Raw genomic sequence first — 57,671 nt, forward strand, 5'->3', positions numbered from 1 at the left:
TGAGCGACGGCACCGCACCGGACGCGAATGCGCTGACCCAGCAAGGCACCTTCAAGGTTACGGCGGCGGATGGCCTGCAAACCCTGACCGTGGGCGGCATCGCCGTGGTCAGTGGCGGCGTGGCCGCGGGCTTCCCGCAATCGGTGATCACCCCGCAAGGCAATACCCTGACCATCACCGGCTACAACCCGAGCACCGGGGTGGTGAGCTACAGCTATACCCTGGCCGACAACGGCAGCCATCCCGACGGTGCCGGCACCAACAGCATCAGCGAACACTTCGACGTGGTCGCCAAGGATGTCGATGGCAGCACCGCCAGCGGCAGCCTGGATGTGAACATCGTCGATGATGTGCCGCAGGCGAGTGCCGATACCACCAGCGTGGTGGAAGGCGGGACAGCAACGGGCAACGTCCTGTGGAACGACAAGCTGGGGGCGGACCAGGCGGGCACCAGCAATGTCGTGGTCGGTGCGCGCGCCGGCTCCGATACCTCGACATCGGCCATTGGCAATCTCAACACCGCGATCGTTGGCCAGTACGGCACCTTGACCATTGATGCGGCGGGTAATGCGGTTTATCACGCCAACCCGAATGCGGTGCTGCCGCAAGGCGCCAGCGATGTTTTCGTCTACACCATTCGCGACACTGACGGTGACGAAAGCACCACGACCATCACGATCAATGTGCAGGACTGCTCGCTCGTTGCCGGGCCCGTTGGCGGGGTGACGGTCCACGAGAGTGCCCTGGATACTCATCAGGACGGCAACGACCTGGCCGCCGGCAGTGTCACCGGCAGCGACCCGGACTCGACTCGTGAAACCGCGTCCGGCAGCTTGGCAGGTTCTGCCAGCGGCGGTGTCGGTGCGTTGACCTACAGCCTGGTGGGCGATGCCACCGGCCAGTACGGTCAGCTTCACCTGAACGCTGACGGCAGCTACACCTACACCCTGACCTCACCGGCCAACTCGCCGACTCACGCCAATGACGGCCCCAACAGCGTCACCGAGACCTTCACCTACCAGGTGAAAGACTCGGTCGGCAATTCGACCACCAGCACCCTCGTCATCACCATCGTCGACGACGTGCCGCAAGCCCACAGCGATTACACCAGTGTGTACAAGGGCGACGTAGTGCGCGGCAATGTGATGTACAACGATGTGGTCGGTGCCGATGTGCGCACTGATGGCAACTATGTGGTCGGCGTGCGCGCTGGCAGCGACACATCCACCTCGGCCATCGGCCAGCTGAACACCCAGGTAAATGGCCAGTACGGCTACCTGACCATCGATGAAAAAGGCAATGCGGTCTACCATTCCAACCCGGATGTGGTGTCGCCGCGGGATGCCGTCGACACCTTCGTCTACACCATTCGCGATGCCGACGGTGACGAAAGCACCACCACGATCACCATCAACGTGCACAACTCGCTGATGGCGTGTGCGGACCGCGATGTCACGGTGTACGAAAACGCCCTGGACCTGCACAAGGATGGCAACGACCTCGCCGCGGGAAGTGTCACCGGCAGCGACCCGAGCTCGATCCGCGAAACGGCCACCGGCACTCTGGTCGGCTCTGCCAGCGGTGGTGTCGGTGCGTTGACCTACAGCATGGTCAGCGATGCCGCAGGCCAGTACGGCCAGCTTCACCTGAACGCTGACGGCAGCTACACCTACACCCTGACCTCACCAGCCAACTCGCCGACCCACGCCAATGACGGCCCCAACAGCGTCACCGAGACCTTCACCTACCAGGTGAAAGACTCGGTCGGCAATTCGACCACCAGCACCATCGTCATCACCATCGTCGACGATGTGCCGCAAGCCCACAGCGATTACACCAGTGTGTACAAGGGCGACGAGGTGCGCGGCAATGTGATGTACAACGATGTGGTCGGGGCCGATGTGCGTGGCGACGGCAACTACGTGGTTGGCGTGCGCGCCGGTAGCGACACCAGCACCTCGGCCATCGGCCAGCTGAACACCCAGGTGAATGGCCAGTACGGCTACCTGACCATCGACGAGAAGGGTAACGCGGTCTACCACTCCAACCCGGACGTGGTGTCGCCGCGGGATGCCGTCGACACCTTCGTCTACACCATTCGCGATGCCGACGGTGACGAAAGCACCACCACGATCACCATCAACGTGCATGACCCACGCATCGAAGTGTGCATGGACGGCGGCGTCACGGTGTTCGAAAAAGCGCTGGACTTGAGCAAGGACGGCAGCGACCTCGCCGCAGGTACCGTTACCGGCAGCAACCCGACATCGCCCCTTGAAACAGCATCGGGCAGCTTGGTCGGCTTGGCCAGTGGTGGCATAGGCGCCTTGTCCTACAGCCTGGTGGGTAATGCGGTCGGCCAGTACGGCCAGATACAGCTCAATGCCGACGGTAGCTACACCTATACCCTGACGTCCCCAGCCAACTCACCAACGCATGCCAACGACGGCGCCAACACCGTGACGGAGTCTTTCACCTATCAGGTTCAGGACGCGTATGGCCATTCAGCCACCAGCACCATCGTCATTTCGATTGTCGACGACGTGCCCGAAGCCCATTGCGACTTTGTCAGCGTGTACAAGGGCGACGAGGTGCGCGGCAATGTGATGTACAACGACGTGGTCGGTGCCGACGTGCGCAGCGATGGCAACCATGTGGTCGGCGTACGTGCCGGTAACGACACCAGCAGCTCGGCCATTGGCCAGTTGAACAGCCAGGTGCTTGGCCAGTACGGCTACCTGACCATCGACGAGAAGGGTAATGCGGTTTACCACTCGAACCCGGACGTGGTCTCGCCGCGGGATGCGGTCGACACCTTTGTCTACACCATCCGCGATGCTGACGGTGACGAAAGCACCACGACCCTGACCATCAACGTGCACGACGCCACGCTCGTGGCCTGCGGGGACCGTGATGTCACGGTGTACGAGAAAGCCCTCGACCTGCACAAGGATGGCAACGACCTGGCTGCGGGTACCACCACCGGCAGTGATCCGACCTCCACCGGTGAAACGGCGACCGGCTCGCTGGCAGGTTCGGTTTCCGGTGGCGTGGGGGCGCTGACCTACAGCCTGGTGGGCAACGCTGTCGGCCAGTATGGGCAGATCAGCATCAACCCTGACGGCAGCTACACCTACACCCTGACCTCGCCCGCCAATACCCCGGGTGCCGATTCGGCGGTCGAAAACTTCACCTACAAGGCCACCGACTCGCTGGGCCACAGCATCACCAGCAACATCGCCATCACCATCGTCGACGATGTACCCAATGCGGTCTGCGCCGAACGTATCATCACGCCGGGCCAGCTGGATTCCAACATCCTGCTGGTGATCGATGTGTCTGGCAGCATGGATTCTGCTTCCGGCATACCAGGCCTGACCCGCCTGGATGCAGCCAAGCAGGCCATCGCTGCGCTGCTCGACAAGTACGACGGCATGGGCGACATCAAGGTGCAGATCGTCACCTTCAGCGACGGTGCGCAGATCCAGTCGGCGGAGTGGGTCAGCATCGACGTCGCCAAGTCGATCGTCAGCGGCTTGCATGCTGGCGGTTCGACCTACTACGACAGCGCGGCCATCGCAGCCCAGGCGGCCTTTGACCAGCATGGCAAGCTGGCCGGTGCGCAGAATGTCAGCTACTTCTTCTCCGATGGCGAGCCCAGCTCCGGGCATGCCATGACCGCATCCCACGAAACCAGCTGGGAGACGTTCCTCGACAGCAATGGCATCAAGTCCTACGCCATTGGCCTGGGCAAGGATTCCAACGCGGGCAACCTGAACCCGTTGGCCTATGACGGCAGCAGCCATACCGACACCAATTCGGTGGTCGTCAGCGACTTCAACCAACTTTATGGCGTGCTGTCGGGCACCGTGCAGGGTTCGCCAATTACCGGCAGCCTCCTCAGCGATGGCACCTTCGGTGCCGATGGCGGGTTCATCAAGGCACTGCTGGTGGACGGCACTACCTACACCTACGACCCGAAAGCCAACGCGGGGCAGGGCGGATACCTGGCCAGCGGTGGCGCCGACAACGCCAGCTTCGACACCACGGGCAACACGCTCACCATCAAGACCAGCCTGGGTGGCAGCCTGCTGGTGAACATGGACAGCGGCGAGTTCACCTACACGCCACCCAAAGGCAATGACAGCAGCCCGCCCGAGCGTATCGGCTTCATGGTCAGCGACAATGACGGCGATACCAGCATTGCCGACCTGCTGATCATGATCAATGGCAACCATGCACCGGTGGCGGGGGCCGACCATGTCATCACCAACATCACCGGCGCCAGCATCACTTTGCCGTCCGAAGTGCTGCTGGCCAATGACAGTGATGCCGACAACGACCGTTTGAGCGCGGCGCCGATCACCGTCAACACCAACTTTGCCGACAAGGGGGCAGGTTTCACCCCCGGCAATAGCGTGCCGAACATCACCTTCGATGGCCATGGCAATACGCTCGACAACCAGTTCAAGGCCCTGGACCGCAGCGCCTTCACCACTGCCGCCGGCAGCATGACGGCGGCGCTGGTAGTGCTCGGCTACCTCGGCAACATCAACAGCAGCAATGCCAATGGCGAGGACGTGATCACCGTCAGCCTGCGCAAGGGCGAGACCCTGCAGCTGGACCATGACCGCCCCGACGGCAACGTGAGCCTGGAATGGAAGGATGCCAACGGCAGCTACCAGCCCATTGCCGCTGGCGGCAGCTTCACCGCCAGCCATGACGGGGTGTACAGCATCCATGTGGTCAATCAGGTCAACCCGCAGGGCAACAGCTCGGCCGCCGAAAACTACAAGCTGAGCCTGGTGGTCGACTACAGCAACGCGGTGAATGAAGTGCATCAGGCCAGTTACACGGTCAGCGATGGCCACGGCGGCAGTGCTGCTGGCGCGGTGGATATCACTTACCACGCCGGCACTGCTCTGAATGGCACGGCAGGCGATGATGTATTGATGGCGAGCAACGCCGACACCATTCTCAACGGCGGTGACGGCCATGACGTGCTGGTGGGCGGTACGGGCAATGACACCTTGCACGGCGGCATTGGCAATGACCTGCTGATCGGCGGCCTTGGCAACGACCTGCTCGATGGCGGGGCAGGCAACGATACCGCCAGCTATGCCTCTGCCAGCGGAGGGGTGACGGTCGATCTCAGCCTCACCGGGCCACAGAATACCGGCGCCGCTGGCACCGACACCTTGACCGGCATCGAGAACCTGATCGGCTCCGACTACAACGACAGCTTGATCGGTGATGCTGGTGACAACCTGCTCAACGGCGGCCTGGGTAACGATGTACTCAAGGGCGGTGATGGCAACGACATCATCATCGGCGGGCCGGGCAACGACACCATGACCGGAGGTAACGGCAACGACACCTTCGTCTGGCAGAAGGGCGACAGCGGGCATGACACGGTGACCGACTTCACCCCGGGCAGTGACCACCTGGACCTGTCGCAGCTGCTGCAGGGAGAGAATGCCACGGCGGCTTCGCTGGATGACTACCTGCACTTCAAGGTCAGTGGCAGCGGCACCAATGTGGTCTCGACCATCGAAGTCAGCAGCGTGGCGGGGGCGGCGCCGACCCAGACCATCGACCTGGCGGGGATCGACCTGGCTCAGCATTACGGGGTGACGGCAGGGGCGGGTGGGGTGGTTTCAGCGGGGCAGGACACTGCGACCATCATCAACGGGATGATCAATGACCATTCGTTGAAGGTGGATACGGTCTGATTTGCGTGTACCGGCCTCTTCGCGGCTGAAGCCGGAACAGGCAATAGCAAAGCTCAGCCGGATCGGCGCAAGGTCTTCTGCTTGAGGATGTACAGGCTCACCAGCACCGCACTGCTGAGCATGAAGGTCCTGGCCCAGAACAGCGGCACCAGGTAGCAGGACAGGCTGATGCTCGCCCACATCAGGCCGATGGCGTAGACCTTGCCCTTGAGCGGAATGCCCTCGCCACTGAGGTAGTCACGGATCCACGGCCCAAGCTTGGGGTGGTTGACCAGCCAATCGTGAAAGCGCGGCGAGCTGCGGGCGAAGCAGGCCGCCGCCAGCAGCAGGAACGGGGTGGTGGGCAACACCGGCAGGAAGATCCCCAGCACCCCCAGCGCAACACTGAGCCAGCCGACGGCCAGCAGCAGGTAGCGCACGGCCGACTCAGTGGTGGCGTGGCTTGAGCAGCGCCGGCTTTTCGTCTGGAGCGTGCAGCAGCAGGAACAGCGCGCTCAGCGCTTCCGGGATCTGCACGATCATGTCGTCCTGCAGGTTGGCATTGCTGGCGATGTCGGCGAATTCTGGTTGTTCGTCGAACAGGCCGGAACCGACCATGATCGGCAGCAGCATCTCGCTGACTTCTTCCTCGGCGTTCTCGAACCAGGCCTCTTCACGCAGGAACACACCCTCCATGAAGCCGATGCACCAGCCGCGCAGGTCGGAATCGTCCGGCTCGTCGGTCAGGTCCAGCTCGCATGGCAGGTCGAATTCCTCGTCGCTGGCCAGCTGACGGGCGATGTGGCCTTTGAGGGCCACCAGCGTCGCTTCGATCTCGGTGCGCTGGGCATCGCTGGCGTAGTGGGGCTCTTCGGCGAACAGCGCGTCGATCCATTCACGCTCGGGGACGTCCTCGGAGCAGATCGACAGCGCGGTCAGGTAGCCGTGTGCGGCGACGTAGTCCAGCGCTTCTTCGTGCAGCTCGTCGGCGTCGAGGAAGGCTTGCAGGCGGGTCAGTTGCTCGGCGAAGGACATTACAGGGCTACCTTGGGGAATAAACGATAGTGAATTCTAGCACCTTGCGGCGGCAGCGGGGCAAAGGGAACGTCTGTCACCGGGCATCCTGTGCAGGCCGCCACTACGGTATACTCCGCCGTTTTTCATCCAGGGGCGGGTTTTCCCGGCCAGCTGGCAAAAGCCGCTTACGCTTTTGGCGTGTGCGGAGCGGGTTTTTCGTCCAGCCTGTGTCCAGGATGGTACGGCGATTTGTGGAGTTGCACATGCTCGAACAGGCTCAGCGCGTTCTCAAGGATATCTTCGGTTACGACAGTTTCCGTGGGCGCCAGGCAGCGATCATCGAATGCGTGGCCAATGGCGGCGATGCCCTGGTGCTGATGCCTACCGGTGGTGGCAAGTCCCTGTGCTTCCAGGTACCTGGCTTGTTGCGCCCGGGCCTGACGGTGGTGGTGTCGCCATTGATCGCGCTGATGGACGACCAGGTCGCCACCCTCGACGAACTCGGCGTCGCCGCGGCAGCGTTGAACTCCACCCTGAGCGCGGAGCAGCAGCGTGACCTGGCCGGGCGCTTGCGCCGGGGCGAGGTGAAGATGCTCTACCTGGCGCCGGAGCGCCTCGTGCAGCCGCGCATGCTGGACTTCCTGCGCGACCTCGACATCTCGCTGTTCGCCATCGACGAAGCCCACTGCGTATCGCAATGGGGCCATGACTTCCGTCCGGAATACCTGCAGCTGGGGCAGCTGGCCGAGCTGTTCCCGCATGTGCCGCGCATCGCCCTGACCGCCACCGCCGACATGCGTACCCGCGAGGAGATTGTCCAGCGCCTGCACCTGCAGGGCGCCGAGCGTTTCCTGTCGAGTTTCGACCGGCCGAACATCTTCTACCGCATCGTGCCCAAGGAGGCGCCACGCAAGCAGTTGATGGCCTTCCTCGGCGAGCGCCGTGGCAACGCCGGCATCGTCTATTGCCTATCGCGCAAGAAGGTCGATGAAACCGCAGCGTTCCTTTGCGAGCAAGGCTTCCCGGCGTTGCCGTACCACGCCGGCCTTGCCGCCGAGACGCGCGCCGCCAACCAGCACCGCTTCCTCAACGAAGAGGGGCTGATCATGGTCGCCACCATTGCCTTCGGCATGGGCATCGACAAGCCCAACGTGCGCTTCGTTGCCCACCTCGACCTGCCCAAGTCGCTCGAGGCCTATTACCAGGAAACCGGCCGTGCCGGCCGTGACGGCCTGCCATCGGATGCCTGGATGGCTTACGGCCTGCAGGACATGGTGATGCTCAAGCAGATGCTGCAGAACTCCGAAGGCGACGAGCGCCACAAGCGCATCGAACAGCACAAGCTCGACGCCATGCTGGCCCTGTGCGAAGAAACCCGCTGCCGCCGTCAGTCGCTGCTGGCCTATTTCGACGAAACCCTCGAACAACCCTGTGGCCACTGCGATAACTGTGTCGACCAGATCCAGACCTGGGACGCCACCGAGCCGGCCCGCCAGGCGTTGTCGGCGGTGTTCCGCACCGGCCAGCGCTACGGCGTTGGCCACCTGGTAGACGTGCTGCTGGGCAAGGACACCGAGAAGGTGCGCAACTTCGGCCACGAGAAGCTTTCGGTATTCGGCGTCGGCAAGGGCCTGGCCGAGGCCGAGTGGCGTTCGCTGTTCCGCCAGCTGGTGGCGCGCGGCCTGGTCGACATCGACCTGGAAGGCTACGGTGGCTTGCGCCTGTCCGACAGCTGCCGGCCGCTGCTGCGTGGCGAGGTTAACCTGCAACTGCGCCGTGACCTCAAGCCACAGACCGTGGCCAAGACCGCCTCCGGCGGCGGCAGCCCGGCCAGCCAGCTGGTACGCACTGAGGAGCGCGAACTGTGGGAAGCGCTGCGCACCCTGCGGCGCAAGCTGGCCGAAGAGCACAGCGTGCCGCCGTATGTCATCTTCCCCGATTCCACCCTGCTGGAAATGCTCCGCAGTCAGCCGGCCAGCCTCAGCGATATGGCCCAGGTCAGCGGTGTGGGTGCGCGCAAGCTGGAGCGCTATGGCCAGGCCTTCCTCGAAGTGCTCAACGGCGCCGGTGGCACCGAGGAGGCGCCGAAGGTGGTCCTCGACCTGCGCCACGAACTGGTCAGCCTGGCCCGCGCCGGCATGACCCCGGCGCAGATCGCCGGGCAGCTCAACTGCAGCGAGAAGAACGTCTACAGCCTGCTGGCCGAGGCCCTTGGCCGCCAGGAGCTGAGCCTGGAGCAGGCCCTGGACCTGCCCGAAGACCTGATGATGGAAGTGCAGGACGCCTTCCTCGACGGCGAGGGCGAGTTGCCGCCGGTATCGGCGATTGCCCCGTTGTTCGGCGCACGGGTGCCGGAAGGCGTGTTGTATTGCATACGTGCGGCGCTGGCGGCGGAGTTCGAGCTCTGATAGCCGGCATTTCGGTCAACTGCTGATGTTTGTCATCCTTTTTGACGATTATCGGACGTTTCCGGGGCGGGCAGCCTTGCCTGATGCCCCGGAGCATGGTTAGCTGACTAATAATTAGTTCTAGTCTATGAGTTGCTTATGCCCCTGACCGACAACCAACACCGCTTCGGCATGCAGCTGGCGCAGATGTCCCGCGGCTGGCGTGCCGAACTGGACCGCCGCCTGGCCGGGCTCAACCTGTCCCAGGCGCGCTGGCTGGTGTTGTTGCACCTGGCCCGTTTCGAAGAAGCGCCTACCCAGCGTGAGCTGGCGCAGAGCGTAGGCGTCGAGGGCCCGACCCTGGCGCGGCTGCTCGACAGCCTGGAAAGCCAGGGGCTGGTGCGTCGCCAGGCGGTGCTGGAAGACCGGCGGGCGAAGAAGATCCTGCTGTGCCCACCGGCCAAGCCGCTGATCGAGCAGATCGAGACCATTGCCAATGCCCTGCGCCTGGAACTGTTCACGGGCGTGGATGAGGCCGACCTGGAAGTGTGCATGCGGGTGCATGCCAAGATCCTCGCCAACCTCGAAAAGACCTGAAACCTCTGGGGCCGCACAGCGGCCCTGGCCATCTAGAAGGTATGCCCCAGGTTCAGGTACACCGCCTGCTCATTCGCAGTGTTGGCCCCATAACTCAGGTTCAACGGCCCCAATGGCGTCTCCAGCCCCAGGAAGATGCTCGCTGCATTGATGTAGCCACTGTCGAACGCGTTGTCGTTGTTCCACACTCGGCCACGTTCCAGCGACCCGCCGATATACAGCGGGAAGTCCAGCGGCAGATAGGCCCGTGGCGTCAGGCGCCGGTAGTACACCATCCGCAGCAGGCTGACGTTCTGCCCTGACACCGAGTCCTGGCGGAAGCCCGACAGCTCCCTTGCGCCCCCCAGCACGAAGCTCGAGGTCACCACCTCGGTAGGGTCCAGGGTGCGTCCATAGCGCCCACCCAGCACGAAGGTGTTTGGCCCGACGCTGAATGCCTTGTCCAGGTTCAGCAGCCATTGCCGGTAGTCCTCGTCCGAATCCAGCGACTTGTCATACTTGCGCAAGGTCAGGCCGACGTCCTCGCCACGGTGCGGGAAGTACACGTTGTCGAGGGTGTCGAACGAATACTTCAGCTCGTAGAAGCCTTCGTTGAAGCTGACGCTGGGCAGGTCCTGATCGCCAATGCGCACTTCGGCCTCGCCCCAGGCCTTGCCCACGCCCAGGCGCACTTCGCCGGAAGTGCCAATCTGGCGGCCGACGTTGAGGCCGAAGCCGTAGCGCTCAAGTCGGTACTCGGCGATCGGGTCGTTGTCCAGGGTCGCTTCGATGTTCTGCGAGCCAAGGTCCAGGTAAGGCGCGACGAAGTAGCGCGACCCCACGTCGAGCGGCTGATAGAACTCGCTATAAAGCTCCTGCTGGTCGCCGATCTGGGCGCGCGTCAGCCATTCGGCGCCCAGCCGGTTGATGCCGTTCATGCGGTAGCTGGCGCCCAGGTTGAAAGCACTGTCGCCGCGCAGGTCGTCCGACAGGTTCAGGCCCAGGCGCAGGTAGTCGGTGCCACCGCGCTTGCCCCGGGCATTGATCACCAGGGTGTTGTCATTGCCTTTGTGCACCACGCGGTACTGCACCCGGTCGAAGTAGTCCAGGCCATACAAGGTGCCCATGTCGGTCTGCAAGCGGTCGAGGGCCAGTGGCTCGCCGATTGGCTGGCGGATGTAATAGCGGATCACGTCGTCGCTGACCTTGGAGTCGTTCTCGATCCTGATCGCGCTGATCACTGGCGTGCGCTGGCCCGGTGAGCGGGCCACGGCCAGGCTGGCGTCGCTCTCGGGTTGGCGCAGCGCGGCCAGGCGCGTGTCGAGCAGGCGAGTGGCGCGGTAGCCGGCATCGATCATGTCGTGGGCACGGCCGAAATCGGTGACGCCAAAGGCTGCCAGCTGCGGCTGAATCAGGATGTCGTCGCGATGCAGGCTGGCCAGTTGCTCTTCGGAATTGCGCCGGGTCATCAGGGTAATCGACTGGTTGAGTACGTCGACTACCGTGGCCAGTTGCTTGCGGTCGCGCAGCGGCGTGCCGATGTCGACGACAATGGCCAGGTCGACGCCCATGTCCCGGGCCACGTCGACGGGGATGTTGTCGGTCATCCCGCCATCCACCAGCAGGCGGCCATCCAGCTCGACCGGTGCGAACACGGCCGGGATCGACATGCTCGCGCGAATCACCTGCGGCAGGTGGCCACGGCGGAACACCACCTTCTCGCCGCTGGCGATGTCGGTGGCCACGGCGCGGAAGGGAATTGGCAGCTTGTCGAAGTCGCGGATGTCGGCGGTGTGGGCCAGCTTGCTTTCCAGCAGCAGCGCCAGGTTCTGGCCCTGGATTACCCCCAGCGGCAGGCCGAGGCTGCCGTCGTCGCGAAAGCTCAGCTTCTGCTTGACCAGAAAGTCGCGGTCATCCTGCTTGCGCCGGAACGGCACGTCCTCGCGTGGCGGTGCATCGGACAGCGCCTGCTGCCAGTCCAGCGTGGTGGCGAGTTTCTCCAGCTCCTCGACGCTGTAGCCGGAGGCATACAGCCCGCCCACCACGGCGCCCATGCTGGTGCCGGCAATGGCGTCGATGCGCACGCCCTGTTCCTCCAGGGCCTTGAGCACGCCGATATGGGCCAGGCCACGGGCGGCACCGCCAGACAGCACCAGGCCGACCTTGGGGCGGGCAGGTTCGGCAGCAAATACGGCGAGGGTAGTGAGCGTCAGCAAAAGGCAGAACAGCAGGCGGCGCATCGTGAGTCTCAAACCGAAGGCTAAAGACCGCTAGTATAAGCGGCCCCTCACCTGGAGATGCCTCAGCATGGCCGACAACAAGCCGCAAATCGTCATCACATATTGCACGCAGTGCCAATGGCTGCTGCGCGCCGCCTGGCTGGCCCAGGAACTGCTCAGCACCTTCAGCGACGACCTTGGCCGGGTGGCGCTGGAGCCGGGCACCGGTGGCATCTTCCGCATCACCTGCGATGGCGTGCAGATCTGGGAACGCAAGGCCGACGGTGGCTTCCCCGAAGCCAAGGTGCTCAAGCAGCGCGTGCGCGACCAGATCGACCCGCAACGCGATCTTGGCCACAACGATCGCTGATCAGGCGCCCTCCGCCGCGACCTTGTGCCGGGGCGGCTGTTCGGCGGCCATGCGGCTCGACAGCACGATGGCGAAGATGATCAGCACGCCGCCCAGCAGCATGCGCAGGGTGGGCGTTTCGGCAAACACTGCCCAGGCCACGGCGATGCCGTAGACCGGCTCCATGGCAAAGACCACGGCGGCGGTGCGTGCCTTGATCACCCCCAGGCTGGCCACGAACAGGCTGTGGGCGACGCCGGTGCAGAAGATCCCGAGCAGGGCGATCCACAGCCAGTCCATGCCGGCGACCTGGCTCAGGCCCGGGCCGGCGAAGGGCAGCAGGCACAGGCCGACCACCAGGTTTTGCCACAGCGCTGCCTGTACGGCCGGCAAGCGCCCCGAGCCGGCCCGGTTGGTCAGCGACAGCAGCGAGAACAGCAAGCCGGAGAGCAAGGCCCAGAGCAGGCCGCCAGTGGCCTGGCTGGCCAGGTCGAATGCCGGCGTAACCAGTATCAGGCCGATGCTGACCAGCACCACCAGCACGCCCTCGTTGCGGCGGATGCGCTCGCGGAACAGCAGGCCTTCGAGGATCACGGTGAAGGCTGGGAAGCTGGCGAATCCCAGGGTGGCGATGGCCACGCCGGCGATCTTCACGGCGATGAAGAAACTGACCCAATGGCCGGCCAACAGCACGCCGCCGAGCAGCAGGCGGCGTATGTCATGGCCACTCAGGCGTCGCCAGCCCGGGCCGGCGAGGCTGGCGAACAATGCCAGGGCCAGCACGGCGAAGGCGGCGCGGCCGAAGACGATGATCGCCGGGCTGGCGCTGGCGGCCAGTTTGCCGAAGACGCCGGTCAGGCCGAAGAACAGCGCGCCGATGTGCAGGGCGCCGAGGGCAGTGCGGTGGTTCATGCTGAGTCCTTGCTCAAATCTTTACTGGCAAAGGCAAAGTGTAAAGCCACAGGCCAACAGGTTCTGTCGCCATCCTGCCGTCAGTTGTCGCCAGACTCTCGCCGCATGGCCAGCGGCGAGCAACCGAACGCCCGCAGCATCGCCGCGGAAAATGCACTCTGCGAGCTGTACCCCACCTGCGCCGCAATCTCCCCCATCGGCAGCAATGTCTGGGTGACCAATCGTCTGGCCTTGAGCAGACGTCGCTGGCGAATGTAGTCCATCGGCGTCATGCCACACTCGGCGCTAAACCGAGCATGCAGCCGGGTGCTGGACACACCGGCGATGCGCGCGAGGTCGGCCACCTGCAAGGGGTACGCTGCGTGCTGTTCGATATGCGCATCGAAGGCGGCATAGGGCAGGCGATGGCTGGGCGTGACGACGGCCGAGGCGCTGGGGTTGAGGCTGGCCAGCAACAGCACCGCGCCTTGCCGGGCAATCAGCGGGTCGTCCATGGGGCTCGCCGCCAGCCAGTCCACCAGTTGCTGCTGGCGCTCATCCAGCCCCCGAGCGCCCGGTTGGTCGAGCAGGCGCCGGCTGGCATCGGCATGCGCCCCCAGTTGCTCGTGCAGCCATTGCTCGTCCGGTACATCCAGCACCAGGCACTTGCTGCCGACGTCACTGCCGCAGGTGTGGTGGGCACCCGCGGGCACCACCACCACCCCCTGGCGGGCGACCTTGGCGCCGTGGCCCTGCACCTCGAAGTCCAGGCGGCCGTGCAGGCCAAACACCAATTGCGGGTGTTCGTGGCTGTGGGCGATCAGTTCGTGGCGGTAGTGGCGCAAGGAAAGTATCGGGCCGGCCATGGGGCTTCCTCGTGGGGCTGCCCGCCATTGTGCCGCATTCCTGGCAGACCATCACTCGTCACATCCCTGCCACCAACCTGTCACTTGTGCCTGCCAGTCTCCAGCAAACAGCGCCGGAGCCTGCCCATGACCCCTGTCGAACTCTCTCGCCCGTCACGCAAGCAGCGCGTGCGCACCGTGTGGATATCCGACGTGCACCTGGGCACACGTGACTGCCAGGCCGAACACCTGTCGCAGTTCCTCAAGGGTTATCAGGCCGACCGCATCTACCTGGTCGGCGACATCATCGATGGCTGGAAGCTGCGCGGCGGCATCTACTGGCCGCAAGCCCACACCAACGTGATCCGTCGCCTGCTGACCATGAGCAAGCGCGGCACCGAGGTGATCTACGTCACCGGCAACCATGACGAATTCCTGCGCCGTTACTCGAAGCTGATGCTGGGCAACATCCAGCTGGTGGACGAGGCCGAGCACCTGACCGCCGATGGCCGTCGCTTGCTGGTGATCCATGGCGACCAGTTCGACGTGATCACCCGCTATCACCGCTGGCTGGCCTTTCTTGGCGACCGCGCCTACGAGTTCACCCTGGTACTCAACCGCTGGCTCAACCATTGGCGTGCGCGCTACGGGTACGGCTACTGGTCGCTGTCGGCGTACCTCAAGCACAAGGTCAAGGGCGCGGTGAACTTCATCAGCGACTTCGAGGATGCGATTGCCCACGAATGCACCCGTCGCGGCTTTCACGGGGTGGTGTGCGGGCATATCCACCATGCCGAGATCCGCCAGGTAGGCGAGGTGGAGTACCTCAACTGCGGCGATTGGGTGGAATCGTGCACGGCGCTGATCGAACATTGGGATGGCAGCATCGAGCTGTATCGGCTGGCCGATGCCCAGGCACGCCTGGCCGAGGAGGCTGCTGCGTTGCGCGAGCCGGCATGAGCTGGCTGCGCCCACTGGCTAGAGGCTGATCCTGCCGAGCAGTATGTCGCGGAACATGGCAAAGTCACCGATCAGGCTGTACCAGGGGTGGCTGAACGTCGCTGGCCGGTTCTTCTCGAAAAAGAAGTGCCCCACCCAGGCGAAGCCGTATCCGCAGAACGGCACTGCCAGCAGCAGCATCCACTTGCCACTGCCAATGGTGTAGGCCAGCAAGGCGATCACCAGGCTGGTGCCGACAAAATGCAGGCGCCGGCAAGTGGGGTTGCTGTGCTCGCCCAGGTAATACGGATAGAACTCGGCAAAACTGCGAAACTGCGCTGTGCTGCTCATGGGCAGTGCTCCGGGATTATCACTTTTGGACAGGATACACGGCGTGGAGCCTGAATCGAGTCTAGAGTCATTGGCGGGGCCGGCCAGTGACAATAGGCGCCAAATGAGTATCCTTGGGGTTCACCGCATGAAGCGGTCAGTATAAGAAGCCTGCCATGAGTGAAAGAACCACGTCAGCCAGCTGGGCATCAGGGATTGTGAAGGCGCTGGAGCTGGAGGGGCTCGACTGCCCGGCCATGTTCAAGCAGCTGGGGTTGGATTTCGCCGCACTCGACGATCCGGATGCACGCTTTCCGCAGGACGCCATGACCCGCCTCTGGCAGCTCGCGGTCGAACTCTCGGGCAACGAGGCCATTGGCTTGAACATGGCGCGGGTGGTTCGCCCGGCTTCATTCCATGTGGTGGGCTACGCGCTGATGTCCAGCCGCACCCTGGCCGAAGGTTTCGAGCGGCTGGTGCGTTACCAGCGCATCATTGCCGAAAGCTCCGACCTGAGCTTCATCCTCGGCCCTGAAGGCTATTCGCTGATTCTGACCGTGCATGGCGATCACTTGCCCCCCACCCGGCACAGCGCCGAAGCGTCGCTGGCCTGCGCGCTGGCCTTGTGCAAATGGCTCAGTGGCCGGCCGGTGCAGCCGCGTCGGGTGCTGATACAAGGGCCGCAGCCGAAGGATATCGAGCCGTACAAGGTGGCTTTCCATTCCCCGCTGATCTTCGATGCGCCGCACGATGCGCTGGTGTTCGAGCGGGCCGACATGGAAGCGCCGTTGCCCACTGCCAACGAAGCCATGGCCATCCTGCATGACCGCTTTGCCGGCGAATACCTGGCGCGCTTTTCGGAAAGCCGCGTGACTCACCGGGTGCGCCAGGTGCTGTGCCGCATCTTGCCGCAAGGCGAACCCAAGCGCGAAACCCTGGCCCAGGCCCTGCACCTGTCCCAGCGCACCTTGCAGCGCCGTTTGCAGGAAGAGGGCACCAGCTTCCAGGCGTTGCTCGACGACACCCGCCGTGAACTGGCCGAGCAGTACCTGGCCCAGCCAGGCATGACCCTGCTGGAAACCGCCTACCTGCTGGGCTTTGCCGACCCGAGCAATTTCTACCGGGCGTTCCGCCGCTGGTTCGATGTGACCCCCAGCGAATACCGCGCCCAGCTGGGGGGGGAGCCTGCCGACGTCAGTGACGCCAGAACGCCGGCATACACAACACCAGCACCGTGATGATCTCCAGGCGGCCGAGCAGCATGCCGGTCGACAGCACCCATTTGGCGGCATCCGGCAACGTCGAGTAGTTGCCCGAAGGGCCGACCACTTCGCCCAGGCCCGGGCCGACGCCCGACACCGTGCCGGCCGCGCCGGTCAGTGCGGTCATCCAGTCCACGCCCAGCAGCGACAGCAGCAGCGCCATCACGCAGATGGTGATGGCGAAGAAGAACGAGAAGGTCAGGATCGACCGCACGATCTCTTCGTCCAGGCGATGGCCGTTGTACTTCTGCTTGATCACCGCGCGCGGGTGGATCAGCTGGTTGAGGCTGGCCTTGAGCAGGATGTAGGCCACCTGGAACCGGAAGATCTTGATACCGCCGGCCGTCGAGCCGGAGCAGCCGCCGACGAAGCCCAGGTAGAAGAACAGCATCAGCGAGAAGTTGCCCCACAGGCTGTAGTCGCCCAGGGCAAAACCGGTGGTGGTGACCACCGAAGTCACGTTCAGCGCTACGTGGCGCAGGGCGTCGAGCCAGTGCAGGTTGGTGGTGTACCAGTACCAGGTGCCGAGCACCATCCAGGTTACCACCAGCATGCCCAGCAAACCCTGCACCTGCTGGTCGCGGATCAGCGCCTTGCGGTTGCCGCGCAAGGTCGCCACGTACAGCGTGAAAGGCAGGCTGCCGAGGATCATCACCACCACCGCGACCCAGTGCACGGCGGGGATGTCCCACTTGGCCAGCGACTGGTCAGAGGTGGAAAAACCGCCAGTGGAGATCGCCGACATGGCGTGGTTGATGGCATCGAACGGGCTCATGCCGGCCCACCAGAAGGCCAGTGCACCAAAGATCGAGAAACCGACGTACACGCCGACGATCGACTTGGCGACCATGTGCGAGCGCGGCATGACCTTTTCCGAACGGTCCGACGACTCGGTCTGGAACAGGCGCATGCCACCGATGCGCAGCAGCGGCAGGATCGCCACTGCCATGGCGATGAAGCCGATACCGCCGAGCCAGTGCAGCATCGAGCGCCACATCAGGATGCCCGGTGACATGGTGTCGAGCCCGCTGAGCACCGTGGCGCCGGTGGCAGTGATGCCGGACATGCTCTCGAAGAAGGCGTCGGTGTAGCTGATGTGCTGGGTCAGCAGGAAGGGCAGGGCGGCGAAGATGCACACCACCACCCAGCTGCTGACGGTCAGCAGGTACATGTCGCGCGGCCGCAGGTGGACGTGCTCGGGGCGGCCCTGCAGGACCATGGCCAGGCCGGCGATGAAAGTGATCAGGCTGGACCAGAGGAACGACGGCATGTCGCCGGTGCGTTCGAAGATCACCAGGGTCGCCATGGGCACGACCATGCTGACCGCCAGGGTGATCAGGAAGATGCCGATGATAAAACCAATGATCCTTAAGGTCGGCAACGCCATGTGATCTGCTCTGACTCGAAACGGAAGGGCGCCATTCTACCTATGGGTCTGGTGATGTAAACGCTAGAATGGCCGCACATTTACCTGCCAGGAGGGTAGCCGATGGAGGCTCTCGACGCATTGCTCAACCGTGTTTCCGTGCCACGCCTGACTGACCCGGCACCTAACGAGGCCCAGCGTGAGGCACTGTTTCAGGCCGCCTTGCGCGCGCCGGACCACGGCCAGCTGCGGCCGTGGCGCTTCCTGACCATCGAGGGTCAGGGCCGCGACAAGCTCGGTGAACTGTTCGCCGAAGCGCTGCAGCACAAGGGCGACGCCAGCCAGGCTGCGCTGGACAAGGCACGGGCGATGCCGCTGCGTGCGCCGTTGCTGATCGTGGTGATCGCCAAGCTGCAGGACCACTTCAAGGTACCGAAGTCCGAGCAGCGCCTGGCGGCGGGTTGCGCGGCCCATGGCATCCTGATTGCGGCGCATGCCCAGGGGATCGGTGCGGTGTGGCGTACTGGCGACATGGCCTTTGATGCGCATGTGCACAAAGGGTTGGGGCTGGCCGAGAACGAGGAGCTGATCGGCTACCTGTATGTCGGCACGCCGCTGGCCGAACCGCGCACGGCGCCGATTCTGGAGACTGCTGCGTACGTCAGTTCCTGGGGCGAATAACGCAGAGGGGGCTGCATAGCAGCCCCGGCTTACTGTCAGTTGGCAGCAATGTTCTCAGGTAACTCCAACCGGGCCACAAACCCACCTTGCGGGTGATTCTCCAGCACCAGGCTGCCGCCATGCCGCTCCGCCGCCTTGCGCGCAATTGCCAGCCCCAGCCCATGCCCCGCTGCTTCCTGCCCCGGCGCCCGGAAGAACGGCTCACCCAACTGCGCCAAATGCTCCGGCGCCGCCCCCGGCCCATGGTCTCGCACGCTCAACACGATCTTCTGCTGCTCGCGCTGCGCGCTGATCTCGATCGGCTGCCCCTGCGGGTTGAAGCGCAGGGCATTGCGCACCAGGTTGTCCACGGCACGCTCGATCAGCGTCGGCCAGCCTTGCAGCGCCAGCCCCGGCTGCGCCTCCAGCTTCACTTCCTGCTCCGGTGCACTGAGCTGAGCGTCCTTGCGCACGCTGCCGAGCAGGGCGTTGAGGTCGACAGGTTCGGCATGGGCCTGTTCGGCATCGACCCGGGCCAGCGTCAGGATTTCGCTGATCAGGTCTTCCAGGCGGTCGCATTCACGGGTCAGGCGTGGCCACAGGGCCTGGCGCTGTTCGGTTTCGGCGCGCTCGGCCAGGGCCAGGGCAATGCGCAGGCGGGCCAGCGGTGAACGCAGCTCGTGGGACACGTCGCGCAGCAGCTGGCGCTGGCTGCCGATCAGGCTCTGCAGGCGTGCGCCCATCTTGTTGAAGTCCTGGGCCAGCACGCCGAACTCGTCACGCCGAGCGGCCAGGCGGGCCAGGCTGTTCTGTTGGTAGCTGGCCTGGCCAAGGTCGTGCACGGCGCCGCGCAGGCGGCTCAGCGGGCGGGTGATCGACAGGGTCACCAGCAGGCTGAACAAGGTCAGCACCACCAAGGCGATGCCCAGCGCACTCAACGGCCACAGCAGGCTCTCACGGTGCCAGGCGTCCAGCTCCGGGTGTGGGATGCGGTAGATCAGCAGGTAGGTGTTGCCGCTGTCGGGGCTGGTGTATTCCTCGGTCAGGCGCCGCCACGGCAGGCGGCGCTCGTCATTGTGCTGACGCGCCTCGAACGCCGCAGCGCGGCGCGGGAAGGTGCCGGGCACCACGGCATCGCCGCTGTCGTCGAGCACTTGCACATCGATCTTGTAGCGCTCCTTGCGTCGCTCCAAAAAGGCCTGGGCAGACTCCAGGCCTTCCTGCTCATAATGCTTGGCCCACTCGCTGGCCATGGTCTTGAGGCCCGGGTGACGGCTGAGGATCCAGGCGTCCTGGTTGAGCATGTGGCCGAGCAGGATCGACAGGCCCGCGACCAGGGTGATAGCCAGCCAGAAACTGGCCAGGATGCGCCAGAACAGAGAACGCAAGAGCACCTCCTGAAAACGGGAAAAGCCCGGCCCGCGTGAGGGCGGGCCGGGCATTGGGAGGACAGCTTACTGGGCCTTGCCAGCTTTTTCAGCTTTCCAGGCCTGGAACTCTTTCCATTCAGCCTTGCGTGCTTCGCGTTCCTTTTGCAGTTCGTCGAACTTCTTCTGCTGGTCAGGCTTGAGCAGCGCGCGGACCTGGCTGTCGGTCTTGTCGTGGCTGGCCTTGAGCTCGTCTTTCATGGCCTTCTGGTCGGCTGCCGGCAACTTGTTCAGATAACGCTCGGTGATTTCGCGGCGGTTCTGCATCTGCTCGCCCATCAGCTTGCCGATCTGCTGGCGCTGGTCGCGGCTCAGGTCCAGTTGGGCGAAAGGCGCATCACCGCGATGATGCGGGCCGTCGTGACGCTGGCCGCCTTCAGGCATGGCCATGGCCACGGTCGGCAGGGCGGCGGCGAACATCAGGGCGATAAGGGTCTTGCGCATGGTGTCTCTCCTGTCATGGGCCGGTGGTTACCGGATGAGCTCAGTCTAGGGAGATCAAGGTCAAGCGCAGTCAGCGGACGGTAAAGGCAGGGTAAAGATGGGGCGCAGGCGGCCCCATGCAGGTTTACAGGCAATAGTAGTAACCGCGGCTACGCAGCGCGACGATCCGCGGCCGCCCATCGGGGTGTGGGCCGACTTTCTTGCGCAGGTTGCTGACGTGCATGTCCAGGCTGCGGTCATACAGGGTCAGCTTGCGCCCCAGGGCGATCTGCGCCAGTTCCTGCTTGTCCAGCGGCTCGCCCGGTTGGCGCAGCAGCGCTTCGAGGATGCGGCTTTCGGACAGGGTCAGGCTCATGTCGCGGCCATCGATACTGACCACGCCGCGCACCGGGCTGAACGCCAGGTCACCGATTTCCAGCTGGGTGGTGGTGGCAGTGGGGTGGCTGCGGCGCAGCACGGCGCGCAGGCGGGCGGTGAGCTCACGGGGGTCGCAGGGCTTGGCCAGGTAATCGTCGGCACCCAGCTCCAGGCCGAGAATGCGGTCCAGTGGCTCGCCACGGGCCGACAGCATCAGCACCGGCAGCTCGGCGTGTTCGCTGCGCAGCTGCTTGAGCAGCTCCAGGCCGCTGCCGTCGGGCAGCATCACATCCAGCACCACGGCCGCCGGGGCATGCTCGGCCAACGCCTGGCGCGCGCTCTGGCCATCATGGCAGGCGCGTACCGCAAACCCTTCCTGGGTCAGCCAGCTGCCGAGCAGCTCGCAGAGTTCCTGGTCATCATCAATCAGTAACAGCTCGCTCATGACTCACTCAATTCAACCATTGACGGCGTCTTCTGTGTCCGCCAGTGGCAAAGATACCGCAGACTGAGGGCGAGCGTGCAATTCGAGCGGGGGAGACCGCGTCGCCGGCTTGATCGGCGACGCGGTGGCAGCTCAAGGCAGGACTTGCTTGAACGGCTTGACGATGACCTTGTCGTACACGCCTGCGGCAATGTACGGGTCGGCATCGGCCCAGGCCTGGGCGGCGGCCAGGGAGTCGAACTCGGCGACGATCAGGCTGCCGCTGAAGCCGGCTTCACCTGGGTCGTTGCTGTCGATGGCCGGGTGCGGGCCGGCCAGCACCACGCGGCCTTCGGCCTTGAGCTGCTGCAGGCGCTCGATGTGCGCCGGGCGTGCAGCCAGGCGCTTTTCCAGGGAGTTCGCGACGTCGCTGGCGATGATGGCGTAGAGCATGTCAATCCTTGGGTTTGGAGGTGGAAGGGTCGTCGTGCAGGTGACGCGACAGGTACACACCCTGCGCCACCAGGAAGATCACGGTCATGCCCAGGCTGCCGAACACCTTGAAGTCGACCCAGAAGCTCTGGAAGGTGAAGGCAACGAACAGGTTGGCGGCGCCGCAGAATACGAAGAAGACGATCCAGGCTACGTTCAGGCGCGACCAGATGACATCGGGCAGGGTCAGCGCGTGGCCCATGATGCGCTTGATCAGCACCCGGTCGCCGATGAAGTGGCTCCCGGCGAAGCCCAGGGCGAACAGCCAGTTGACCACCGGCGCCTTCCACTTGAGGAAGGTTTCGCTGTGGAAGGTCAGGGTCAGGCCGCCGAACACCAGGCAGGCGACCAGGGTCAGCCACTGGCCCTTCTCCAGCTTGCGCTGGCGCAGGAACAGCGCGCCGTACACCACCAGCGAGCTGATGATCAGCATCGCCGTGGCGCTGTAGATGCCGCCGAATTCGAAGCTGTGGCCAGCGACCTCCATCGGGCGCGGGTCGAGCTTGTAGACGATGAAGAACAGCAGCAGCGGGATGAAATCGATGAATTGTTTCACAATGGCAGCCAGAATCGGGATGTGACGGCATAATAACAAACATCGATTCCAGCGAAAGCGCTCCTCCATGAATGTTGATCTGCACTGTCACAGCACGGCCTCCGACGGCGCCCTGTCGCCCACGGACCTGGTCGCCCGGGCCCATGAGCACGGGGTGCAAACGCTGGCACTGACCGACCACGACACCCTCGAAGGGCTGCCCGAGGCGCGCCAGGCCTGCCACGCGCGTGGCATGCGCTGGGTCAGCGGGGTAGAGCTGTCGTGCACCTGGGGTGGCGCGACCATTCACGTGCTGGGCTACAATTTCCCGCTCGATGCGCCGCCCTTGCTCCAGGCCATCGAGGCCCTGCACCGTGGCCGCTGGTTGCGCGCCGAGGAAATCGACAAACGGTTGGCGGCCAAGGGCATGCCGGGCGCCCTCGACGGCGCGCGGGCCGTGCAGCAAGAACTGGGTGACAGCGGCAACGCCCCGGCGCGGCCGCATTTTGCCGAGTTCATGGTGCGCGCCGGCCATGTCAAGGACCGCGCCGAGGCCTTCCGCAAGTGGCTGGGGGCCGGCAAGCTGGGCGACGTCAAGCAGCACTGGCCGACACTCGACGAAACTGTCGCCACCCTGCGCCAGTCCAACGCTTGGGTGAGCCTTGCGCACCCCATGCATTACGATCTGACCCGCAGCAAGCGCAGGCGGCTGATTGCCGACTATATTCAGGCAGGCGGGCAGGCACTTGAAGTGGTCAACGGGATGATGCCGGCCGAGCAGGTGGGCACGATGTCCATCCTTACCCGTGAGTTCGGCCTGCTGGCAAGTGCTGGCAGCGATTTCCACGGCCCCGGCACCTGGGGCGAGATCGGTGCCTACCGGCCATTGCCCGAGGACTTGCCACCTCTGTGGCGTCGATTCAGCCATGAACAGCCTATGGCGCTATGAACAGGACGACTTCGTGAGCCAATTTTTCCAGATTCATCCGGAGAACCCACAACCGCGTCTGATCCGCCAGGCGGTGGAGATCATCCGCAAGGGCGGCGTGGTGGTCTACCCGACCGACTCGGCCTATGCCCTGGGTTGCCAGATCGGCGACAAGACAGCGATCGAGCGCGTGCGCCGCCTGCGCGGCCTGGACAAGACCCACAATTTCACCCTGATGTGCTGCGACATGTCGCAGCTGGGGCTGTACGCCAAGGTCGATACCGGCATATTCCGCCTGCTCAAGGCCCATGTGCCCGGGCCGTACACCTTCATTCTCAACGGTACCCGCGAAGTGCCGCGCCTGCTGCTGCATGAAAAGCGCCGCACCATCGGCCTGCGCGTACCCGACCACGCCATCACCCTGGCGCTGCTGGCCGAGCTGGGCGAGCCGCTGATGAGCGTGAGCCTGATCCTGCCGGGCGACACCGAGCCGATGACCGACCCCTACGAGATCCGCGAGCGCCTGGAGCACCATGTCGACCTGGTGATCGATGGCGGCTTCGGCGACCTCAAGGCCTCGACCATCATCGACCTGTCCGGCGACGAACCTGAGCTGATCCGCGAAGGCTGCGGCGACCCCACGCCGTTCATGGTCAACGCGTGAGTCAGGTGGAAGTACCCGAGGCGCCGGCCGAGCAGGCCGCTTCGCCCCAGCAGTTGCAGCTGGCGCTGGTCTACGGTGAAGCACTGACCGAAATGCCGGTGGACCTGTACATCCCGCCGGACGCCCTGGAAGTCATCCTCGAAGCCTTCGAAGGCCCGCTGGACCTGCTGCTGTACCTGATCCGCAAGCAGAACATCGACATCCTCGACATCCCCGTGGCAGAGATTACTCGCCAATACATGGGCTATGTCGAGCTGATGAAGAGCGTGCGCCTGGAGCTGGCCGCCGAGTACCTGGTGATGGCCGCGATGCTCGCCGAGATCAAGTCGCGCATGCTGCTGCCGCGCTCGGCCGAGGTCGAGGAAGAAGAGGGCGACCCGCGCGCCGAGCTGATCCGCCGCTTGCAGGAATACGAGCGCTTCAAGGCCGCCGCCGAAGGCCTCGACGAGCTGCCGCGGGTGGGCCGCGAGATCGTCGTGCCGCGCCTTGAGGCGCCCCAGGCCAAGGTGCGCAAGCTGCTGCCGCAGGTCAGCCTGGAAGAGTTGCTGGTGTCCATGGCCGAGGTCATGCGCCGCAACGACCTGTTCGAAAGCCACCAGATCACCCGCGAGACGCTGTCTACCCGCGAGCGCATGAGCGACGTGCTGGAGCGCCTCAAGGGCGGCGCCTTCGTGCCGTTCGTCGCGCTGTTCACGCCCGAGGAGGGCAAGCTCGGCGTGGTGGTGACCTTCATGGCGATCCTCGAGCTGGTGAAGGAAGCGCTGGTCGAACTGGTGCAGAATGAGCCCTTTGCGCCGATCCATGTGCGGCTGCGCCCCGAGTCTGTCGAAGAACCTGATGAACCTGAATGAACCCCGCGACCTGGCGTCGCTGATCGAAGCCTTCCTGCTCGCCTCGGGCAAGCCGCAGTCCCTCGAACGCCTCTACGAGCTGTTCGAGGAGGCCGAGCGCCCCGAGCCGAAGGTGTTCAAGAAGGCCCTGGAAGTGCTCGCCAAGTCCTGTGCCGGGCGGGCTTTCGAGCTCAAGGAAGTGGCCACCGGTTACCGCCTGCAAATTCGTGAAGACTTCGCGCCTTGGGTGGGAAGGCTGTGGGAGGAGCGCCCGCAGCGTTATTCCCGCGCCTTGCTGGAAACCATGGCGCTGATCGCCTACCGCCAGCCCATTACCCGTGGCGAGATCGAGGATGTGCGGGGCGTGGCGGTCAACAGCAACATCATCAAGACGCTGATGGAGCGCGAGTGGATTCGCGTGGTCGGCCACCGCGAGGTGCCCGGGCGCCCGGCGATGTTCGCCACCACCAAGGCGTTTCTCGATCATTTCAACCTCAAGAGCCTGGACGAGCTGCCAGCGCTGGCCGAGTTGCGCGAGATGGAGCCGGAGCCGCTGCTCGACCCGGATGATGCCCCGGTACCGGCGCACATTCAGGCCTTGGCCGATGCCAGCCTGGGTGAGGACGAAGAGGTGGGTGAGCCGAAGGAAGAGACCAGCTTCCGCAGCCTGCTGGTGGAGCTGGACCAGATGGAAGAAGGGTTGAAGACCGACTTCGACGACCTTCGCGATGAAGAGCCCGAGGCCTCGGTGGAGGACGAGGGCAAGTCGGCCCCCTGACGCGTACCACCATTGAGCAGAAATCCTGCTCGGGGCCGACAAAACCCTCTACCCTGCAGTGCGTTCCCCCAGCGAACCGCGTATGATGCGCGGCCCTTTGGCGCGTTCGTCGCCAAGACCCTGATTTCATTCCTACACCGGGAGGTGCCCAGATGAGTGAGCAAGACCTGCAAAATACCGAAATCACCCCGCCAGCCGGCGAAAAGCTGCAGAAAGTGCTGGCGCGCATTGGCGTCGGTTCGCGCCGTGACGTCGAAGCCTGGATCAGCCAGGGCCGCATCAAGGTCAACGGCGTCGAGGCCACCCTCGGCCTGCGCGTCGACCTGCACGACGCCATCACCGTCGACGGCAAGCTGATCAAGCGCGAAGAGGCCGCCGAGGCCACGCGCCGGGTGATCATGTACAACAAGCCCGATGGCGAGATCTGCACCCGTGACGATCCGGAAGGGCGCCCGACCGTGTTCGACCGCCTGCCGCGGCCGAAGGAAGGCCGCTGGATCAACATCGGCCGCCTGGACATCAACACCACCGGCCTGCTGCTGTTCACCACCGACGGCGAACTGGCCAACCGCCTGATGCACCCGTCCTACGAAATGGACCGCGAGTACGCCGTGCGTGTGCGTGGTGAAGTCGACGACGAGATGATCGATCGCCTGAAGGCGGGCGTGATGCTCGAAGACGGCCCGGCCAAGTTCACCGACATCCAGAAGGCGCCGGGTGGCGAAGGCTTCAACCACTGGTACCACTGCGTGGTGATGGAAGGCCGTAACCGCGAAGTACGCCGCCTGTGGGAATCCCAGGGCATGGTGGTCAGCCGCCTGAAGCGTGTGCGCTTCGGCCCGGTGTTCCTCAACTCCGACCTGCCGATGGGCCGCTGGCGTGAAATGACCCAGGGCGAAATCGACATCCTCGCCGCCGAGGTGGGCCTGCAGCCGGTTGCGCTGCCAACCCTGAACCTCAAGGCCAAGGACAAGATGGAGCGCCTGCAGCGCAAATCGAGCCGGCCTATGGGGCGCAATGAGCGCGTACGTAGCCTGCGTCCAGCCCATGAGGGCGGTGCTGCGGCCGCTGAGCGCCCGGCACGCCAGCCGCGCGATACCTCGGGTGAGCGCCCGGCACGTCAGCCGCGCGATACTTCGGGTGAGCGCCCTGCACGCCAGTCCCGTGACGAAGCTCCGCGCAAAGGCAGCCGTGGCAGCGCCGTGGCCGAACGCCCGAGCGAAATGCGCAAGCGCCCAAGCAAGCCTGACGGTGACAAGCCGGCCGGCCGTGGTCGTGGCAAGCCGCGTGGCTGATGTGTCAGAGCGGTAATCAAAAGCCAGCCTTCGGGCTGGTTTTTTTATGCCTGTGAGAATTTGGGTTGCGCAGCTGCCCCAAGATATTGAAGAAAAAGAAATTTTCGGACGACTGGCAAGTTTCCAAACCACCGCGTAAAGAAATTTATACAGAGCGGCCCGAATTCAGCCCGCAATTCGGAATTTTCCTGTTCGTGTAAACAGAACTTGCCGCGCTACCCCCCCGCAAACCCCCAGCCTCCACACCGCCCCATCTTGCTCAAACCCCCGTACCACGGTGATATAGCGCTCATTGCCGTGTGCAAAAGCCCGTCCAAAGAGCCGGGCCAACAGAACAACAAATGGAGGCGCCATGTACGCCGATCACTTCGCCTTTTCAGGCACCTACCACAGGATCGCTGCGTTTTTTCCCAAGGAAACGATGCAACGCGTTGACGCCTGCGCGTTTGCAGGGGTATACAGTGCGCCGCGTTTTACCTGTGACCCTCTTGCGTACCGCGCACTCTTGCCCACACCTGGCTGATCCGCCCCGGCGGCATCCGTTGGCAGGAAACCCAAGGTAACCACCTTGCCCATTCCGCTGCGCCACGAGCGCGGTGGGTCCGATTCCGTCACAGATAAAAACAATGCAGGTGACTTCGTTCATGAGTGGACAAAACATGCATTCAGGCGAGCTCAAGCGGGGCCTGAAGAACCGCCACATCCAGTTGATCGCCCTCGGCGGCGCGATTGGTACCGGCCTGTTCCTCGGCTCGGCAGGCGTGATGAAATCCGCCGGCCCGTCGATGATCCTCGGTTACGCCATCTGCGGCTTCATCGCCTTCATGATCATGCGCCAGCTCGGCGAGATGATCGTCGAAGAGCCGGTGGCCGGCTCGTTCAGCCACTTCGCACACACCTACTGGGGCGGCTTCGCCGGTTTCCTGTCGGGCTGGAACTGCTGGGTGCTGTACATCCTGGTGGGCATGTCGGAACTGTCGGCGGTGGGCAAGTACGTGCACTACTGGTGGCCGGAGATCCCGACCTGGGTCACGGCGGCAGCGTTCTTCGTGCTGATCAACGCCATCAACCTGATGAACGTGAAGTTCTTCGGTGAGGCCGAGTTCTGGTTCGCCATCATCAAGGTCGTGGCCATCGTCAGCATGATCGGCCTGGGCGCCTACCTGCTGACCAGCGGCAACGGCGGCCCTGACGCCTCGGTGAGCAACCTGTGGAGCCACGGTGGCTTCTTCCCGCATGGGGTTAGCGGCCTGGTGATGGCCCTGGCGTTCATCATGTTCTCGTTCGGTGGCCTGGAAATGCTCGGCTTCACCGCCGCCGAGGCCGACAAGCCGAAGACCGTGATCCCTAAAGCGATCAACCAGGTCATCTACCGCATCCTGATCTTCTATGTCGGTGCCCTGATCGTGCTGCTGTCGCTGACCCCATGGGATAACCTGGTCGCCAGCATCGATGCGTCCGGCGGCAGCTACGGCAGCAGCCCGTTCGTCCAGGTGTTCTCGCTGCTGGGCAGTGACGTGGCGGCCAACCTGCTGAACTTCGTGGTCCTGACCGCAGCACTGTCGGTGTACAACAGCGGCACCTACTGCAACGCCCGCATGCTGCTGGGCATGGCCGAGCAGGGTGATGCCCCGGCCGCGCTGGCCAAGGTCGACAAGCGCGGCGTGCCGGTGCGTTCGATCCTGGTGTCGGCGGCGGTGACCCTGATTGCCGTGCTGCTCAACTACCTGATGCCGCAGAATGCACTGGAGCTGCTGATGTCGCTGGTGGTCGCGACCCTGGTGATCAACTGGGCGATGATCAGCTACTCGCACCTGAAGTTCCGCCAGCACCTTGACCGTGTCGGCCAGAAGCCGCTGTTCAAGGCGCTGTGGTACCCGTACGGCAACTACGTGGTGCTGGCCTTCGTGGTGCTGATCCTGGGCATCATGCTGATGATTCCGGGTATCCAGGTGTCGGTGTACGCGATCCCGGTGTGGTTGGTGGCGATGCTGCTGGCGTACCTGGCCAAAGGCCGTCGTCGGCCGCAGGCCAATGGCGCTGCCGGTACCGTGGCCAAGTAACTGTTTGGCTGCTTGAAAAAACCCGATGTCAGGTGGCTGGCATCGGGTTTTTTGTTGCTTGTCACGGCCTCAGATCTGCTCCAGCAACCAACTGCGAAATGCCCTCAGTGAAGGCAAGGCCTCATTGCGCGGTGGATAGATCAGGTAATAACTGCGCTGGCTGGCAAACGGCGCCCCGGGGCTGAACAGTTCGCCCTTGGCCAACTCTTCCTCCACCAGAATCCTCGGTACCAGGCCGATGCCGATCCCGGCCCGTACCGCCTGAATCAGGTGTGAGGTCAGTTCGAAGCTCGGCCCCAGGCGCATCGCCCGGTGTGGCAGGCCGTGGTGGGAAAACCACTCACCCCAGGCGTGCGGGTTGTTGGCCACGTTCAGCAATACCTCTTCACTGATCCGTGCCGGGCTCCAGCCCTGGGCATCGCCGCCCGCTTCCGGCGGCAAGATCACCACCAGTTCCTCGGCATGCAGCCGATGGCAGATCAGCCCCGGCAGGTCGTGGCTGGCCACGCCGATGGCGGCGTCGATCTCGCTGGTGTCGAAGTTGATCGCTTCGATGCGTGAATGAATATGCACCAGCATGCCCGGGTGGGCGCTGTAGAACGCATGCAGGCGCGGCAGCAGCCACTTCGAGCCGAAGGTGGGCAGGGTGGCCAGGCGCAGGGTGCCGACACCGGACTGGTAGGCCAACGCCTGCAAGGTGGCGCTGCGAATACGCCCCAGTGCTTCGCTCAGCTCGCGTTGGTACAGCCGGCCGACGTCGGTCAGCTGCACCTGGCGGCCCTCGCGACGGAACAGGGTCAGGCCCAGTTGCTGCTCCAGTGCCTGCACCTGGCGGCTGACCGCGCTCTGGGTCAGCGACAGTTCGGCGGCGGCACGGGTGTAGCTTTCATGCCGGGCGGCGGCCTCGAAAGCCAGCAGCAATGACATGGATGGCGTCAGGTGGCGGTAATTCATTCATAAAAGTCATTGATAGCGGCAGGATTATCCGTTTGCCCCTGAAGCGAAACTACAGGAACATTGGCGTATACGTCATCCCTGCATGAAACAATGCATGCCGGAACGACAGGATTCCCGTGAATTAGCCCATGTCAAGAGGCCATCCTTCGATGATCGCCCAGCTGTCGACCCTTGCGCCGAGCGCCAACTACCCCGAATTCCTCGAAGCCCTGCGCAACAGTGGCTTCCGTGGCCAGATCAGCGCCGACTACGGCACCCGTACGGTGCTGGCCACCGACAACTCGATCTACCAGCGCCTGCCGCAGGCGGCGGTGTTCCCGCTGGACGCCGACGACGTGGCGCGCGTGGCCACGCTGATGGGCGAGCCACGCTTCAAGGAGGTCAAGCTGACCCCGCGTGGCGGCGGCACGGGCACCAATGGCCAGTCGCTGACCGACGGCATCGTCGTCGACCTGTCGCGGCACATGAACCAGATTCTCGAAATCAATGTCGAGGAGCGTTGGGTGCGAGTCCAGGCCGGTACCGTCAAGGACCAGCTCAACGCCGCGCTCAAGCCCCACGGCCTGTTCTTCGCCCCTGAGTTGTCCACCTCCAACCGCGCCACCGTCGGCGGCATGATCAACACCGACGCCAGCGGCCAGGGCAGCTGCACCTACGGCAAGACCCGCGACCACGTGCTGGAGTTGCACAGTGTGCTGCTCGGCGGCGAGCGCCTGCACAGCCTGCCGATCGACGACGCCGCGCTGGAACAGGCCTGCGCCGCGCCTGGCCGGGTTGGCGAGGTGTACCGCATGGCCCGGGAGATCCAGGAAACCCAGGCCGAACTGATCGAGACTACCTTCCCCAAGCTCAACCGCTGCCTGACCGGCTATGACCTGGCGCACCTGCGCGACGAGCAGGGCCGCTTCAACCTCAACAGTGTGCTGTGCGGTGCCGAGGGCTCGCTGGGCTATGTGGTCGAAGCCAAGCTCAATGTGCTGCCGATTCCGAAATACGCCGTGCTGGTCAACGTGCGCTACACCAGCTTCATGGACGCCCTGCGCGATGCCAACGCACTGATGGCGCTCAAGCCGCTGTCGATCGAGACGGTCGACTCCAAGGTACTGATGCTGGCGATGAAGGACATCGTCTGGCACAGCGTTGCCGAATACTTCCCGGCCGACCCCGAGCGCCCGACCCTGGGTATCAACCTGGTGGAGTTCTGCGGCGACGAGCCGGCCGAGGTCAACGCCCGGGTCCAGGCGTTCATCGACCACCTGCAGAGCGACACCAGCGTCGAGCGCCTGGGCCACACCCTGGCCGAGGGCGCCGAGGCGGTGACCCGCGTCTACACCATGCGCAAGCGCTCGGTGGGCCTGCTTGGCAACGTCGAGGGCGAAGTGCGCCCGCAACCGTTCGTTGAAGACACCGCCGTGCCACCCGAGCAGCTGGCCGACTACATCGCCGACTTCCGCGCACTGCTCGATGGCTATGGCCTGGCCTATGGCATGTTTGGCCACGTCGACGCCGGCGTGCTGCACGTGCGCCCGGCACTGGACATGAAAGACCCGGCCCAGGCGGCGCTGGTCAAGCCGATTTCCGATGCGGTGGCGGCGCTGACCAAGCGCTATGGTGGCCTGTTGTGGGGCGAGCACGGCAAAGGCCTGCGTTCGGAATACGTGCCGGAGTACTTCGGTGAGCTGTACCCGGCACTGCAGCGCCTCAAGGGGGCCTTCGACCCGTACAACCAGCTGAACCCAGGCAAGATCTGCACGCCGCCAGGCAGCGCCGAAGGCCTGACCCCGGTGGATGGCGTGACCCTGCGCGGTGACCTCGACCGCACCATCGACGAGCGCGTCTGGCAGGACTTCCCCAGCGCCGTGCACTGCAACGGCAACGGCGCCTGCTACAACTACGACCCCAACGACGCCATGTGCCCATCGTGGAAGGCCACCCGCGAGCGCCAGCATTCGCCCAAGGGCCGTGCCTCGCTGATGCGCGAATGGCTGCGCCTGCAAGGCGAGGCCAACATCGACGTGCTGGCGGCGGCGCGCAACAAGGTCTCGTGGCTCAAGGGCCTGCCGGCGCGGCTGCGCAACAACCGCGCACGCAACCAGGGCCAGGAAGACTTCTCCCATGAGGTGTACGACGCCATGGCCGGCTGCCTGGCGTGCAAGTCGTGCGCCGGGCAGTGTCCGATCAAGGTCAATGTGCCGGACTTCCGCTCGCGCTTCCTCGAGCTATACCACGGCCGTTACCAGCGCCCGCTGCGTGACTACCTGATCGGCTCGCTGGAATTCACCATCCCGTACCTGGCCCATGCACCGGGCCTGTACAACGCGGTGATGGGCTCGAAGTGGGTCGGCAAACTGCTGGCGGACAAGGTCGGCATGGTCGACAGCCCACTGATCAGCCGCTTCAACTTCCAGTCGACCCTGACCCGCTGCCGCGTCGGCGTGGCCAGTGTGCCGGCCCTGCGCGAGCTGACCCCGGCCCAGCGCGAGCGCAGCATCGTGCTGGTCCAGGATGCCTTCACCCGCTACTTCGAAACGCCGCTGCTGGCCGCGTTCATCGAGCTGGCCCATCGCCTCGGCCACCGGGTGTTCCTGGCGCCCTACAGCGCCAACGGCAAGCCGCTGCACGTGCAAGGCTTCCTCGGTGCCTTCGCCAAGGCGGCGATCCGCAATGCCACCCAGCTCAAGGCCCTGGCTGACTGCGGCGTGCCGCTGGTGGGCCTGGACCCGGCGATGACCCTGGTCTACCGCCAGGAGTACCAGAAGGTGCCAGGCCTGGAAGAATGCCCGCAGGTGCTGCTGCCGCAGGAGTGGCTGATGGATGTGCTGCCGGAACAGGCGCCTGCCGCGCCGGGCAACTTCCGCCTGATGGCACACTGCACCGAGAAAACCAACGTGCCGGCCAGTACCAAACAGTGGGAACAGGTATTTGCCCGCCTGGGGCTGAAGCTGGTGACCGAGGCGACGGGCTGCTGTGGCATGTCCGGTACCTACGGCCACGAGGCGCGCAACCAGGAGGTTTCACGGACCATCTTCGAGCAGTCGTGGGCGACCAAGCTGGACAAGCAAGGTGAGGCGCTGGCGACCGGCTACTCGTGCCGCAGCCAGGTCAAGCGCATGACCGAGCGGCAGATGCGCCACCCGCTTGAGGTGGTGTTGCAGTACGCCAAGCGTTGACCTTGAGGGGCTTGGGGGCTGCTTTGCAGCCCTTTCGCGGATAAATCCGCTCCTACACATCCTGCAGGAGCGGCTTTAGCCGCGAAGAGGCCCTCAAGGGCGCCACACATTTCAGCTTTCCAGACGCCGGCGGGCCTGTTTGTAAAGATACAGGCTCAACACCAGCCCACAGCTAGCCGCCGCAGCCGCAAACAGAAACATCGAAGCAAAGCCGAACCCCGACGCCACCGCTCCCACCAGCGGCCCGGTAATCCCCAGCGACAAGTCGATGAACAGCGAATACGCCCCCACCGCCGCCCCGCGGTTGGCCGCCGACACTTGGTTCACCGCCTCCACGCCCAGCGCCGGGAACACCAGCGAGAAGCCGAAACCACTCAGCGCCGCCCCCGCCAACGCCATCTCGGCATTCGGCGCCAGCCACAGCATTAGCAGCCCAAGGGTTTCCACCGACAGGCAAACGATTGCCACCCGGAACCCGCCAATCCGGTTGATCAAGTTGCCGAACAGCAACCGCGCACAAATGAAACTGGCGCCGAACAGGCTCAGGGTCAGTGCCGCATTGGCCCAGCCGCGGCTGGCGTAATACAGGGTGATGAAGGTGGCGATGGTGCCGAAGCCGATCGAGCCGAGGGCCAGCCCCGAGCCATGCGCAAACACTTTGCCCAGCACCTGCATGAACGGCAGGCGCTTGCCACTGACCACAGGCGCTGCGCGTTTCGGCCAGGCCAGCAGCAGGCCCAGCGTGCACAACAGGAGGATGCTCACCCCCATGCTCCACAGCCCCAGGCTCTTGACCATCAGTACGCCCAAGGGCGCGCCGATGGCCAGCGCGCCATAGCTGGCGATGCCGTTCCAGGAAATGACCTTGGCCGTGTGCTCGGCACCGACCCGGCCGATGCCCCAGCCGATCGAGCCGGAACCCACCAGGCTTTCCGCGCTGCCCAGCACCAGGCGGCCGACCAGCAGGCAGCCCAGGCTGACCCAGGGCAGGTCGGTGAGGAAGGCGCAGGCCAGGATGAACACGCCGCTCAGGCCGCAGCCGGCCAGGCCATACATGACCGCCTTCTTGCTGCCGTGGTTGTCGATGATACGGCTGGCGGTAGGGCGGCTGAGCAGGGTGGCAAGGTACTGCACGCTGATCACAAGGCCCGCGATCACGGCGCTGAAGCCGAGGTCGTTGTGCACGTAGCCGGGCAACACGGCGAGGGGGATGCCGATGTTCAGGTAGCCGATGAAGGTGAAGAGGACGATGGAAACGACTTGCAGGGTGACCGCAAGAGGGCGCGGTGAGTCAGGCATGGGGGGCTTCGTGGCAGAGGTTCGTGACGGTGTGAAAACGTGATGACGGGGGTAGCCCGCAGGTCAGCCGTTTTCACACAGTCGCAGGGATGCGCGGTTTATTCCTGGTCAGCGCTGGATTGGTCGTCACCATCCTGATCGACGGCAGGCGTCGGTTCGGCGTGGACGGTAACGGATGGCTCTTCTGGGTTCAGGCTTGGGAAGGGAAGATTCGGGATTTCATGCATCTCGTCGTTCCTCGCAAGTGTGAGTGAAAAGTCTGCGCCAGGCGCGTTCGAAGCTTCGTAAAGCTGGGGCAGGATACACAAGTCTGGATGACAGTTTGTAACTTTTCCCGGTCGCTTGTCGGTTTTACGGGCGGATACCGGACAGTTTGCGGGCAAAAAAACAGGGCCTTGCGGCCCTGTTCGTGGTGCTTACTTACGGCCTTCAGTCGTCTCGGCGACCTTGTCGGTGCGTGCGCACATGATGAAGTCATTGCGGTGCAAGCCCTTGATCGAGTGGCTCCACCAGGTCACGGTGACTTTGCCCCATTCGGTCATCAGGCCAGGGTGGTGGCCTTCGGCTTCGGCGATCTCGCCCACGGCATTGGTGAAGGCCAGGGCCTGCTTGAAGTTCTTGAACAGGAACACGCGCTCCAGTTCCATGTGGCCGTCGCGGACTTCGATGTTCCAGTCCGGGATCTCGCGGATCAGCTCGGCCAGTTCCTCGTCGGTGACCTTGGGTGCGTCAGCGCGGCAGGCTTCACAGTGGGCTTGATTCAAGGCATTCATGGGTGTGGTTTCCGCTTCGAGTTGTTATCGGCAAGGCGCTCAGGCAGCGACCTTGGGTGGAAATTTCGGTGCGTGCAGCCCCAGCTGCATGGCTTGCTGGACCATGCCCATGATGTCTTCATGGGCCAGGTCGAACAGGCGCTTCATGTTCGGCAGCACGAAGTACAGCGGCTGCAGGATGTCGATACGGTACGGCGTGCGCATGCACTCGATCGGGTCGAAGGCCTGGTGCTCAGGTTCGCCAGAAAGACTGTAGACGGTCTCTTTCGGCGAAGAGAGGATGCCGCCGCCATAGATCTTGCGACCCTGCGCGGTCTCCATCAGGCCGAACTCGATGGTCATCCAGTACAGGCGCGCCAGGTACACGCGTTGTTCCTTGGTCGCGGCCAGGCCGAGCTTGCCGTAGGTGTGGGTGAATTCGGCGAAGAACGGGTTGGTCAACAGCGGGCAGTGGCCGAAGATCTCGTGGAAGATGTCCGGTTCCTGCAGGTAGTCCAGTTCTTCCGGGGTGCGGATGAAGGTGGCGACCGGGAAGCGTTTGCTCGCCAGCAGCTCGAAGAAGGTCTGGAAGGGGATCAGCGCCGGTACCCGGGCGACCTGCCAGCCGGTGGTGGCGCCCAGCACCTTGTTGACCTCGCCCAGTTGCGGAATGCGCTCATGGGGCAGCTTGAGCTGGTCGATGCCGTCCAGGTACTCCTGGCACGCGCGGCCTTCGATGACTTTCAGCTGGCGGGTGATCAGGGTGTTCCATACCGCATGCTCTTGCTGCGGGTAATCGATAAAACCATGCGCATCGGGCTCGCGTGCCACGTATTGCGTCTGTTTCATGTGGCTCTCCTGGTGAGGGCTTTTCTTGTTATGTCCACGACATGACTTAGGAATATCCCTTCACCGGATGATTTGCACGAGGGCAGGCCCTGCTGGCGGGGGCCCTTTGATCTGCCTTGCGTAACGATAATTTTACAAAATGCCCGGCATGCCGGAAAATCCGGGTCATCAAGCTGCCTTTTAGGTGGTTTTTGTCAGCTTATCTTTACGACTTTTCCGCGCGAGGTTGAAAAACCTCGCCGCTTCGAGAGCATCCATGCGTATCAAAGTGCACTGCCAGAACCGCATCGGCATCCTTCGCGACATCCTCAACCTGCTGGTGGAATACGGCATCAACGTATTGCGCGGCGAGGTGGGGGGTGACCATGGCAACGCCATCTACCTGCACTGCCCGAACCTGATCAATCTGCAGTTCCAGGCATTGCGGCCCAAGTTCGAGTCGATTGCCGGTGTGTTCGGGGTCAAGCGCGTCGGCCTGATGCCCAGCGAGCGCCGGCACATGGAGCTCAATGCGTTGCTTGGCGCGCTGGACTTCCCGGTGCTGTCGATCGACATGGGCGGCAGCATCGTCGCCGCCAACCGCAGTGCGGCGCAGTTGCTCGGGGTGCGCGTCGACGAAGTGCCGGGCATGCCGCTGGCGCGCTATGTCGAGGACTTCGACCTGCCTGAGCTGGTGCGCGCCAACAAGTCGCGCATCAATGGCCTGCGCATCAAGGTCAAGGGGGATGTGTTCCTGGCCGATATCGCGCCGCTGCAATCCGAGCACGACGAAAGCGAGGCGTTGGCCGGTGCCGTGCTGACCCTGCACCGCGCCGACCGCATCGGTGAGCGCATCTATAACGTGCGTAAACAGGAGTTGCGCGGATTTGACAGTATTTTCCAGAGCTCGCGGGTAATGGCGGCAGTGGTGCGCGAGGCGCGGCGCATGGCCCCGCTGGATGCGCCGTTGCTGATCGAAGGTGAGACCGGCACCGGCAAGGAGTTGCTGGCCCGCGCCTGCCACCTGGCCAGCCCGCGTGGCCAGGCGCCTTTGATGGCGCTCAACTGCGCCGGCCTGCCTGAGTCGATGGCCGAAACCGAGTTGTTCGGTTATGGCCCTGGGGCTTTCGAGGGGGCGCGTGCCGAGGGCAAGCTGGGGCTGCTGGAGTTGACTGCTGGGGGTACCTTGTTCCTCGATGGCGTGGGGGAGATGAGCCCGCGCCTGCAGGTCAAGCTGCTGCGCTTCTTGCAGGATGGTTGCTTCCGCCGTGTCGGCAGCGACGAAGAGGTGTACCTGGATGTGCGGGTGATCTGTGCCACCCAGGTGGACCTGTCCGAACTGTGCGCCCGTGGCGAGTTCCGCCAGGACCTGTATCACCGGCTCAACGTGCTGTCGCTGCACATTCCGCCGCTGCGCGAGTGCATGGACGGATTGGAAGGTCTGGTACAGCACTTCCTCGACCAGGCCAGCCGACAGATCGGCTGCGTCATGCCGCGCCTGGCGCCAGCGGCCATGGACAAGCTCAGCCAGTATCACTGGCCGGGTAATGTGCGGCAGCTGGAGAACGTGTTGTTCCAGGCCGTTTCGTTATGCGAGGGCGGGGTGGTGAAAGGGGAGCATATTCGCTTGCCGGACTATGGCGTGCGGCAACCGTTGGGCGAGTTTTCGCTGGACGGGGATCTTGCGCAGATTGTCGGACGATTTGAAAAGGCGGTACTGGAAAGTCTGATGGGCGAGTTTCCAAGTAGCCGGGCATTGGGTAAACGCCTGGGGGTTTCCCATACGACGATTGCCAATAAGTTGCGGGATTATTCGCTGGGCAAGTCGGCAGATTAAATAGCGGTTATTTAATAGTCCGTTAACGTGCATGGCGGCGCGGAAGTTGTGGGTGGGCAACAACGCGAACGGGGCCCGACAGGGCCCCGATTCAAGGTGTCAGCCGTTGGAGCAGCCGTTCCCCATCACGCGGTATTCGAGAATGTGCTTCTGGCCCTTGGAGTCCTCGTAGGTCATGCGGGCGGGCACGACTTCACACACGTTGGGCACTTCGCTCATGGAGATGACGCGAGCAATGTCCAGGTGCTGCGAGTAACTGTACTGTTCAACCGGAATCTGCTCGACATTGTTTGCTTCGCCGGCCATCGCCGCGCCGCAAAGACCGCCAAGTACCAATACCAGTAAAGCTTTCATTTTCATTTTACCTGTCTAAGGTCGTGAGGGGGCACGCGGCGCTTGTGGCGCCGCGAGTACAGCCAAAGTTCAACTATAAAAATTAGAGGGGGATTAACCGATTGCCTTCGTGGGGGCTGTTTCCAGTAGTTAATCGCCTTGCCGTTGCTGGCGAGGTGAATCTTATGCCTGGGCAACTAAGGGAAACAGATGGCGTTTTGATAAAGTTTTTTTGCCTTTTTCCAGATTCTGTAACAATCCCCCGGCAGGCGCGATCGCATTTTCCCCTGGCCGGGCCGGCGGCTGCGGGCTAGAGCCTTCCGCGCCGTTCACATGAAGATTTTCCGGTCGCGCTACTACCATCGTCGTATGGTTTTTCCCGCTCTGGTACAGTTACAAACGATTCCATACAACAACAACTATTACACCGAGGTAACACAGATGAGTGCGGCTCCACTGTATCCCGTTCGTCCCGAGGTTGCGGCCACTACCCTGACCGACGAGGCCACCTACAAGGCCATGTACCAGCAATCGGTGATCAACCCGGATGGCTTCTGGCGCGAGCAGGCCCAGCGTCTGGACTGGATCAAGCCGTTCACCAAGGTCAAGCAGACCTCGTTCGACGACCACCATGTCGATATCAAGTGGTTTGCCGACGGCACTCTCAACGTTTCCTCCAACTGCCTGGACCGCCACCTCGAAGAGCGCGGCGACCAGCTGGCAATCATCTGGGAAGGCGACGACCCTTCCGAACACCGCAACATCACCTACCGCGAGCTGCACGAGCAGGTCTGCAAGTTCGCCAACGCCCTGCGTGGCCAGGACGTGCATCGTGGTGATGTGGTGACTATCTACATGCCGATGATCCCCGAGGCCGTGGTGGCCATGCTGGCCTGCGCCCGCATCGGTGCCATCCACTCGGTGGTATTCGGTGGTTTCTCCCCGGAAGCCCTGGCTGGCCGGATCATCGACTGCAAGTCGAAGATCGTCATCACCGCTGACGAAGGCCTGCGTGGCGGCCGTCGCACCCCGCTCAAGGGCAATGTCGACCTGGCGCTGACCAACCCGGAAACCAACAGCGTGCAGAAGATCATCGTGTGCAAGCGCACCGGTGGCGACATCGCCTGGCACCAGCACCGCGACATCTGGTACGAAGACCTGATGAAAGTGGCCTCCAGCCACTGCGCGCCGAAGGAAATGGGCGCCGAGGAGCCGCTGTTCATCCTTTATACCTCTGGCTCCACCGGCAAGCCGAAGGGCGTGCTGCACACCACCGGTGGTTACCTGGTGTATGCCGCGCTGACCCATGAGCGCGTGTTCGACTATCGCCCGGGCGAAGTCTACTGGTGCACCGCCGACGTCGGCTGGGTCACCGGTCACAGCTACATCGTCTACGGCCCGCTGGCCAATGGCGCAACCACGCTGCTGTTCGAAGGGGTGCCGAACTACCCGGACATCACCCGCGTGTCGAAGATCGTCGACAAGCACAAGGTCAATATCCTCTACACCGCACCGACCGCCATCCGCGCCATGATGGCCGAAGGGCAGGCAGCCGTTGCCGGCGCCGACGGTTCCAGCCTGCGCCTGCTGGGCTCGGTGGGCGAGCCGATCAACCCCGAGGCCTGGAACTGGTACTACAAGACCGTGGGCAAGGAGCGTTGCCCGATCGTCGACACCTGGTGGCAGACCGAGACCGGTGGCGTGCTGATCAGCCCGCTGCCGGGTGCCACGCCGCTCAAGCCGGGTTCGGCGACCCGTCCGTTCTTCGGGGTGGTGCCGGCGCTGGTGGATAACCTGGGCAACCTGATCGAAGGGGCTGCCGAAGGCAACCTGGTGATCCTCGATTCCTGGCCGGGCCAGTCGCGCTCGCTGTACGGCGACCACGACCGCTTCGTCGACACCTACTTCAAGACCTTCCGCGGCATGTACTTCACCGGCGACGGCGCACGGCGTGACGAGGATGGCTACTACTGGATCACCGGCCGCGTGGACGACGTGCTCAACGTGTCCGGCCACCGCATGGGTACCGCCGAGATCGAAAGCGCCATGGTCGCCCACGCCAAGGTGGCGGAGGCAGCAGTGGTCGGTGTGCCGCACGACATCAAGGGGCAGGGCATCTATGTCTATGTCACCCTCAATGCCGGTATCGAGCCGAGCGAGCAGCTGCGCCTGGAGCTGAAGAACTGGGTGCGCAAGGAAATCGGCCCGATCGCTTCGCCGGATGTGATCCAGTGGGCGCCGGGCCTGCCGAAAACCCGTTCTGGCAAGATCATGCGACGTATCCTGCGCAAGATCGCCACGGCCGAGTACGATGCCCTGGGTGACATCTCGACCCTGGCTGACCCAGGTGTGGTGCAACACCTGATCGATACCCACAAGGCGATGAGCCTGGCTTCGGCCTGACAAGCCCGCGTTACCGATGGTGCAAAACCCCGCCAGGGCAACCGGCGGGGTTTTTGCTTTACTGTTACCCGACAATCATCGGTAACTCTTCTGTCACCGATTTCGCACAGGAACGGGGCGCACGGAAACAGTTCCGTGCCATTTCGGTGCGTTCGCGCGGCCATTTTCAGCAAGGTGAAACGCTACACTTGCCGTATTGCAAGGGTTTGCCAATAATAGGCCCGCTAATTGCTTGGCTAACAGGTTATTTCTCTCGAGCTCTTGCATGATTTGCAAAAGCTGTCAACATCGCCCGCCGCGATTTCAAGCGCTTCTATAAGTAGTTGTCGCTTTGAAGAAATATCGACTACCGGGCTGTCGTTAAAATGCCACTCACTCGCTCGTGGTCTGCGACCTTGGTCGAAACCTGCGCGGCTCGCGTTGTACCCATTCGCATATCGGGCAGTTGTTACCCCTGCCTCGTATTGCCCCGTACCGATGGAGTTACCTGATGAAGAAGCTCGCACTGCTTGGCGCCCTGGCGCTTTCCGTGTTTTCCCTGGTATCGCAGGCCGATGAAAAACCGTTGAAGATCGGCATCGAAGCCGCTTACCCACCGTTCGCCTCCAAAGCGCCGGACGGCAGCATCGTCGGTTTCGACTACGACATCGGCAACGCCCTGTGTGAAGAGATGAAGGTCAAGTGCACCTGGGTCGAGCAAGAGTTCGACGGCCTGATCCCGGCGCTTAAAGTGCGCAAGATCGACGCCATTCTGTCGTCCATGTCGATCACCGATGATCGCAAGAAGTCGGTCGACTTCACCAAGCGCTACTACCTGACCCCAGCGCGCCTGGTCATGAAGGAAGGCACCACCGTCAGTGACAGCCTCGACGAGCTCAAGGGCAAGAAGATCGGTGTGCAGCGTGGTTCGATCCACGACCGCTTCGCCAAGGAAGTGCTGGCTCCGAAAGGTGCAACCGTTGTGCCTTACGGCACCCAGAACGAAATCTACCTGGACGTCGCCGCCGGCCGCCTGGACGGCACCGTGGCCGACGCCACCCTGCTTGAAGACGGCTTCCTGAAAACCGACGCCGGCAAGGGCTTCGCCTTCGTCGGCCCATCGTTCACCGACGTGAAGTACTTCGGTGACGGCGTCGGCATCGCCGTGCGCAAAGGCGACGACGCCAACCGCGAGCGCATCAACAAGGCCATCGACGCCATCCGCGCCAACGGCAAGTACAAAGAAATCGAGAAGAAGTACTTCAACTTCGACATCTACGGTCCAGACTCGAACTAAGACGTCGGGTTTCACCTGTGCAATGGTGCAAACAGCAGAGGCTCTGAGGTTTGCACCATTTTTCATTCCCAAGCCCTGAGGAATCCCAATCATGTTGAAAGGCTATGGGGCAGTCATCCTCGACGGGGCGTGGCTGACGCTACAGCTCGCCTTGTCGTCGATGGCCCTGGCCATCGTCCTCGGCCTGATCGGCGTGGCGCTGCGTTTGTCGCCGGTGCGCTGGCTGGCCTGGCTGGGGGATCTGTATTCCACGGTGATTCGTGGTATCCCCGACCTGGTCCTGATCCTGCTGATCTTCTACGGCGGCCAGGACCTCATCAACCGGGTGGCGCCGCTGCTCGGCTATGACGACTACATCGACCTGAATCCGCTGGTGGCCGGTATCGGCACGCTGGGCTTCATTTTCGGTGCGTACCTGTCGGAAACCTTCCGTGGTGCGTTCCTCGGTATCCCCAAGGGCCAGGCCGAAGCCGGCGTGGCCTATGGCATGAGCGCGCGCCAGGTGTTCTTCCGCATCCAGGTGCCGCAGATGATCCGCCTGGCCATTCCCGGTTTCACCAACAACTGGCTGGTGCTGACCAAGGCCACGGCGCTGATTTCGGTGGTCGGCCTGCAGGATATGATGTTCAAGGCCAAGCAGGCGGCTGACGCCACCCGCGAGCCTTTCACCTTCTTCCTTGCCGTGGCCGCGCTGTACCTGGTGATCACCAGTCTTTCGCTGCTGGCGCTGAAGTATCTGGAGCGCCGCTATTCGGTAGGCGTCAAGGTGGCTGAACTATGATTTTCGACTACAACGTCGTCTGGGAAGCCATGCCGCTGTACCTCGGCGGCCTGCTGACCACCCTCAAGCTGCTGGCGCTGTCGCTGCTGTTCGGCCTGCTGGCGGCCGTTCCGCTGGGCCTGATGCGGGTGTCCAAGCAGCCGCTGGTGAACATGGGTGCGTGGCTGTATACCTACGTCATCCGTGGCACGCCGATGCTGGTGCAGCTGTTCCTGATCTACTACGGCCTGGCTCAGTTCGAGGCGGTGCGCGAGAGTATCTTCTGGCCGTGGCTGTCCAGTGCGACCTTCTGCGCCTGCCTGGCGTTTGCCATCAACACCAGCGCCTACACCGCGGAAATCATCGCCGGCAGCCTCAAGGCCACGCCCCATGGCGAGATCGAGGCGGCCAAGGCCATGGGCATGTCACGCATGAAGATGTACCGCCGCATCCTGCTGCCGTCGGCCTTGCGCCGGGCACTGCCGCAGTACAGCAACGAAGTGATCATGATGCTGCAGACCACCAGCCTGGCGTCGATCGTTACCTTGATCGACATCACTGGTGCCGCGCGCACGGTCAATGCCCAGTACTACCTGCCTTTCGAGGCCTACATCACGGCGGGCGTGTTCTACCTGTGCCTGACCTTCATCCTGGTGCGCCTGTTCAAGATGGCCGAACGCCGCTGGCTCGGCTACCTGGCGCCGCGCAAGCACTGAACGCTCTGTGAGAACCGACAGCATGTACAAACTCGAAGTCAAAGACCTGCACAAGCGCTACGGCAGCCATGAAGTACTCAAGGGCGTGTCCCTGGCGGCGAAAGCAGGCGATGTGATCAGCATCATCGGCTCCAGCGGTTCGGGCAAGTCGACCTTCCTGCGCTGCATCAACCTGCTCGAGCAGCCGCATGCAGGCAAGATTCTGCTCAACAATGAAGAGCTCAAGCTGGTGCCGGGCAAGGATGGCGCGCTCAAGGCCTCCGACCCGCGCCAGTTGCAGCGCATGCGCTCGCGCCTGTCGATGGTGTTCCAGCACTTCAACCTGTGGTCGCACATGACCGCGCTGGAGAACATCATCGAAGCACCGGTGCACGTGCTGGGGATGAACAAGAAGGAGGCCCTGGAGAAGGCCGAGCACTACCTGGCCAAGGTGGGTGTGGCCCACCGCAAGGACGCCTTCCCTGGGCACATGTCCGGCGGTGAACAGCAGCGCGTGGCGATTGCCCGGGCCCTGGCCATGGAGCCAGAGGTCATGTTGTTCGACGAACCGACCTCGGCGCTCGACCCCGAGCTGGTGGGTGATGTGCTCAAGGTCATGCAGGCCCTGGCCCAGGAAGGCCGGACCATGGTCGTGGTGACCCACGAAATGGGCTTTGCCCGTGAAGTGTCGAACCAGCTGGTGTTCCTGCACAAAGGCCTGGTCGAAGAAACCGGTTGCCCGCGTGAAGTGCTGGCCAACCCGCAATCGGAGCGGCTCAAGCAGTTCCTCTCCGGCAGCCTGAAGTAAAAGGCTGCACCTTTGCACCAGAATAGGGCATGCTGCGCAGCGAGCGCAGCCTGACCCGGCGCCACAGACTCGAACGAACCCAGGTTTCGGACCGCACCCTATGACCACCCAGCGAATCGGTTTTCTCATCTGGCCAAGTACCAAGCCTTTGACCCTGGCGCTGGCGGAGGAAGTGTTGCTGGTCGCCCAGCGGGTGCACCCGGAAGTGGTCTACGAGACCGTCTTCCTCCAGGCGGAGCCTGCCGTGGAGGGCGCCTGGCGTTTGCCGGGCGAGCCATGGAACGGGCGCCTGGAAGGCTGCCAAAAATTGTTCCTGCTGGCCGACGATCTGCCCCAGGCAGTGGGTTCGGCGCTGTCGGCGGCGCTCAAGCAGCTGGCGCGCAGTGGTTGCCTGATCGGTGGCCTGTCCGCCGGGGTGTATCCGCTGGCCATGCTTGGCCTGCTCGACGGTTATCGCGCTGCGGTGCATTGGCGCTGGCAGGACGACTTTGCCGAGCGCTTCCCCAAGGTGATCGCCACCAGCCACTTGTTCGACTGGGACCGTGATCGCCTGACTGCCTGCGGTGGCATGGCCGTGACCGACCTGCTGCTGGCGGTACTGGCCCGCGATCACGGGGCGGAGCTGGCTGGGGCAGTGTCCGAGGAGCTGGTGGTCGAGCGCATTCGCGAAGGGGGCGAGCGCCAGCGCATTCCGTTGCAGAACCGCCTTGGGTCGAGCCATCCGAAGCTGACTCAGGCCGTGCTGTTGATGGAAGCCAACATCGAAGAGCCGCTGACCACTGACGAAATCGCCCAGCATGTGTGCGTGTCTCGCCGGCAGCTGGAGCGGATCTTCAAGCAGTACCTGAACCGCGTGCCGAGCCAGTATTACCTGGAGCTGCGGCTGAACAAGGCGCGGCAGATGCTGATGCAGACCAGCAAGTCGATCATCCAGATCGGGTTGTCCTGTGGTTTTTCCTCAGGGCCGCATTTTTCCAGTGCCTATCGCAATTTCTTCGGCGCGACGCCGCGGGAAGACCGCAACCAGCGGCGCAGCAGCAGCCCGTTCGAACTGAGCTCGGCGCCCGCTGAAAAGGGCTGATATTTCCTTCTCCTGTGCCGGCCCTTTGTTAATGTGCACACCCGTTCACCCAGCCCCCTCTCTCCCGTACACTGCGCGATTGCGACAGTGTTTGTCGCATTGCCGAAAGCCTGGGTAAAACTGGGTTTTGCGCTGTAACAAGTTGTCGCTTGGCCGCAAGGACAGGCGCGGATCAGTCCTTACAATCCCCCCATCGCTCGCCACTTCCAGGCCAGCGTTCCTCTTCAGGAGACTCAGATGTCCGTTGAGCAAGCCCCGGTGCAACGTGCCGATTTCGACCAGGTCATGGTCCCCAATTATTCTCCGGCGGCCTTCATTCCTGTGCGAGGCGAGGGTTCCCGCGTCTGGGACCAGTCGGGCCGCGAGCTCATCGACTTTGCCGGCGGTATCGCGGTGAATGCCCTGGGCCATTGCCACCCGGCACTGGTCAAGGCCCTGACCGAACAGGCCAACACCCTCTGGCACGTATCCAACGTCTTCACCAACGAGCCGGCCCTGCGCCTGGCGCACAAACTGGTCGACGCCACCTTTGCCGACCGTGCGTTCTTCTGCAACTCCGGCGCCGAGTCGAACGAGGCCGCTTTCAAGCTGGCCCGTCGGGTCGCCCACGACCGCTTCGGCCCTGAGAAGCACGAAATCATCGCCACCGTGAACAGCTTCCACGGTCGCACCCTGTTCACCGTCAGCGTCGGTGGCCAGCCGAAGTACTCCGACGGCTTCGGCCCGAAGATCACCGGCATCAGCCACGTGCCCTACAACGACCTGGAAGCGCTGAAGGCACAGATTTCCGACAAGACCTGCGCCGTGGTGATCGAACCGATCCAGGGCGAGAGCGGTGTGGTGCCGGCCGACAAGGCCTACCTGGAAGGCGCGCGCAAGCTGTGCGACGAGCACAACGCCCTGCTGATCTTCGACGAAGTGCAGACCGGCGTCGGCCGCACCGGCTCGCTGTACGCCTACCAGCACTACGGCGTCACCCCGGACATCCTGACCAGCGCCAAGAGCCTGGGCGGCGGTTTCCCGATCGGTGCCATGCTGACCACCACCGACATCGCCAAGCACCTGGCCGTCGGCACCCACGGCACCACCTATGGCGGCAACCCGCTGGGCTGCGCCGTCGCCTGCGCCGTGCTGGACGTGGTCAATACCCCGGAAACCCTGGCTGGTATCAAGGCCAAACACGAGCGTTTCAAGTCCCGCCTGGAAAAGATCGGCCAGCAGTACGGCCTGTTCAGCCAGGTGCGTGGCGTCGGCCTGCTGATCGGCTGCGTGCTGACCGAAGCCTGGCAGGGCAAGGCCAAGGACGTGCTCAACGCCGCTGAAAAACAAGGCGTGATGGTGCTGCAGGCCGGCCCGGATGTGGTCCGCTTCGCGCCAAGCCTGGTGGTCGAAGATGCCGACATCGACGAAGGCCTGGACCGCTTCGAACGCGCTGTGGCGCAACTGACCAAGGGCTGATCGGCCTGCGGTCCTTTCGCCGACCCGGTCCGGGTCGGTGAAACTTGAATTCCAGTGCGGGTGCCGCTGTGCCCGCCGTTTTTCCGTGCCGTCCTGAATGGCCCGTTTTTCCAAAGGAGTGACACCATGCTGGTGATGCGCCCCGCGCAAATGGCGGATCTGAACGAAGTGCAGCGCATGGCTGCCGACAGCCCCGTTGGTGTCACTTCGCTGCCGGACGATGCCGCCCGCCTGGGCGACAAGATTGCCGCCTCTGAAACCTCCTTCGCTGCTGAGGTCAGTTTCAACGGTGAAGAGAGCTACTTCTTCGTGCTCGAAGACAGCGAGACTGGCCAGCTTGCCGGCTGCTCGGCCATCGTTGCCTCGGCTGGCTATTCCGAGCCGTTCTACAGCTTCCGCAACGAGACCTTCGTGCACGCCTCGCGGGAGCTGAAGATCCACAACAAGATCCATGTCCTGTCGCTGTGCCACGACCTCACCGGCAACAGCCTGCTGACCAGCTTCTATGTGTTGCCGGAGCTGGTGAACAGTGGCTGGGCCGAGCTCAACTCCCGTGGCCGCCTGCTGTTCATGGCCTCGCACCCGGAGCGCTTCGCCGATTCGGTGGTCACCGAAATCGTCGGCTACAGCGACGAGCAGGGCGAATCGCCGTTCTGGGATGCCATCGGTCGGAACTTCTTCGACCTCAACTACGCCCATGCCGAGCGCCTGTGCGGCCTGAAGAGCCGCACCTTCCTCGCCGAGCTGATGCCGCATTATCCGATCTACGTGCCGCTGCTGCCGGATGAAGCCCAGGAAGCCATGGGCCAGGTGCACCCGCGGGCGCAGATCACCTTCGACATCCTCATGCGCGAAGGCTTCGAGACCGAGCACTACATCGACATCTTTGACGGCGGGCCGACCTTGCATGCGCGAACCTCGGGCATCCGTTCGATCGCCCAGAGCCGTGTGGTGCCGGTCAAGGTCGACGACACCCCGGTCAAGGGCGGGCGCCCGTACCTGGTGTGCAACGGCCAGTTGCAGGATTACCGCGCAGTGCTGCTGGAGCTGGACTGGGTGCCGGGCAAGCCGGTCAGCCTGAGCAGCCAGGCGGCCGAGGCCCTGGGGGTAGGCGAGGGCGCCAGCGTGCGCTTGGTCGCAGCCTGAGCTTCGCACAAGCCGGAACGTTGAGTTTCGCGGCAGGCACTGGCCGCCGCACAAGGAGATAGCATGATCGTTCGTCCTGTACGCAGCAGCGATTTACCCGCGCTGATCGAATTGGCCCGCAGCACCGGCACCACTGGGTTGACCACCCTGCCGGCCAACGAGGAGCGCCTCGGCCACCGTGTCGGCTGGGCCGAGAAGAGCTTCCGTGGCGAAGCCGAGCGTGGCGACACCGACTACCTGTTCGTGCTGGAGAACGACGAAGGCCTGGTGGTCGGCATCAGCGCCATCGCCGGTGCCGTGGGCCTGCGTGAGCCTTGGTACAACTACCGGGTCGGCCTGACAGTCAGTGCCTCCCAGGAGCTGAAGATCTACCGCGAAATCCCCACGCTGTTCCTGGCCAACGACCTGACCGGCAACTCCGAGCTGTGCTCGCTGTTCCTGCGCAGTGATTACCGCTCCGGGCTCAACGGCCGCCTGCTGTCGCGTGCGCGCATGCTGTTCATTGCCGAGTTCCCTGAGCTGTTCGGCAACAAGATCATCGCCGAAATGCGCGGCATGTCCGACGAGCAAGGCCGTTCGCCGTTCTGGGAAAGCCTGGGCCGGCACTTCTTCAAGATGGAGTTCAGCCAGGCCGACTACCTCACCGGCGTGGGCAACAAGTCGTTCATTGCCGAGCTGATGCCCAAGTTCCCGCTGTACACCTGCTTCCTGTCCGAAGCCGCGCGCAATGTCATCGGCCGTGTGCACACCGACACCGAGCCTGCGCTGGCGATGCTCAAGCAGGAAGGCTTCAGCTACCAGGGCTATGTCGACATCTTCGACGCCGGCCCGGCCATCGAATGCGAGACCTCGAAGATCCGCGCCGTGCGCGACAGCGAGACCCTCGTGCTGGCCGTGGGTACGCCGGGCGATGACGCGACCCCTTACATCATCCACAACCGCAAGCGCGACGACTGCCGCATTACTGCCGCGCCAGCGCGCCTGGCCGCAGGCACCCTGGTGGTCGACCCGCAGACCGCCAAGCGCCTGCGCATGGGCGCCGGCGACAACGTGCGCGCCGTGCCGCTGTCGGCAAGCCGGGAGGCCCAGTAAATGACCACACATTACATCGCAGGCAACTGGCTGGCTGGCCAGGGCGAAGCCCTGCAGTCGCTCAACCCGGTGACTCAGGCAGTGGTCTGGCAAGGGCAGGGCGCCGATGCGGGCCAGGTTGACGCAGCCGTCAAGGCGGCCCGCCAGGCATTCACGGCCTGGGCGCAACTGAGCCTGGAAGCGCGTATCGACGTGCTGGAGAAATTCGCCGAGCAGCTGAAGCAGCATGCCGAGGCGCTGGCCCACTGCATCGGTGAGGAAACCGGCAAGCCGCTGTGGGAATCGGCCACGGAAGTGACCAGCATGGTCAACAAGGTGGCGATCTCGGTGCAGAGCTACCGTGAGCGTACCGGCGAAAAGAGCGGCCCGCTGGCCGATGCCACGGCGGTGCTGCGGCACAAGCCCCATGGCGTGGTGGCGGTGTTCGGCCCTTACAACTTCCCCGGTCATTTGCCCAATGGCCATATCGTGCCGGCGCTGCTGGCGGGCAACTGCGTGGTGTTCAAACCCAGCGAGCTGACCCCCAAGGTCGCCGAACTGACGGTCAACTGCTGGATCGCCGCCGGCCTGCCGGCTGGTGTGCTCAACCTGGTTCAAGGCGCCCGGGAAACCGGCGTGGCGCTGGCTGCCAACCCGGGTATCGACGGTCTGTTCTTCACGGGCTCCAGCCGCACCGGCAACCTCTTGCACCAGCAGTTCGCCGGCCGCCCGGACAAGATCCTCGCCCTGGAAATGGGCGGTAACAACCCGCTGCTGGTGGATGAGGTCAAGGACCTTGATGCCGCGGTGTACACCATTATCCAGTCGGCATTCATCTCTGCTGGCCAGCGCTGCACCTGTGCGCGCCGCCTGCTGGTGCCGCAGGGCGCCTGGGGCGATGCGCTGATCGCGCGGCTGGTCGAGGTGTGCCGGAGCATTACCGTCGGTGCCTTCGACCAGCAGCCCGCGCCGTTCATGGGCTCGGTGATTTCGCTGCAGGCAGCGCAGGCACTGATCGCGGCCCAGGCCGAACTGTTGGCCAAGGGCGCCGTGAAGCTGCTGGCCATGACCCAGCCGCAGGCCGGCGCCGCGCTGCTGACGCCCGGCATTCTCGATGTCACGGCCGTGGCCGAGCGCCCTGACGAAGAGTTTTTCGGCCCGCTGCTGCAGGTCATCCGCTACGCCGACTTCGATGCCGCCATCGACGAGGCCAACAACACTCAATACGGCCTGGCCGCCGGCTTGCTGTCCGATTCCCGTGCGCGCTACCAGTACTTCTGGTTGCGCAGCCGTGCCGGGATCGTCAACTGGAACAAGCAGCTGACCGGCGCCGCCAGCAGTGCGCCGTTTGGTGGCGTGGGCGCCAGTGGCAACCACCGCGCCAGTGCCTACTACGCAGCCGATTACTGCGCTTACCCCGTGGCTTCGCTGGAGACCGCCAGCCTTGCCCTGCCGGCGACCCTGACGCCGGGCGTCACCCTATAACAACAGGTCACGGAGCCTAGCCGATGAAATCCTATGAAGTGAATTTTGATGGCCTGGTGGGGCCTACCCACAACTACGGCGGCCTGTCCTACGGTAACGTGGCTTCGCAGAGCAACAGCCAGCAAGGCTCCAACCCGCGCGAAGCGGCGCGCCAGGGCCTGGCCAAGATGAAAGCGCTGGCCGACATGGGCTTCAAGCAGGGCGTGCTGGCGCCGCAGGAGCGTCCGGACGTGGCTGCCCTGCGCCGCCTGGGTTTCAGCGGCAGCGATGCCGAGGTGATTCAGCGTGCGGCCAAGGAGGCCATGCCACTGCTGGTCGCCAGCTGCTCGGCCTCGAGCATGTGGGTGGCCAACGCCGCCACCGTCAGCCCGAGTGCCGACACCGCCGATGGTCGCGTGCACTTCACTGCCGCCAACCTCAACTGCAAGTACCACCGCAGCATCGAGCACCCGACCACCAGCCGCGTGCTGGCGGCGATGTTCAACAACGAGAAACACTTTGCCCACCATGAAGCCCTGCCTGCCGTGGCACAGTTCGGCGACGAGGGTGCGGCGAACCACACGCGCTTCTGCCGCGAATACGGCGAAGCCGGGGTAGAGTTCTTCGTCTATGGCCGCAGTGCCTTCGACAGCCGCTACCCCGCACCGCAGAAGTACCCGGCGCGGCAGACCCTGGAGGCCTCCCAGGCGGTGGCCAGGCTGCACGGCCTGAGCGCTGACGGTGTGGTCTACGCTCAACAGAACCCGGCGGTGATCGACCAAGGGGTGTTCCACAACGATGTGATTTCGGTCGGTAACGGTGAAGTGCTGTTCTACCACGAGGACGCTTTCCTCGAGACCGACGCGGTGCTTGGCCAACTGCAGGCTAAACTGGCCAGCAAGGGTGGCAACTTCCAGGCCATCCGTGTGCCGCGTGCGGCGGTGGCGGTAGAAGATGCGGTGCGCTCCTACCTGTTCAACAGCCAGCTGCTCAGCCGTGACGATGGCTCGATGCTGCTGGTGGTGCCGGAAGAGTGCCGCAACAACGAGCGGGTCTGGGCCTACCTCGGCCAGTTGACTGCCCAGGGCGGCGCGGTGAAGGAGGTCAAGGTGTTCGACCTCAAGCAGAGCATGCAGAACGGCGGTGGCCCGGCTTGCCTGCGTTTGCGCGTGGCATTGAAGGAATCGGAACTGGCGGCGGTCAATCCAGGCGTTATCATGACCGCCCCGCTGTACGACACCCTGGTGCAGTGGGTCGACAAGCATTACCGAGATCGCCTTGGCGAAGCCGACCTTGCCGACCCGCAGCTGCTGCTGGAGTGCCGTACCGCACTGGATGAATTGACCCAGATCCTGAAGTTGGGTTCGGTGTACCCGTTCCAACGCCAACCTTGAAGAGAGAATTTGCAATGACCGACGCCCTGCGCCTGATCCTCGAAGATGTAGACGGCACCCAGCTGGAAACCTCCTGCACCCGTTTTGCCATTGTCTGGCAAGGCAAGGAAGTGTGGGTTCAGCAGGACGGCCGTGGCCAGCTGCTGATCGGCGTGGATGTCGAGGAGGGTGATGCTGAATACGCCAACCTGCTGCTGCGCCCGATGGCCACCAACCTGGTCAGCCTGCAGCTGGAAATGGAACCGGCGGAAGTCGGCGAAGATGACGATCACGTCCATGGCCCCGACTGCGGCCACCACCACTAAGGAAGCGCCTATGCTCGCCCTTGGCAAATTGCTCGAGCTGACCCTGACCGATCACGAGCCGGCCGAGAAGACTCAAGTGACACCCAAGGGCGTGCGGTTGCGCTGGCTGGGGGAGGGCGCACTGGAAGTGCGCCCGCCCGAAAGCGAGGATTGTGGGCTGGACCTGCTGCTCTCGGCCGGTATCCACGGCAACGAAACGGCGCCGATCGAGCTGCTCGAAAGGCTCCTGCACGGCGTGGCCAACGGCAAGATCAAGCCGCGTGCGCGGATTCTGTTCCTGTTCGGCAACCCGGTCGCCATCCGCAAGGGTGAGCGTTTCGTCGAACAGGACATCAACCGGCTGTTCAACGGTCGTCACGAGCTCTCCAGTGGCTTCGAGGCATTGCGTGCGGCCGAGCTGGAACAGTTCGCCCGGGTGTTCTTCAGCAAGCCTGAGCGCACCCGCCTGCATTACGACCTGCATACTGCCATCCGTGGCTCGAAGATCGAGCAGTTCGCCCTGTACCCTTACAAGGAGGGCCGCAAGCATTCCCGCCGCGAGCTGGCTCGCCTGGCGGCAGCTGGCATGGAGGCGGTGCTGTTGCAGAGCAAGTCATCGATCACCTTCAGTGCCTTCACCTACGAGCAGCTGGATGCCGAGGCGTTCACCCTGGAGTTGGGCAAGGCGCGGCCATTCGGGCAGAACGAGCAGGTCAACCTCGACAAGCTCGAAGGGCGATTGATTCAGATCATCGAGGGTACCGAGCCCGAGATCGACGTTTCGCTGCACGGCCTGAAGCTGTTCAGCGTCGCCCGTGAGATCATCAAGCACAGCGACAGCTTCCACCTGCACCTGCCAGCGGACATCGAGAACTTCTCCGAGCTGAGCAAGGGTTACCTGCTGGCCGAGGACCTGGCAGAGATGCGCTGGGTGGTCGAAGAGGAGGGGGCCCGCATCATCTTCCCTAACCCCAGGGTCAAGAATGGCCTGCGCGCCGGCATCCTGATCGTGCCTGATTCGGGGCAGCGCCTGGGCTGAAACCGTGGCCGCCGCTGAAAAGGCGGCTGCTTTTCGGATCCGATCGCGGATGAAAACCTTTTAATTCACCGCCTGTTCCATTTTCCCTTCCCTTGGGCGGTAATTGGCTTGCCAGTGGCGAAAGGCTGCATTTAGCATCCGCTCATGTCATTTTCGTTTGCAAGCGCCTTAAAAGCCGTCCAATCGACGCTTTCTATCGCATAAACACACTGCACCTTGCTTGCAGGACCGATATAATGCGGCCCTTTGCCGTCGTTTCGTCGACGTGTTTGCCCCCAAGGGCCGCCGTTTCCGTGGAAGAACCTATGAAAAGCGCAGAAATCCGTGAAGCCTTCCTTCGCTTCTTCGAAGAGCAGGGCCATACCCGAGTCGCCTCCAGTTCGCTGATCCCGAACAACGACCCGACCCTGCTGTTCACCAACGCTGGCATGAACCAGTTCAAGGACTGCTTCCTCGGTGCCGAGAAGCGTGCCTACACCCGCGCTGTCAGCAGCCAGAAGTGCGTGCGTGCCGGTGGCAAGCACAACGACCTGGAAAACGTCGGCTACACCGCGCGTCACCACACCTTCTTCGAAATGCTGGGCAACTTCAGCTTCGGTGACTACTTCAAGCGCGACGCGATCACCTTCGCCTGGACCTTCCTGACCTCCGACAATTGGCTGAACCTGCCCAAGGAAAAGCTCTGGGTCACCGTCTACGCCTCTGACGACGAAGCCTACGACATCTGGACCAAGGAAGTCGGCGTGCCGGCCGAGCGCATGGTGCGCATCGGTGACAACAAAGGCGCCCCGTACGCTTCCGACAACTTCTGGACCATGGGTGACACCGGCCCGTGCGGCCCTTGCACCGAGATCTTCTACGACCACGGCGCCGACATCTGGGGCGGCCCACCCGGCTCGCCAGAAGAAGACGGCGACCGCTACATCGAGATCTGGAACAACGTCTTCATGCAGTTCAACCGCACCGCCGACGGCGTGCTGCACCCGCTGCCAGCGCCGTCGGTGGACACCGGCATGGGCCTGGAGCGCATCAGTGCGGTCATGCAGCACGTGCACTCGAACTACGAGATCGACCTGTTCCAGAACCTGCTGTCTGCCGCGGCCAAGGCCATCGGTTGCAGCAACGATGGCCAGGCTTCGCTGAAAGTGGTTGCCGACCACATCCGTTCCTGCGGCTTCCTGATTGCCGACGGTGTGCTGCCGTCCAACGAAGGCCGTGGCTACGTGCTGCGCCGCATCATTCGCCGCGCTTGCCGTCACGGCAACAAGCTGGGCGCCAAGGGCAGCTTCTTCTACCAGATCGTCGCCGCCCTGGCTGCCGAGATGGGCGAGGCCTTCCCGGAGCTGCAGAGCCAGCAGGCGCACATCGAGCGCGTGCTCAAGGCTGAAGAAGAACAGTTTGCCAAGACCCTGGAGCAGGGCCTGCGCATCCTTGAGCAGGACCTGGCCCAGCTCAAGGGCGAGGTGGTCCCGGGTGACGTGGTGTTCAAGCTGTACGACACCTACGGGTTCCCGATGGACCTGACTGCCGACATCGCCCGCGAGCGCGAGCTGACCATCGACGAAGCCGGCTTCGAGCGTGAAATGGAGGCCCAGCGCGAGCGTGCCCGTTCCGCCAGCAGCTTCGGCATGGACTACAACAGCCTGGTTAAGGTTGACAGCGCCACCGAGTTCCTCGGTTATGACGCCACCGAAGGCCAGGGCAAGATCATCGCCCTGTACAAGGACGGCCAGGCCGTCGACCAGCTGGGCGAAGGCGAGCAGGGCGTCGTGGTCCTCGACCGCACCCCGTTCTACGCCGAATCCGGTGGCCAGGTCGGTGACAGCGGCTTCCTGCAGGCCGGCGCTGCGCGCTTCGACGTGCGCGACACCACCAAGACCGGCGGCGCCTTCCTGCACCACGGCGTGGTCGCCAGCGGTGCGCTGGTCATTGGCTCGCCCGTCGAGGCCAAGGTCGATGCCGACGTGCAGCACGCCACCTCGCTGAACCACTCGGCCACCCACCTGCTGCACGAAGCGCTGCGTCAGGTACTGGGCGAGCACGTACAGCAGAAGGGCTCGCTGGTCGACAGCCAGCGCCTGCGTTTCGACTTCAGCCACTTCGAAGCGGTATCGCCTGCGCAAATCAAGGCCCTGGAAGACATCGTCAACCGCGAAGTGCGCAAGAACACCCCGGTTGAAACCGAGCTGACCGATATCGAAACCGCCAAGGCCAAGGGGGCCATGGCCCTGTTCGGCGAGAAGTACGGTGATACCGTGCGCGTGCTGAGCATGGGCGGCGACTTCTCCGTCGAGCTGTGCGGCGGTATCCACGCCAAGCGCACCGGCGATATCAGCCTGTTCAAGATCATCAGCGAAGGCGGCGTGGCCTCGGGCGTGCGCCGCATCGAAGCGGTTACCGGTGCCGCTGCACTGGCCTACCTGAACGCTGCCGAAGAGCAGGTCAAGGAAGCCGCGCAGCTGGTCAAGGGCAACCGTGACAACCTGATCGACAAGCTGTCGGCTGTGCTCGAGCGCAACCGTCAGCTGGAAAAGCAGCTCGAACAGCTGCAGGCCAAGGCCGCCAGCGCCGCCGGGGACGATCTCTCCAATGCGGCCGTTGAGGTCAAGGGTGCCAAGGTGCTTGCCGCCCGCCTGGATGGGCAGGATGGCAAGGCACTGCTGGCGCTGGTCGATCAGCTGAAGAACAAGCTCGGCCACGCAGTGATCCTGCTGGGCAGCGAGCATGAGGGCAAGGTCGTGCTGGTGGCCGGCGTGACCAAGGACCTCTCCAGCCAACTCAAGGCTGGTGACCTGATGAAACAAGCCGCTGCGGCAGTGGGTGGCAAGGGCGGTGGCCGTCCGGACATGGCCCAGGGTGGTGGCGTCGACGTCGCTGCACTGGACCAGGCCCTGGCGCTGGCCGTACCGTTCGCAGAGCAGGGACTTTGAGATGAGGGGGCGGGTGGTCTAGTCACTCGCCCCTTCATGTTGGATGGTTTTTTTGAGGCCCGGTACGGGCTGAGGCACCATTGAAATGGCGTTGATCGTACAGAAATTTGGCGGCACCTCTGTCGGTTCCATCGAGCGGATCGAGCAGGTAGCCGAAAAGGTCAAGAAACACCGTGAAGCGGGCGACGACCTGGTGGTTGTGCTGTCGGCCATGAGCGGTGAAACCAATCGCCTGATCGATCTGGCCAAGCAGATCACCGATCAGCCGGTTCCGCGTGAACTGGATGTGATCGTGTCGACCGGCGAGCAGGTCACCATTGCCCTGCTGACCATGGCCTTGATCAAGCGTGGTGTGCCAGCGGTGTCCTACACCGGCAACCAGGTGCGCATCCTCACCGACAGCGCGCACAACAAGGCGCGCATCCTGCAGATCGACGACCAGAAGATCCGTGCCGACCTCAAGGAAGGCCGCGTGGTCGTGGTGGCCGGTTTCCAGGGCGTCGACGAGCACGGCAGCATCACCACCCTTGGCCGTGGTGGCTCCGACACCACCGGCGTAGCCCTGGCGGCTGCGCTCAAGGCTGACGAGTGCCAGATCTACACAGACGTCGATGGCGTCTACACCACCGACCCGCGCGTCGTGCCGCAAGCGCAGCGCCTGGAGAAGATCACCTTTGAAGAGATGCTGGAAATGGCCAGCCTCGGTTCCAAGGTGCTGCAGATCCGTTCGGTCGAGTTTGCCGGCAAGTACAACGTTCCGCTGCGCGTGCTGCACAGCTTCAAGGAGGGTCCAGGTACCCTCATTACCATTGATGAAGAGGAATCCATGGAACAGCCGATCATTTCCGGTATCGCCTTCAACCGTGATGAGGCCAAGCTGACCATTCGTGGCGTGCCGGACACCCCCGGCGTTGCCTTCAAGATCCTCGGCCCGATCAGCGCTTCGAACATCGAAGTGGACATGATCGTGCAGAACGTCTCGCACGATAACACCACCGACTTCACCTTCACCGTGCACCGCAACGAGTACGAGAAGGCCTACAGCGTGCTGGAAAACACCGCACGTGAAATCGGTGCACGTGAAGTGATCGGCGATACCAAGATCGCCAAGGTCTCGATCGTCGGCGTCGGCATGCGCTCCCACGCGGGCGTTGCCAGCCGCATGTTCGAAGCCCTGGCCAAGGAGAGCATCAACATCCAGATGATCTCCACCTCCGAAATCAAGGTCTCGGTGGTCATTGAAGAGAAGTACCTGGAGCTGGCCGTGCGCGCGCTGCACACCGCGTTCGAGCTCGACGCTCCGGCCCGACAGGGCGAGTAACGCGTTGCCCGGAGGGCGCGGCTTAGCCGCGCCCTTCGCGTTTCTGGTCGCCACGCAGGCCCTGTCCTGCCAGTGGGGCGATCATCCAGGCCCTGTGTCGTCGTCCACGCTCAGGCCTGACATCCCAAGACTGTAATCCCTGAATGTTTTGCGTAAGGAGAAAGCTATGTTGATTCTGACTCGTCGGTGCGCCGAGAGCCTGATCATTGGAGACGGCGAGATCACCGTGACGGTGCTCGGCGTCAAAGGCAACCAGGTGCGCATTGGTGTCAGCGCCCCTAAAGAAGTGGCCGTTCACCGCGAAGAAATCTACCTGCGGATCAAGAAAGAGAAGGACGAGGAGCCAAGCCTTTAATTTTTTTGAAGTTTTTTTCAAAAAAAGGGTTGCAAACGAGGAAGAGCCTGTTTAATATTCGCCTCGTGTTGCGGTGAGGTGGCCGAGTGGCCGAAGGCGCTCCCCTGCTAAGGGAGTATACCTCATAAGGGTATCGGGGGTTCGAATCCCCCCTTCACCGCCATTATTTGCGTAGGGCGCTGTAAACGGTAGGAACGCTAAGTCGTTGAAGTTAAACGAAA

At 63.6% G+C, this 57,671-nt stretch carries 48 protein-coding genes and 1 tRNA gene; 32 read left to right on the top strand and 17 right to left on the bottom strand.

Features of this window, described 5'->3' with window-relative positions; all coding sequences use genetic code 11:
* On the top strand, positions 1-5,732 hold a 5,732-nt coding region (locus tag ABE528_RS20755; protein ID WP_346653947.1), incomplete at its 5' end, for a VCBS domain-containing protein.
* A 53-nt stretch (positions 5,733-5,785) separates the two neighbouring features.
* Here the strand turns inward: ABE528_RS20755 and ABE528_RS20760 are convergent.
* Positions 5,786-6,151 carry a YbaN family protein gene (locus ABE528_RS20760; protein ID WP_346653948.1) on the bottom strand — a complete coding sequence of 122 codons (366 nt, stop codon included), beginning with the start codon at positions 6,149-6,151 and terminating at the stop codon, positions 5,786-5,788.
* A gap of 7 nt (positions 6,152-6,158) precedes the next feature.
* Entirely contained in the window at positions 6,159-6,746 is a 588-nt protein-coding gene (locus ABE528_RS20765) for a YecA family protein (RefSeq protein ID WP_039602166.1), read from the bottom strand.
* A 245-nt stretch (positions 6,747-6,991) separates the two neighbouring features.
* On the opposite strand from ABE528_RS20765, the gene recQ reads away from it, so the two are divergent.
* Both recQ and ABE528_RS20775 read left to right on the top strand, forming a co-directional pair.
* Positions 6,992-9,136, top strand: a complete 2,145-nt coding sequence (recQ, locus tag ABE528_RS20770; protein ID WP_152956340.1) for a DNA helicase RecQ — start codon at positions 6,992-6,994, stop codon at positions 9,134-9,136.
* Between the two features lie 138 nt (positions 9,137-9,274).
* Positions 9,275-9,712 (top strand): MarR family transcriptional regulator, encoded by a 438-nt coding sequence (locus tag ABE528_RS20775; RefSeq protein WP_152956339.1) that lies wholly within the window; start codon positions 9,275-9,277, stop codon positions 9,710-9,712.
* Positions 9,713-9,744: 32 nt separating this feature from the next.
* On the opposite strand, the gene ABE528_RS20780 is transcribed toward ABE528_RS20775, so the two are convergent.
* Positions 9,745-11,931: a patatin-like phospholipase family protein gene (locus ABE528_RS20780; RefSeq protein WP_346653949.1), complete on the bottom strand. Its 2,187-nt coding sequence runs from the start codon at positions 11,929-11,931 to the stop codon at positions 9,745-9,747.
* 67 nt (positions 11,932-11,998) lie between these two features.
* On the opposite strand from ABE528_RS20780, the gene ABE528_RS20785 reads away from it, so the two are divergent.
* Positions 11,999-12,280 (top strand): SelT/SelW/SelH family protein, encoded by a 282-nt coding sequence (locus ABE528_RS20785; protein WP_152956337.1) that lies wholly within the window; start codon positions 11,999-12,001, stop codon positions 12,278-12,280.
* On the opposite strand, the gene ABE528_RS20790 is transcribed toward ABE528_RS20785, so the two are convergent.
* Both ABE528_RS20790 and ABE528_RS20795 read right to left on the bottom strand, forming a co-directional pair.
* Positions 12,281-13,171 carry a DMT family transporter gene (locus ABE528_RS20790; RefSeq protein ID WP_346653950.1) on the bottom strand — a complete coding sequence of 297 codons (891 nt, stop codon included), beginning with the start codon at positions 13,169-13,171 and terminating at the stop codon, positions 12,281-12,283.
* 80 nt (positions 13,172-13,251) lie between these two features.
* Entirely contained in the window at positions 13,252-14,016 is a 765-nt protein-coding gene (locus ABE528_RS20795) for an AraC family transcriptional regulator (RefSeq protein WP_346653951.1), read from the bottom strand.
* A gap of 126 nt (positions 14,017-14,142) precedes the next feature.
* On the opposite strand from ABE528_RS20795, the gene ABE528_RS20800 reads away from it, so the two are divergent.
* Positions 14,143-14,955, top strand: a complete 813-nt coding sequence (locus tag ABE528_RS20800) for a UDP-2,3-diacylglucosamine diphosphatase (RefSeq protein WP_346653952.1) — start codon at positions 14,143-14,145, stop codon at positions 14,953-14,955.
* A gap of 18 nt (positions 14,956-14,973) precedes the next feature.
* Here ABE528_RS20800 and ABE528_RS20805 read toward each other — a convergent pair whose 3' ends face one another.
* Positions 14,974-15,285 carry a DUF962 domain-containing protein gene (locus tag ABE528_RS20805; RefSeq protein ID WP_152956333.1) on the bottom strand — a complete coding sequence of 104 codons (312 nt, stop codon included), beginning with the start codon at positions 15,283-15,285 and terminating at the stop codon, positions 14,974-14,976.
* Between the two features lie 155 nt (positions 15,286-15,440).
* On the opposite strand from ABE528_RS20805, the gene ABE528_RS20810 reads away from it, so the two are divergent.
* Positions 15,441-16,502: an AraC family transcriptional regulator gene (locus ABE528_RS20810; protein WP_152956332.1), complete on the top strand. Its 1,062-nt coding sequence runs from the start codon at positions 15,441-15,443 to the stop codon at positions 16,500-16,502.
* Here the strand turns inward: ABE528_RS20810 and ABE528_RS20815 are convergent.
* Entirely contained in the window at positions 16,459-17,913 is a 1,455-nt protein-coding gene (locus tag ABE528_RS20815) for a TrkH family potassium uptake protein (protein ID WP_152956331.1), read from the bottom strand. The genes ABE528_RS20810 and ABE528_RS20815 overlap by 44 nt on opposite strands.
* A 102-nt stretch (positions 17,914-18,015) precedes the next feature.
* Between ABE528_RS20815 and ABE528_RS20820 the strand changes: the two genes are divergently transcribed.
* The gene (locus ABE528_RS20820; protein WP_346653953.1) at positions 18,016-18,573 is read left to right on the top strand and encodes a nitroreductase family protein; all 558 of its coding nucleotides are present in this window, start codon (positions 18,016-18,018) and stop codon (positions 18,571-18,573) included.
* Positions 18,574-18,608: 35 nt separating this feature from the next.
* Here ABE528_RS20820 and ABE528_RS20825 read toward each other — a convergent pair whose 3' ends face one another.
* The 5 genes from ABE528_RS20825 to ABE528_RS20845 form a co-directional block, all read right to left on the bottom strand.
* Entirely contained in the window at positions 18,609-19,946 is a 1,338-nt protein-coding gene (locus ABE528_RS20825; protein ID WP_346653954.1) for a HAMP domain-containing sensor histidine kinase, read from the bottom strand.
* Between the two features lie 60 nt (positions 19,947-20,006).
* Positions 20,007-20,423, bottom strand: a complete 417-nt coding sequence (locus ABE528_RS20830) for a Spy/CpxP family protein refolding chaperone (RefSeq protein ID WP_152956328.1) — start codon at positions 20,421-20,423, stop codon at positions 20,007-20,009.
* Positions 20,424-20,547: 124 nt separating this feature from the next.
* A complete protein-coding gene (locus tag ABE528_RS20835; protein ID WP_152956327.1) occupies positions 20,548-21,225 on the bottom strand; it encodes a response regulator transcription factor in 678 nt (225 codons plus the stop codon).
* Positions 21,226-21,357: 132 nt separating this feature from the next.
* Positions 21,358-21,657, bottom strand: a complete 300-nt coding sequence (locus tag ABE528_RS20840) for a YciI family protein (RefSeq protein ID WP_008091826.1) — start codon at positions 21,655-21,657, stop codon at positions 21,358-21,360.
* Between the two features lies 1 nt (position 21,658).
* Positions 21,659-22,252 (bottom strand): septation protein A, encoded by a 594-nt coding sequence (locus tag ABE528_RS20845; protein ID WP_346653955.1) that lies wholly within the window; start codon positions 22,250-22,252, stop codon positions 21,659-21,661.
* Between the two features lie 67 nt (positions 22,253-22,319).
* Between ABE528_RS20845 and ABE528_RS20850 the strand changes: the two genes are divergently transcribed.
* The 6 genes from ABE528_RS20850 to ABE528_RS20875 all read left to right on the top strand — a co-directional run bounded on the left by ABE528_RS20850 (position 22,320) and on the right by ABE528_RS20875 (position 28,789).
* The gene (locus ABE528_RS20850) at positions 22,320-23,180 is read left to right on the top strand and encodes a PHP domain-containing protein (protein ID WP_152956325.1); all 861 of its coding nucleotides are present in this window, start codon (positions 22,320-22,322) and stop codon (positions 23,178-23,180) included.
* A gap of 13 nt (positions 23,181-23,193) precedes the next feature.
* Positions 23,194-23,823 (top strand): L-threonylcarbamoyladenylate synthase, encoded by a 630-nt coding sequence (locus ABE528_RS20855; protein WP_346653956.1) that lies wholly within the window; start codon positions 23,194-23,196, stop codon positions 23,821-23,823.
* Positions 23,824-23,948: 125 nt separating this feature from the next.
* Positions 23,949-24,674 (top strand): ScpA family protein, encoded by a 726-nt coding sequence (locus tag ABE528_RS20860; RefSeq protein WP_346653978.1) that lies wholly within the window; start codon positions 23,949-23,951, stop codon positions 24,672-24,674.
* On the top strand, positions 24,661-25,431 hold the full coding sequence (gene scpB, locus ABE528_RS20865) for an SMC-Scp complex subunit ScpB (protein ID WP_346653957.1): 771 nt from the start codon (positions 24,661-24,663) through the stop codon (positions 25,429-25,431). Before ABE528_RS20860 ends, scpB begins: the two co-directional genes overlap by 14 nt.
* A 152-nt stretch (positions 25,432-25,583) precedes the next feature.
* A complete protein-coding gene (rluB, locus tag ABE528_RS20870) occupies positions 25,584-26,726 on the top strand; it encodes a 23S rRNA pseudouridine(2605) synthase RluB (protein ID WP_346653958.1) in 1,143 nt (380 codons plus the stop codon).
* Between the two features lie 644 nt (positions 26,727-27,370).
* Positions 27,371-28,789, top strand: a complete 1,419-nt coding sequence (locus ABE528_RS20875; protein WP_178120071.1) for an amino acid permease — start codon at positions 27,371-27,373, stop codon at positions 28,787-28,789.
* A 69-nt stretch (positions 28,790-28,858) separates the two neighbouring features.
* Here ABE528_RS20875 and ABE528_RS20880 read toward each other — a convergent pair whose 3' ends face one another.
* Entirely contained in the window at positions 28,859-29,743 is an 885-nt protein-coding gene (locus ABE528_RS20880; protein ID WP_346653959.1) for a LysR substrate-binding domain-containing protein, read from the bottom strand.
* Positions 29,744-29,895: 152 nt separating this feature from the next.
* Between ABE528_RS20880 and ABE528_RS20885 the strand changes: the two genes are divergently transcribed.
* Positions 29,896-32,916, top strand: a complete 3,021-nt coding sequence (locus ABE528_RS20885) for an FAD-binding and (Fe-S)-binding domain-containing protein (RefSeq protein WP_346653960.1) — start codon at positions 29,896-29,898, stop codon at positions 32,914-32,916.
* A 111-nt stretch (positions 32,917-33,027) separates the two neighbouring features.
* On the opposite strand, the gene ABE528_RS20890 is transcribed toward ABE528_RS20885, so the two are convergent.
* The 3 genes from ABE528_RS20890 to phhA form a co-directional block, all read right to left on the bottom strand.
* Positions 33,028-34,215 (bottom strand): MFS transporter, encoded by a 1,188-nt coding sequence (locus ABE528_RS20890; RefSeq protein WP_346653961.1) that lies wholly within the window; start codon positions 34,213-34,215, stop codon positions 33,028-33,030.
* A 416-nt stretch (positions 34,216-34,631) separates the two neighbouring features.
* Positions 34,632-34,988 carry a 4a-hydroxytetrahydrobiopterin dehydratase gene (locus ABE528_RS20895; protein ID WP_346653962.1) on the bottom strand — a complete coding sequence of 119 codons (357 nt, stop codon included), beginning with the start codon at positions 34,986-34,988 and terminating at the stop codon, positions 34,632-34,634.
* Between the two features lie 39 nt (positions 34,989-35,027).
* A complete protein-coding gene (phhA, locus tag ABE528_RS20900) occupies positions 35,028-35,816 on the bottom strand; it encodes a phenylalanine 4-monooxygenase (protein WP_152956316.1) in 789 nt (262 codons plus the stop codon).
* 256 nt (positions 35,817-36,072) lie between these two features.
* On the opposite strand from phhA, the gene ABE528_RS20905 reads away from it, so the two are divergent.
* The gene (locus ABE528_RS20905; protein WP_346653963.1) at positions 36,073-37,632 is read left to right on the top strand and encodes a sigma-54-dependent transcriptional regulator; all 1,560 of its coding nucleotides are present in this window, start codon (positions 36,073-36,075) and stop codon (positions 37,630-37,632) included.
* A 99-nt stretch (positions 37,633-37,731) separates the two neighbouring features.
* On the opposite strand, the gene ABE528_RS20910 is transcribed toward ABE528_RS20905, so the two are convergent.
* Positions 37,732-37,986, bottom strand: a complete 255-nt coding sequence (locus ABE528_RS20910) for a DUF2790 domain-containing protein (protein WP_085675843.1) — start codon at positions 37,984-37,986, stop codon at positions 37,732-37,734.
* A gap of 420 nt (positions 37,987-38,406) precedes the next feature.
* On the opposite strand from ABE528_RS20910, the gene acs reads away from it, so the two are divergent.
* The 17 genes from acs to ABE528_RS20995 all read left to right on the top strand — a co-directional run bounded on the left by acs (position 38,407) and on the right by ABE528_RS20995 (position 57,613).
* Positions 38,407-40,368, top strand: coding sequence for an acetate--CoA ligase (gene acs, locus ABE528_RS20915; RefSeq protein ID WP_346653964.1), 1,962 nt, complete (start codon positions 38,407-38,409; stop codon positions 40,366-40,368).
* A 490-nt stretch (positions 40,369-40,858) separates the two neighbouring features.
* Positions 40,859-41,644 carry an ABC transporter substrate-binding protein gene (locus ABE528_RS20920; protein ID WP_152956313.1) on the top strand — a complete coding sequence of 262 codons (786 nt, stop codon included), beginning with the start codon at positions 40,859-40,861 and terminating at the stop codon, positions 41,642-41,644.
* Positions 41,645-41,735: 91 nt separating this feature from the next.
* Complete coding sequence (locus ABE528_RS20925; RefSeq protein ID WP_152956312.1) at positions 41,736-42,425, top strand: ABC transporter permease; 690 nt, start codon at positions 41,736-41,738, stop codon at positions 42,423-42,425.
* The gene (locus ABE528_RS20930) at positions 42,422-43,120 is read left to right on the top strand and encodes an ABC transporter permease (protein ID WP_152956311.1); all 699 of its coding nucleotides are present in this window, start codon (positions 42,422-42,424) and stop codon (positions 43,118-43,120) included. The genes ABE528_RS20925 and ABE528_RS20930 overlap by 4 nt, the downstream gene beginning before the upstream one ends.
* A gap of 22 nt (positions 43,121-43,142) precedes the next feature.
* Entirely contained in the window at positions 43,143-43,907 is a 765-nt protein-coding gene (locus tag ABE528_RS20935; RefSeq protein WP_152956310.1) for an ABC transporter ATP-binding protein, read from the top strand.
* A 100-nt stretch (positions 43,908-44,007) separates the two neighbouring features.
* The gene (argR, locus tag ABE528_RS20940) at positions 44,008-44,988 is read left to right on the top strand and encodes a transcriptional regulator ArgR (RefSeq protein ID WP_152956309.1); all 981 of its coding nucleotides are present in this window, start codon (positions 44,008-44,010) and stop codon (positions 44,986-44,988) included.
* A 237-nt stretch (positions 44,989-45,225) separates the two neighbouring features.
* Positions 45,226-46,446 (top strand): aspartate aminotransferase family protein, encoded by a 1,221-nt coding sequence (locus ABE528_RS20945; RefSeq protein ID WP_103446427.1) that lies wholly within the window; start codon positions 45,226-45,228, stop codon positions 46,444-46,446.
* A gap of 126 nt (positions 46,447-46,572) precedes the next feature.
* Positions 46,573-47,592, top strand: coding sequence for an arginine/ornithine succinyltransferase subunit alpha (gene aruF / locus ABE528_RS20950; protein WP_103446428.1), 1,020 nt, complete (start codon positions 46,573-46,575; stop codon positions 47,590-47,592).
* A 63-nt stretch (positions 47,593-47,655) separates the two neighbouring features.
* Positions 47,656-48,684, top strand: a complete 1,029-nt coding sequence (gene astA / locus ABE528_RS20955) for an arginine N-succinyltransferase (protein ID WP_079229201.1) — start codon at positions 47,656-47,658, stop codon at positions 48,682-48,684.
* The gene (gene astD / locus ABE528_RS20960) at positions 48,685-50,148 is read left to right on the top strand and encodes a succinylglutamate-semialdehyde dehydrogenase (RefSeq protein ID WP_346653965.1); all 1,464 of its coding nucleotides are present in this window, start codon (positions 48,685-48,687) and stop codon (positions 50,146-50,148) included.
* Between the two features lie 23 nt (positions 50,149-50,171).
* Entirely contained in the window at positions 50,172-51,521 is a 1,350-nt protein-coding gene (gene astB, locus ABE528_RS20965) for an N-succinylarginine dihydrolase (protein ID WP_152956306.1), read from the top strand.
* A gap of 14 nt (positions 51,522-51,535) precedes the next feature.
* A complete protein-coding gene (locus ABE528_RS20970; RefSeq protein ID WP_027921097.1) occupies positions 51,536-51,826 on the top strand; it encodes a hypothetical protein in 291 nt (96 codons plus the stop codon).
* A 10-nt stretch (positions 51,827-51,836) separates the two neighbouring features.
* The gene (gene astE, locus ABE528_RS20975) at positions 51,837-52,844 is read left to right on the top strand and encodes a succinylglutamate desuccinylase (protein WP_346653966.1); all 1,008 of its coding nucleotides are present in this window, start codon (positions 51,837-51,839) and stop codon (positions 52,842-52,844) included.
* 305 nt (positions 52,845-53,149) lie between these two features.
* Positions 53,150-55,774, top strand: a complete 2,625-nt coding sequence (gene alaS, locus ABE528_RS20980; RefSeq protein ID WP_346653967.1) for an alanine--tRNA ligase — start codon at positions 53,150-53,152, stop codon at positions 55,772-55,774.
* A gap of 85 nt (positions 55,775-55,859) precedes the next feature.
* Complete coding sequence (locus tag ABE528_RS20985) at positions 55,860-57,095, top strand: aspartate kinase (protein ID WP_099815407.1); 1,236 nt, start codon at positions 55,860-55,862, stop codon at positions 57,093-57,095.
* A gap of 166 nt (positions 57,096-57,261) precedes the next feature.
* Positions 57,262-57,450, top strand: a complete 189-nt coding sequence (csrA, locus tag ABE528_RS20990; protein WP_003254503.1) for a carbon storage regulator CsrA — start codon at positions 57,262-57,264, stop codon at positions 57,448-57,450.
* A gap of 72 nt (positions 57,451-57,522) precedes the next feature.
* Positions 57,523-57,613, top strand: a tRNA-Ser gene (locus ABE528_RS20995).
* Positions 57,614-57,671: the final 58 nt, after the last annotated feature.

Source organism: Pseudomonas sp. TWI628, assembly GCF_039673865.1.
In the GTDB taxonomy this organism is placed as follows: Bacteria; Pseudomonadota; Gammaproteobacteria; order Pseudomonadales; family Pseudomonadaceae; genus Aquipseudomonas.

Excerpts from the sequence above, each read along its gene's own strand:
- ABE528_RS20895 (WP_346653962.1), bottom strand. The coding sequence starts at position 34,988 with ATGAATGCCTTGAATCAAGCCCACTGTGAAGCCTGCCGCGCTGACGCA.
- ABE528_RS20930 (WP_152956311.1), top strand. The coding sequence starts at position 42,422 with ATGATTTTCGACTACAACGTCGTCTGGGAAGCCATGCCGCTGTACCTC.
- ABE528_RS20880 (WP_346653959.1), bottom strand. The coding sequence starts at position 29,743 with ATGAATTACCGCCACCTGACGCCATCCATGTCATTGCTGCTGGCTTTC.
- ABE528_RS20875 (WP_178120071.1), top strand. The coding sequence starts at position 27,371 with ATGAGTGGACAAAACATGCATTCAGGCGAGCTCAAGCGGGGCCTGAAG.
- ABE528_RS20790 (WP_346653950.1), bottom strand. The coding sequence starts at position 13,171 with ATGAACCACCGCACTGCCCTCGGCGCCCTGCACATCGGCGCGCTGTTC.
- aruF (WP_103446428.1), top strand. The coding sequence starts at position 46,573 with ATGCTGGTGATGCGCCCCGCGCAAATGGCGGATCTGAACGAAGTGCAG.
- ABE528_RS20835 (WP_152956327.1), bottom strand. The coding sequence starts at position 21,225 with ATGAGCGAGCTGTTACTGATTGATGATGACCAGGAACTCTGCGAGCTG.
- astB (WP_152956306.1), top strand. The coding sequence starts at position 50,172 with ATGAAATCCTATGAAGTGAATTTTGATGGCCTGGTGGGGCCTACCCAC.
- ABE528_RS20920 (WP_152956313.1), top strand. The coding sequence starts at position 40,859 with ATGAAGAAGCTCGCACTGCTTGGCGCCCTGGCGCTTTCCGTGTTTTCC.
- recQ (WP_152956340.1), top strand. The coding sequence starts at position 6,992 with ATGCTCGAACAGGCTCAGCGCGTTCTCAAGGATATCTTCGGTTACGAC.
- ABE528_RS20830 (WP_152956328.1), bottom strand. The coding sequence starts at position 20,423 with ATGCGCAAGACCCTTATCGCCCTGATGTTCGCCGCCGCCCTGCCGACC.
- ABE528_RS20820 (WP_346653953.1), top strand. The coding sequence starts at position 18,016 with ATGGAGGCTCTCGACGCATTGCTCAACCGTGTTTCCGTGCCACGCCTG.
- ABE528_RS20840 (WP_008091826.1), bottom strand. The coding sequence starts at position 21,657 with ATGCTCTACGCCATCATCGCCAGCGACGTCGCGAACTCCCTGGAAAAG.
- ABE528_RS20810 (WP_152956332.1), top strand. The coding sequence starts at position 15,441 with ATGAGTGAAAGAACCACGTCAGCCAGCTGGGCATCAGGGATTGTGAAG.
- ABE528_RS20885 (WP_346653960.1), top strand. The coding sequence starts at position 29,896 with ATGATCGCCCAGCTGTCGACCCTTGCGCCGAGCGCCAACTACCCCGAA.
- ABE528_RS20925 (WP_152956312.1), top strand. The coding sequence starts at position 41,736 with ATGTTGAAAGGCTATGGGGCAGTCATCCTCGACGGGGCGTGGCTGACG.
- ABE528_RS20985 (WP_099815407.1), top strand. The coding sequence starts at position 55,860 with ATGGCGTTGATCGTACAGAAATTTGGCGGCACCTCTGTCGGTTCCATC.
- ABE528_RS20800 (WP_346653952.1), top strand. The coding sequence starts at position 14,143 with ATGACCCCTGTCGAACTCTCTCGCCCGTCACGCAAGCAGCGCGTGCGC.
- alaS (WP_346653967.1), top strand. The coding sequence starts at position 53,150 with ATGAAAAGCGCAGAAATCCGTGAAGCCTTCCTTCGCTTCTTCGAAGAG.
- ABE528_RS20765 (WP_039602166.1), bottom strand. The coding sequence starts at position 6,746 with ATGTCCTTCGCCGAGCAACTGACCCGCCTGCAAGCCTTCCTCGACGCC.
- ABE528_RS20935 (WP_152956310.1), top strand. The coding sequence starts at position 43,143 with ATGTACAAACTCGAAGTCAAAGACCTGCACAAGCGCTACGGCAGCCAT.
- ABE528_RS20910 (WP_085675843.1), bottom strand. The coding sequence starts at position 37,986 with ATGAAAGCTTTACTGGTATTGGTACTTGGCGGTCTTTGCGGCGCGGCG.
- ABE528_RS20785 (WP_152956337.1), top strand. The coding sequence starts at position 11,999 with ATGGCCGACAACAAGCCGCAAATCGTCATCACATATTGCACGCAGTGC.
- rluB (WP_346653958.1), top strand. The coding sequence starts at position 25,584 with ATGAGTGAGCAAGACCTGCAAAATACCGAAATCACCCCGCCAGCCGGC.
- ABE528_RS20970 (WP_027921097.1), top strand. The coding sequence starts at position 51,536 with ATGACCGACGCCCTGCGCCTGATCCTCGAAGATGTAGACGGCACCCAG.
- astE (WP_346653966.1), top strand. The coding sequence starts at position 51,837 with ATGCTCGCCCTTGGCAAATTGCTCGAGCTGACCCTGACCGATCACGAG.
- ABE528_RS20850 (WP_152956325.1), top strand. The coding sequence starts at position 22,320 with ATGAATGTTGATCTGCACTGTCACAGCACGGCCTCCGACGGCGCCCTG.
- ABE528_RS20905 (WP_346653963.1), top strand. The coding sequence starts at position 36,073 with ATGCGTATCAAAGTGCACTGCCAGAACCGCATCGGCATCCTTCGCGAC.
- csrA (WP_003254503.1), top strand. The coding sequence starts at position 57,262 with ATGTTGATTCTGACTCGTCGGTGCGCCGAGAGCCTGATCATTGGAGAC.
- ABE528_RS20815 (WP_152956331.1), bottom strand. The coding sequence starts at position 17,913 with ATGGCGTTGCCGACCTTAAGGATCATTGGTTTTATCATCGGCATCTTC.
- ABE528_RS20890 (WP_346653961.1), bottom strand. The coding sequence starts at position 34,215 with ATGCCTGACTCACCGCGCCCTCTTGCGGTCACCCTGCAAGTCGTTTCC.
- argR (WP_152956309.1), top strand. The coding sequence starts at position 44,008 with ATGACCACCCAGCGAATCGGTTTTCTCATCTGGCCAAGTACCAAGCCT.
- astA (WP_079229201.1), top strand. The coding sequence starts at position 47,656 with ATGATCGTTCGTCCTGTACGCAGCAGCGATTTACCCGCGCTGATCGAA.
- astD (WP_346653965.1), top strand. The coding sequence starts at position 48,685 with ATGACCACACATTACATCGCAGGCAACTGGCTGGCTGGCCAGGGCGAA.
- ABE528_RS20780 (WP_346653949.1), bottom strand. The coding sequence starts at position 11,931 with ATGCGCCGCCTGCTGTTCTGCCTTTTGCTGACGCTCACTACCCTCGCC.
- acs (WP_346653964.1), top strand. The coding sequence starts at position 38,407 with ATGAGTGCGGCTCCACTGTATCCCGTTCGTCCCGAGGTTGCGGCCACT.
- ABE528_RS20775 (WP_152956339.1), top strand. The coding sequence starts at position 9,275 with ATGCCCCTGACCGACAACCAACACCGCTTCGGCATGCAGCTGGCGCAG.
- ABE528_RS20945 (WP_103446427.1), top strand. The coding sequence starts at position 45,226 with ATGTCCGTTGAGCAAGCCCCGGTGCAACGTGCCGATTTCGACCAGGTC.
- ABE528_RS20805 (WP_152956333.1), bottom strand. The coding sequence starts at position 15,285 with ATGAGCAGCACAGCGCAGTTTCGCAGTTTTGCCGAGTTCTATCCGTAT.
- phhA (WP_152956316.1), bottom strand. The coding sequence starts at position 35,816 with ATGAAACAGACGCAATACGTGGCACGCGAGCCCGATGCGCATGGTTTT.
- scpB (WP_346653957.1), top strand. The coding sequence starts at position 24,661 with ATGAACCTGAATGAACCCCGCGACCTGGCGTCGCTGATCGAAGCCTTC.
- ABE528_RS20795 (WP_346653951.1), bottom strand. The coding sequence starts at position 14,016 with ATGGCCGGCCCGATACTTTCCTTGCGCCACTACCGCCACGAACTGATC.